Origin of the sequence: Streptomyces sp. NPDC020681 (assembly GCF_044334895.1) — a bacterium.
Lineage (GTDB): Bacteria > Actinomycetota > Actinomycetes > Streptomycetales > Streptomycetaceae > Streptomyces.
Genome location: NZ_JBIRTX010000034.1, coordinates 1 through 41,858 on the forward strand (window position 1 = coordinate 1; position 41,858 = coordinate 41,858).

The 41,858-nt window shown below is 66.7% G+C and carries 21 protein-coding genes and 5 pseudogenes; 13 read left to right on the forward strand and 13 right to left on the reverse strand.

Annotated features, from left to right (window positions below; genetic code table 11):
- Nucleotides 1-395: 395 nt before the first annotated feature.
- Complete coding sequence (locus ACH4YL_RS38330; protein ID WP_398512162.1) at nt 396-665, reverse strand: hypothetical protein; 270 nt, start codon at nt 663-665, stop codon at nt 396-398.
- 147 nt (nt 666-812) lie between these two features.
- On the opposite strand from ACH4YL_RS38330, the gene ACH4YL_RS38335 reads away from it, so the two are divergent.
- Nucleotides 813-1,619, forward strand: coding sequence for a hypothetical protein (locus ACH4YL_RS38335; RefSeq protein ID WP_398512163.1), 807 nt, complete (start codon nt 813-815; stop codon nt 1,617-1,619).
- On the opposite strand, the gene ACH4YL_RS38340 is transcribed toward ACH4YL_RS38335, so the two are convergent.
- Nucleotides 1,523-2,293, reverse strand: coding sequence for a transposase family protein (locus tag ACH4YL_RS38340; RefSeq protein ID WP_398512164.1), 771 nt, complete (start codon nt 2,291-2,293; stop codon nt 1,523-1,525). The two genes, ACH4YL_RS38335 and ACH4YL_RS38340, sit on opposite strands and share 97 nt — an antisense overlap.
- Nucleotides 2,294-2,470: 177 nt before the next feature.
- Between ACH4YL_RS38340 and ACH4YL_RS38345 the strand changes: the two genes are divergently transcribed.
- The 3 genes from ACH4YL_RS38345 (at nt 2,471) to ACH4YL_RS38355 (ending at nt 5,529) form a co-directional block, all read left to right on the forward strand.
- Complete coding sequence (locus ACH4YL_RS38345) at nt 2,471-3,049, forward strand: suppressor of fused domain protein (protein ID WP_398512165.1); 579 nt, start codon at nt 2,471-2,473, stop codon at nt 3,047-3,049.
- Between the two features lie 99 nt (nt 3,050-3,148).
- Nucleotides 3,149-3,919: a transposase gene (locus ACH4YL_RS38350; RefSeq protein WP_398512166.1), complete on the forward strand. Its 771-nt coding sequence runs from the start codon at nt 3,149-3,151 to the stop codon at nt 3,917-3,919.
- Between the two features lie 1,085 nt (nt 3,920-5,004).
- The gene (locus ACH4YL_RS38355; RefSeq protein ID WP_398512167.1) at nt 5,005-5,529 is read left to right on the forward strand and encodes an ATP-binding protein; all 525 of its coding nucleotides are present in this window, start codon (nt 5,005-5,007) and stop codon (nt 5,527-5,529) included.
- A 481-nt stretch (nt 5,530-6,010) separates the two neighbouring features.
- On the opposite strand, the gene ACH4YL_RS38360 is transcribed toward ACH4YL_RS38355, so the two are convergent.
- The 4 genes and pseudogenes from ACH4YL_RS38360 to ACH4YL_RS38375 form a co-directional block, all read right to left on the reverse strand.
- Nucleotides 6,011-6,580 carry a gamma-glutamyltransferase gene (locus tag ACH4YL_RS38360; RefSeq protein ID WP_398512175.1) on the reverse strand — a complete coding sequence of 190 codons (570 nt, stop codon included), beginning with the start codon at nt 6,578-6,580 and terminating at the stop codon, nt 6,011-6,013.
- Nucleotides 6,486-7,082 carry a gamma-glutamyltransferase gene (locus ACH4YL_RS38365; RefSeq protein WP_398512168.1) on the reverse strand — a complete coding sequence of 199 codons (597 nt, stop codon included), beginning with the start codon at nt 7,080-7,082 and terminating at the stop codon, nt 6,486-6,488. The genes ACH4YL_RS38360 and ACH4YL_RS38365 overlap by 95 nt, the downstream gene beginning before the upstream one ends.
- Before the next feature lie 32 nt (nt 7,083-7,114).
- Nucleotides 7,115-7,843, reverse strand: a pseudogene (locus ACH4YL_RS38370) (gamma-glutamyltransferase).
- A gap of 512 nt (nt 7,844-8,355) precedes the next feature.
- Nucleotides 8,356-9,006 (reverse strand): annotated as a pseudogene (locus ACH4YL_RS38375) (transposase); the annotation flags it as partial.
- Nucleotides 9,007-9,539: 533 nt separating this feature from the next.
- Between ACH4YL_RS38375 and ACH4YL_RS38380 the strand changes: the two are divergent.
- From ACH4YL_RS38380 to ACH4YL_RS38400, 5 genes and pseudogenes are all read left to right on the forward strand, one after another.
- Nucleotides 9,540-11,072 carry an LOG family protein gene (locus ACH4YL_RS38380; RefSeq protein ID WP_398512176.1) on the forward strand — a complete coding sequence of 511 codons (1,533 nt, stop codon included), beginning with the start codon at nt 9,540-9,542 and terminating at the stop codon, nt 11,070-11,072.
- 185 nt (nt 11,073-11,257) lie between these two features.
- A pseudogene (locus tag ACH4YL_RS38385) lies at nt 11,258-13,434 on the forward strand (SpoIIE family protein phosphatase).
- A 13-nt stretch (nt 13,435-13,447) separates the two neighbouring features.
- A complete protein-coding gene (locus tag ACH4YL_RS38390) occupies nt 13,448-14,551 on the forward strand; it encodes a sugar ABC transporter substrate-binding protein (protein ID WP_398512177.1) in 1,104 nt (367 codons plus the stop codon).
- 13 nt (nt 14,552-14,564) lie between these two features.
- Nucleotides 14,565-15,356 carry an ATP-binding cassette domain-containing protein gene (locus ACH4YL_RS38395; protein ID WP_398512178.1) on the forward strand — a complete coding sequence of 264 codons (792 nt, stop codon included), beginning with the start codon at nt 14,565-14,567 and terminating at the stop codon, nt 15,354-15,356.
- On the forward strand, nt 15,353-16,597 hold the full coding sequence (locus tag ACH4YL_RS38400) for a sugar ABC transporter permease (RefSeq protein ID WP_398512169.1): 1,245 nt from the start codon (nt 15,353-15,355) through the stop codon (nt 16,595-16,597). Before ACH4YL_RS38395 ends, ACH4YL_RS38400 begins: the two co-directional genes overlap by 4 nt.
- A gap of 638 nt (nt 16,598-17,235) precedes the next feature.
- Here the strand turns inward: ACH4YL_RS38400 and ACH4YL_RS38405 are convergent.
- From ACH4YL_RS38405 to ACH4YL_RS38415, 3 genes are all read right to left on the reverse strand, one after another.
- The gene (locus ACH4YL_RS38405) at nt 17,236-17,652 is read right to left on the reverse strand and encodes a TfuA-like protein (protein WP_398512170.1); all 417 of its coding nucleotides are present in this window, start codon (nt 17,650-17,652) and stop codon (nt 17,236-17,238) included.
- Nucleotides 17,619-17,825 (reverse strand): hypothetical protein, encoded by a 207-nt coding sequence (locus tag ACH4YL_RS38410; protein ID WP_398512171.1) that lies wholly within the window; start codon nt 17,823-17,825, stop codon nt 17,619-17,621. The genes ACH4YL_RS38405 and ACH4YL_RS38410 overlap by 34 nt, the downstream gene beginning before the upstream one ends.
- Nucleotides 17,826-18,230: 405 nt before the next feature.
- Entirely contained in the window at nt 18,231-23,501 is a 5,271-nt protein-coding gene (locus ACH4YL_RS38415) for a type I polyketide synthase (protein WP_398512172.1), read from the reverse strand.
- A 360-nt stretch (nt 23,502-23,861) separates the two neighbouring features.
- Here ACH4YL_RS38415 and ACH4YL_RS38420 point away from each other — a divergent pair, with 360 nt between their 5' ends.
- Nucleotides 23,862-24,797, forward strand: coding sequence for an amidohydrolase family protein (locus tag ACH4YL_RS38420; RefSeq protein ID WP_398512173.1), 936 nt, complete (start codon nt 23,862-23,864; stop codon nt 24,795-24,797).
- Between the two features lie 55 nt (nt 24,798-24,852).
- Here ACH4YL_RS38420 and ACH4YL_RS38425 read toward each other — a convergent pair whose 3' ends face one another.
- The 3 genes and pseudogenes from ACH4YL_RS38425 to ACH4YL_RS38435 form a co-directional block, all read right to left on the reverse strand.
- The gene (locus ACH4YL_RS38425; RefSeq protein WP_398512174.1) at nt 24,853-24,999 is read right to left on the reverse strand and encodes a hypothetical protein; all 147 of its coding nucleotides are present in this window, start codon (nt 24,997-24,999) and stop codon (nt 24,853-24,855) included.
- Between the two features lie 277 nt (nt 25,000-25,276).
- Nucleotides 25,277-25,657, reverse strand: a pseudogene (tnpA, locus tag ACH4YL_RS38430) (IS200/IS605 family transposase); the annotation flags it as partial.
- Nucleotides 25,658-26,063: 406 nt separating this feature from the next.
- Nucleotides 26,064-29,969, reverse strand: coding sequence for a lonely Cys domain-containing protein (locus tag ACH4YL_RS38435; protein WP_398512179.1), 3,906 nt, complete (start codon nt 29,967-29,969; stop codon nt 26,064-26,066).
- Between the two features lie 2,061 nt (nt 29,970-32,030).
- On the opposite strand from ACH4YL_RS38435, the gene ACH4YL_RS38440 reads away from it, so the two are divergent.
- On the forward strand, nt 32,031-33,041 hold the full coding sequence (locus ACH4YL_RS38440) for a hypothetical protein (RefSeq protein WP_398512180.1): 1,011 nt from the start codon (nt 32,031-32,033) through the stop codon (nt 33,039-33,041).
- Between the two features lie 5,757 nt (nt 33,042-38,798).
- Here the strand turns inward: ACH4YL_RS38440 and ACH4YL_RS38445 are convergent.
- Nucleotides 38,799-40,028 (reverse strand): annotated as a pseudogene (locus tag ACH4YL_RS38445) (LacI family DNA-binding transcriptional regulator); the annotation flags it as partial.
- Here ACH4YL_RS38445 and ACH4YL_RS38450 point away from each other — a divergent pair.
- Nucleotides 39,930-40,178 carry a hypothetical protein gene (locus ACH4YL_RS38450; protein WP_398512181.1) on the forward strand — a complete coding sequence of 83 codons (249 nt, stop codon included), beginning with the start codon at nt 39,930-39,932 and terminating at the stop codon, nt 40,176-40,178. The pseudogene ACH4YL_RS38445 and the gene ACH4YL_RS38450 sit on opposite strands and share 99 nt — an antisense overlap.
- Nucleotides 40,179-40,193: 15 nt before the next feature.
- Nucleotides 40,194-40,430, forward strand: coding sequence for a hypothetical protein (locus tag ACH4YL_RS38455; protein ID WP_398512182.1), 237 nt, complete (start codon nt 40,194-40,196; stop codon nt 40,428-40,430).
- The last annotated feature ends 1,428 nt before the right edge of the window (nt 40,431-41,858 follow it).

Sequence of the window (41,858 nt, forward strand, 5' to 3'; positions counted from 1 at the left end):
ACCAACTCGGCCTTCGGCCGTCCCGTCCTCGCCATCCACCCAGAATGCCGAACCACCCACTACTTTCGCAGCGAAATCACGACTCAGGACACTAGCCCCGCAGGACATTGGAGCGTTGTTCCAGGAGGTCAACGCAGTCATGGAGATCTGGCCGCGGCAGGCCAGCGCGCTCACGCATCAGCGCGATGGCCTGAATGTGGCGACCCGCAGTGACCAGTTGGTCCACCTCCCGCTGGTCCCCGGCCGAGAGCCGACCCCACAGAGAATTGTTCATCCCCACATTGAACCGCCCGGCCCCACCGGCGGTCACACAGCCTTCCCGGCAGGTCAGACAGCCCCCTTACCAAACACCCCCACCTGGACAAAACGCTCTTTGAGCCCGCCCACACGGGACATCACTCCACCGCCCGCTGGGGGTTCACGGTCCACGGGAAGGATGTCGGCCCGTGACCGGCGAAGCAGCGCAAGCCGGAGATCTGGCACGCCCTCCTGGACAGGATTCGCGAGAGCAGGACCTCCGCCCGGCCCTCGTCACGCTCCAGCTCACGCAGCGCGGCGTAGGGCCGCTGCCAGTCCGTCGGCCACCCGGGGTTACCGCTTTCGTCGACCGCCTTCAACGGAGCCTCCCACTCCGAGTGCTCGGCCCGGGCCCAAGAGCCCGCCACGTGAGTCGAAGCGTGCCGTGATCACACCGCCGGACGCGTGAATAGCGGGCCCACCCGGCGAGCCCCTCACACAGTCCACCCGACTGACGAAAGCCTCCAGACAGCCACGGCACCTTGCTGTCGCATGCGGTTAGGAGTCCGAGGGGCATGAATAGCGCGAGTGCTCCGCAAGTTGATGGATGGTTCAAACAGCACCCCAAACTGACCTACTGGGGCTCCCGGGGTCTCTTCGCTGCGGGCACCATCATGTTCGTCGTCATGTCGAGTTGGGGGCTGCATCAGCGTTGGGAGCTGTACCTGGCGCTGGCCTTGTTCGCCGCGTGCAGTGCAACCTTCGTCCTGCAGCAACTGACACTGGGTCACGACGAGGGAGGAGGCACACCGGGGTGGCTGCGCTTCGCTGCGCTCGCACTTGTCATCGCCGGGCTGGGCGTACTGAGCGTCTACCTCTTCACGGACTACAAATGGGACGCCCTGCCGCTCATCGGCCTGGTCCTGTTGCTACTCGGTCTGGGCTGGTTCGCCGAGTGGTGTCGAGGGAGGAATTCCGGAGCCGCTTTGCGGTGGTGGGGTGCGGGCGTCCTGCTGTTCACCGTAGTGGCCACGGTCGTCGTCGCCCTGCAACTACCCGACGCGAAAGGTGGGTGGTTCGTGGCGCTCGTTGTCATCCTGGGTGTTGCAGTCTTCGTGGCCCTTCCGCTGGGGCTCAACCTTCTGTCCGAATGGGGCCTTCGTAGGATTCGCGCATCCGAGCGCACTGGGGATGGAGGACTCTTTGTTGTCGGCAATTTCGTTCTAAAGCGTGTTGCAGAAGGCTGTGATCAGGCAGGTCAGGGCCGTCTGTGGGGTGGTTCCGTTCATGTGGCGAGGGCGAGGTTGTGCATGTGGGCCACGGCCTGGACCGCGTGGTGGAGACCGTTGCCGCGCTGTCGGCAGTCGCGGAGGATCTTGTAGTGCTTCATGCGCGCGAAGGCGTGCTCGACGCGGGCGCGGACCCTGCGGTGCTGGGCGTTGTCTTCTTCCTCGGCGGCCAAAAGGTCCCGGCCGGGGCGTTTGCGGTGCGGGACGACGAGGCCGGTGTTGATGTAGGCACCGTCGCCCAGCACGGTGACTCCTTCGCAGTACGGGGCGAGGCCGGAGTTGCGCCAGACCTGCGCGTCGGCCTTGTTGCCCGGGGCCGGCCGGGCCGCGGCGACCACGAGTTTCGTGTCGGCGTCGATGATGATCTGCACGTTTGCCGAGAAGCGGTAGTTGCGGGAGGAGGCTGCGACTTTGCGGTCGCGGACCGGGATCAGCGTGCCGTCCACGATCCACAGCCGGTCCACGGCGTCGGCAGGCCGACGGGCAGGTTCGATGGCCAGCAGAGGTCGCAGCCGCTGGATGACCCGGCACACCGTCGCGGGCGAGACGCCGAACAGCGGCGCGAGCTGCCGCATGGTGAGGTTCGTGCGGTAGTAGACGGCCACCACCAGCACCCGGTCGGCCAGCGGCAGGCACCACGGCCGCCCGCCACCGGGACCGTTCCCGCCCCTCTCGCGCACCACCTTCAGCAGCCGCTCGAACTGCCGCATCCGCAGTCCAGTGAACGTCTCCACCCACACCGGCTCAGCCCTCAACACCCCACGCATACAAGTGAAATGCCCTGATCACAGCCTTCTGCAACACGCTTTAAGGGCTGTCCCGTTACGGGTGTGACACTGGTGCGGTCGCACCTGAGGTATCGCGTTTCGCGGCTGAGGCCCGCAACTCCATGACGCTGTGTAAGCGGTCAGGGGCGGTCGATCGCGGTCTGGGATGATCGCACGGTGAGTGATGCAAGGCTGCTGGCCGCGGAGGCCGTTGAGTCACACGTCCGGGCGTTCTTCATGGGGCATACCGTGGAGGCCGTCGACTACGACCTCGGGCCAGAACGGCGAGAGGTAGTGCCCGATCTGCGGGTTCTCGTTGTAGGGCCCGGCCCACGCAGCGACAGCTGGGCCTATGTGACCGCCGGGTGCTGGGCTGCGATGGAAAAGCACGGTCATGGACTTGAGTTCGTCATGACCGCGCACGTCCGCGACCACCGGTTCATTGAACTCATGGCGATGATTGCCTACTACGACTGCGGAGTGCACCAACTCGACCTGGAGCACAGCATGCCGATAGGCGAACCGTGGGTGCCGGGTTCGACCTGCGACCACCTGCAGATCAGCCTGCCCTATCTCCACGGCCCCGACCTCGAACACTGCCCGCTGCCCGGGGGACATGCCCGCATCCTGTGGACCCTGCCGGTGACCACCGCCGAAATCGAGTTCCGCAGGCGTCACGGACACGAGGCGTTGGAGCAGCTCTTCGACGAGGCAGAGATCATCCCCACCGATCCCTTCAGGGCATCGGTCGCCTGAACTCCCGACCTCCGGCGGTCACCGCGTGTGATGAATGAAAAGGCCAACACCGGCCGGTACCCCTCACCTACGTGATCTTGCAGTGGGATGATCTTGATCATGGCTGGTGTGATCACGGCGTCGGAAGCGTCCTGGATAGCCCCGTTCACCGGGCTGAGCCCACGCACCTTCGGCCGGTTGCTGACAGCCCTGCGCCACGAGGGCGCCGATACACCCAGGCAGAGCCGACCCTGGAAGCTTGCATTGGAAGACCGGGTGCTGTTGGTCACCGCGTACTGGCGGACCAACCTCACCCTGCGCCAACTGGCGCCGCTGTTCGGAGTGTCGAAGTCCGCCGCCGACCGAGTCATCCACGACCTCGGCCCGAAGCTCGCACTCAAGTCGCGGAGGCGATTCGCAAAGGACACGGTGCTCATCGTGGACGGAACCCTGGTGCCCACCCGCGACCACAAAGTCGCCGAGCAGTCGAAGAACTATCGGTACTCCACCAACCACCAGGTCGTCATCGACGCCGACACCCGGCTGGTCGTAGCCATCGGCCGGCCGGTGTCCGGAAACCGGAACGACTGCGAGGCGTGGGAGCTTTCTGGTGCCAAGGACGCGGTCGGCAAGACCACGGTGATCGCCGACGGTGGGTACCGCGGCACCAGTCTGGTCATCCCGCACCGCCGCGAGCCTGGCCAGGCCGAACTCTCGGCCTGGAAAGAGGAACACAACGCTTCCCACCGCAAGGTCCGTGCACGCGTCGAGCACGCCTTCGCCCGGATGAAGACCTGGAAGATCCTCCGCGACTGCCGCCTCAAGGGCGACGGCGTCCACCACGCCATGCTCGGTATCGCCCGTCTGCACAACCTCACCCTCGCAGGCTGACGAAGAAGCAGGCAGGTCAGCGAACAGTCGTCGATCATTTGCGGGACAACCCTTAGCGCCCCGCCGCACAGATATCGCGAAGAACTTTCAGGGCGTGCCGACTCAGGACACTAGCTCGCGGGACAGCGTCGTAACCCGTGGGGACGTCCAGGAGTGAGTTCAACTGCGATTAGGGTTCGCGAAGTCACTCGGCCCGAACCGTATCGGCCCGGCGAGGAACAGGCCCTCGGGCGGGGGCGTGCACGGTCGGCGGCTTGCGTCACGGTGTCAGTGGGCCGATATCGCGGTGTCCAGACCGGACTTGCGGACCGTCCCCCGACCCCGAGGGCGACGAGCTCGCGGCTGTCTTGACAGCCCGCCTCGTGTTTGAAACGACATGTCTAGCGTCCCCCTGGGTCATGCTGGCCGCCATCACGTCGCCGCGTTTGAGGGTGTTGGGGTCGTCTGGGCCGGTGGGCGGGAGGAAGGCCTCGCTCATGTCCAACTCGCCCTGGGCTCGCCGTGATCGACCTCGTCAGTCCCGCAGCTGGTTGTCCTCCAAGACCAGAGCGGCGACGAAGGCGACGGGCTGGCCCGCGTGGTGGATATCCGGGGTCTGGAGGGGGACCAACGGCTTGAAAGGCGGCCGTTAGGTGGGCTGCTTCAGACGCGGCATGCTCCCGTGCGTGCAGTCGGTAGGCACTCCGTCGCACGGCTTCGGGCGAGCCGCGTGTCGATCCCGGTGATTCTGCCGCAGGGGACTGTCCACGGTGCCGGTGCTCATCGGGAACCGTCGCTGAAACGGCCGAGCAGTAGTTCGTGGGTGACCCCGGCAGCCGCGAGGTCGTCCCGCCAGAGATGACGATTTTCCGCGCGGCTGGTAGCCGGACTGCCAGCCTGCGGCTCAGGTTGTCCGACGGAGGAGGCGCTGTGGCAGTCGACGGTAGCCGGTTAGTCGTGACCGGGGTGCGGGCTCCTCCGTAAGTCGCCTCTTCCCGGAAGTGCGGAATACGTAGGTACGTAGGTATTCCCGCTGATGTGGAGGGGGCGTCGGAGGCAGAGGCTCAAGGTATCGAAAGCCTTTGGAGCGAAGAAGGGTCGGCGTCATGTACGCAACGGAAAGGCGTCTCACGCCGCCAGCCGATGGCGTGTCGGTCGAGGACCTGCCCGGTGCCGATGCGGCGGGATCGTCGCAGGAGCCCGGCGCGCCGAAGGGGATACCGGCCCCCCGGAAGCCGCTCGATGACGTTACGCGGCGTCTGGCTCACTGTCCGCAGGCGGTTTGCACCGCCCGTGAGATCACTGCCGCGGTCCTTGACGAATGGCACGTGGGCGAGGGAGCGACCGAAACGGCGCTGCTGGTGGTTTCCGAGCTGGTCACCAACGCCGTGGAGCACGCGCAGCCGCCGGTTGCGCTCCATCTGCACCGTGAGCGGGCAGGGAGCCGGGTGTGGATGGGTGTCAGTGACGGTGGTCCCGCCGACGGCGAGGGAGACTGGACCGCCTCCGTGGCCGACGCAGAGCATAACCGCGGACTGGAGATCGTCGATGCCCTGGCCACCGCCCACGGCATCTGTTTGTACCCGGGCGGCACCACTCACTGGGCCCGGCTGCGGACCACCCAGGCCTGACCCCGAACACCACATCGTCCCGGCTGCCCCTACGGCCGGGACCGCCTGCCCTCGACTCCGGACGCACATCGGGCGGCGGGCCGACACCCGGAGGCGGAGCTCGCTGCGGAGCCCGCCTCCGGGTGTCGCTTCTTGTCTGTCCGTCTGTGCGTATGCCTTGCAGACGCCACTGACGATGTGTCACCGGTTCGCGGAACCCTCCGGGTGAACCTGGTCGGGTCCTGCAGGGTAGAGCGGTCGTCGGACCTGCGAAGTGCTCGGGCGCGGAGCGATCGAAAGCCCGTGCGTGTACGTCACGTTACGCCTCGGGGGCTTCCCTTCGCCTGTCCACGGTCCGCCCGCGCATCCCGCCCAGCCGCAGGAAAGAGCCGGCACGCCGGGTCAGCATCCAGCACCATAGTCTTACGGGTACGGCAATCCCAGCCGTTCGAAGACCGGACACCTACCCGGAGCCACCTCACTATGCAGGATGCGATAGGCGTCAGCGCTTCTCGTGTACCACCATCGCCGAGCCGCCCCCTCGCCGTTCGGGTTCGGCGACCGCTGTGACCGTGCCATCACACTGGAACTCCAGTGCAGCCACCGCGCCGATCTCCGGGGACGGGGTGAAGGTCTGCGGAGCCAGGACGAATTGCTGGCCAAGTCGTTCCAGCGCGGCGCGCTCTGGCGAGTTGAGGAACGCTGGTTCAGCTTCGGTCGCGCTCCGGTTGCGCTGCGAAATCCGTGGCGCGGCGATCGATTCGGGCAGCGTCATACCGAGGTCGAGACGATTGACCAGGGTCTGGAGCACCGTGGTGACAATGGTGACACCGCCCGGCGAACCGACTGCGATCATCGGCCTTTCATTCCGAAGCACGATCGTCGGTGACATGCTGCTGCGGGGCCGCTTTCCCGGTGCCGGCAGATTAGGGTCGGGTACCCCAGGTGTGAGGGGGGCGAAGTTGAAGTCTGTGAGCTCATTGTTGAGCAGAAGCCACGTCCGGGCACAGTGATGGCGGACCCGCCGGTCTGCTCGATTGTGAAGCGTGTACGTTGCCCCAGCGGTCGGCAGTCACCAGATGGGTCGTCAACGGCCCCTCGTAGGGCTGCTGGCTGCCGGTCCCCCGGGAACAGCATGTTGTCGAACTACGTGGATCCGGCGGAGCCAGCGGGCTGCTGAGCGCCGCCTCGGACCGGATCAGGCAGGCTCGATTCTTCGCGAACTCCTTGGACAACAACGCGCTCGTGGGCACCTTCGAGAAGGCGGGGTCGCCCACCCATCGGTTGCGGTCGGCGAAGGCGATTCGGCTTGCTTCCACGTAGTGGTGCAGGGCCTGCGCCCGGTCGGCGGACCACAGGTGGAAATTCTCCAGAATGTTCAGCGCTTCACCGACAGCGGTGCCCCCGGAGGATGACGGCCCCATCGAATAGACGTCCAGACCGTGATACGTGGTGTGCGTGGGGTCCCGCCGCACCACGGCGTAGTCCGCGAGGTCGCTTGCTTTCATGAGTCCAGGCCAGAAGGTCCGGTTGGAGCGTGGGGCCACTGGCGGTTTTCTTGTGGTGCACACCACATCGCGTCCGATGGAGCCGTGGTAGAGCGCGTCTATTCCCTACGGGACAGCTCCCGGTATGTGCGGGCCAAATCTGGGTTGCGGAAGCGGGAGCCGACCACAGGGAGTTCGCCGTGAGGCAGGAACAGTTTGGAGGTCGATGTGATGTCGCGGAAACGTGCTTCGTTCATCGCCGTCTGCGCACGGAATTCGCGGTTGACGATGAACCCGGTGTCGGCAATTCGGGTAGCCGGGCGCAGTGCCTGCCCTAGCGTGACCGTGCCCAGTGGTCCAGAGCCAGGTCGCGGGGTCCCCGGTACGCCCACCGAGAGGCCGGAGTTGACTGCCTCCTGGAACGGAATGGGCTTGCCAGTGGACGGGTCGATGAAGGAGTTGCGCGCATGCGGGCCGGGGCTGTCTCACGGCCGTCGATTGTGTGCACCCGCTCTTTTGGCGGAGTCATAGTAGACGAAGTAGCCACCGCCTCCGACCCCAGCGGAGTACGGCTCGACTACTCCGAGCGCGGCCGCACTGGCCACGGCTGCGTCCACCGCGTTGCCACCGTGCCGAAGGACCTCAATGCCTGCCTGCGAGGCATAGGGGTTCACACTGGAGACTCGCCCCGCTGCAAGTGGCGACCGCCTGCTTCGCAGGGGGATGCCCGGACCCTGAGTAGACCCGGACATCTTCGGCTGGTGAGGAGCTTGTGGTGGTGGTGACGAGCAGGGGGAGAGCAATTGCTGCCGCTGACACAGCAGATAGCAGGCACGGCCGGCGGGCATCTAGCCTCCGAGGAATTCTGGTGGAAGAAGTATTGAAACTCTGCCAACCGTCAGCCGCGCGAGCAATGCTCCGGGAGCGTCCTTGCGGAAGATCTGAGATTTCCCATGAGTAGCCTGCGCTCCCAGGGCTCCCGTGGAATCGATCGGCATCGGCAAGGACATTCCTGCCCTCACGGCCAAGCCCGGCCTATCAACGAGAGATTGTCCCTCTCAGGTCAGATCCGCTCTTGCAAGGTAGCCGGGCGGCGATTGTTCTGGTGGGTTGCTCGGCAGGGGCTCTGTTGGATGTGCCTCGAGGCGAGGTCGTGGTTCTCGCCACGCTGGCGAATCGCATCCCTTGAAATAGGCGATACCGCGCAGGCGCCGGTATCTGATACCCAAGGTGGCCTGTCGTGGATCGAGGATGCCGGGAAGGACGCCTCGGCGGGTGCCCGGTGGCTTTCCAGGCTGGTCTTCAACCTGTTGACTTGCCTGAGACGGGCGCCGTCGAGTGCCGACCGCGTTGCTCGAGATCAACTTGTCGCTTGACCAGTAGGTCTCACCCGGACCGGTGGCAACAAGGTGGCCGGTGGTGAGGACGCGTCCCACGTCATGTCGCGTGGTGGGCTGCCGGTTCTTCGATCCGGGTGGGCGCCCGGGTCCGGGCCGGGTGGGTTTGGGTGCACGGGCTGGTGAGGCGAGTTTCGTGCGCAGGTTCCTGAACCCGCGGGGGACCCGGGCTCCGGGGTGAGCTTGTTCGGGGGACGGGCTTCTCCCAGGTCCTCCGCAGGTCGGTGGCCAGGGGTCGTGCGAGTCGGAGTTGGGTGTATGCAGCGATGACCAGCCACGTCCAGCGTTCGGCTGCTTGCGAGTTGCGCAGGCTGTGCCGGTTCCATCCGAGGGTCTGCTTGAGCAGGCGGAACGTGTGCTCGATGTCGAAGCGTCTCAGGAACGACTGCCAGCAGCGTGTGGCCGCGGTGGTGGCGTCGGCGCCGGACCACCACAGCCAGACGGGCCGGTTCACCCCACCCTGGGCAGCTTCTCGACGGTCAGGCGGATGACGGTGCCCTCGACGATCGGCAGTGGCCCGTGGTGGTCGATCCATGCGGACCGTTTCGTGAGCCGGGGTGATGCCGGTCCCGCGCTTGTGCGGTCGCGGTTCCGTAGTGGCGTATGTCTGTGACGGACACGGCCTAATCCGGCCCCAGGTGTTGTCAGCGCCCCGCACAGTCCGCTCGCAGCCCTTCCCGGCATCGACCGGCTGCTGTTGCAACTGCGGCCACATCCTCGACGGCGGCGCAGGCGCCCTGATTCTCGAAGGCGAACCACGTCGCCGCTGCACGAGCTGCTGTCCCGCCCCGGCTGGAGCAGCGGCAGGGATCTGCGCATCACTGCCTACTTCTAACGGAGCTGGACTGCATACGAGCTGGCAGTGGGGGAGCGGGTGGAGCGGATGCGCGGCTGCGGCACCTGCCGCGGCGAGGTGCACACGTTGCAGGACAGGCCTGCCGATGTGCGGGACGACCCCCTCGCCCCGAAAGCACGCCAGCGGTGTCCTCGGCTACGAGGAGGCCATCGACCTGTGCGAGTTCAACGGGTTCACACCCAAAGAACTCACTGACCCGGCAGGGCTCTTGTGGCGTGGCTGGCTTACCGCCCTCATCCGAGCCGCAAACCTCGCGTGCGGTCGCCAGCAGCGCTGGCCGCTGGCCGCAGCATGGCCCGCCCTCCAAGCCCTGACAGAAAGCATCAAGCTGTGCGAGATGCCCCTGGCGGATGCGGGCCGCATGCCCCGCGTCGTGGTGTTCTGCGGCGCCGCAGCACCGACCGATCCGGCCCATGTGTCGGCCGCGGCTGCCGTCGGCGAACACCGTCTTCGGCGCGCCCGGCTCGGCGTGATGGGCGCTCTGGCCGACGCCGCTCTGGCGCCGGAGCGCCCGGTGACAGGCGTCATCCCGCGCGCCCTGAACACGCCGCGCATCAGCGACCCCGGGCTCACCATGCTGAAACCGTTGAGGGCATGGCCGCGCGGCTGGACCGCTTCCTGGAACTCGGCAATGCGTTGCTTGCCCTGCCCGGAAGCCTCGGTACGCTCGACGAACTCACCGCCGTGTTGGCAAGCGCGGCCCACCGACCCCGCCCGTGTCCCGTCGGCCTGCTCAACAGGGGCCACTTGTACGACCACCGTCCTGGTCAATGCCCAGCTGGGGGCCGTCGGCATCACGGTGCTCAAGACCCAGGGTTTCAGCGAGACTTTCGGCCCGGCAGCTTGCTGGCAGGACGGCAGGACCTGCAACGGGCTGGCGAGCCTGGCTCTGCTGGAAAGGCTGCCCACGACGGCGCGCGTCGACCACGCGGAGGTGCACTGCGGCCGTCCTGGCTTTGCCGACCCCGATGCCGCGTCCAAAGCCTGCTACGACTCGTCCCGCACCACTTGCGCCAGCGCTCGCCGCTACCCGGCCCCGGTGCTGGTCACCTTCTACCACCAGCGGTGGGAACACGAATCTGCCTATTTTGCGCTGCGGCACACCCTCCCTGCAGGGCCGGGTGCTCCGTTCGCACGACCCCTTCGGCATCGAGCAGGAGATGTGCTCCCTGCCCCCGCTCTACCAGGCTTGCGGACGGTCATGGTGGACGCCGCCGAGTCCCGGCCGGAACCGACCCGCCAACGGACCCTGGCCGGGCTTCGCCCACCGAGGCGGCACCGTGTCAGCAGCCGAAAGGTGAAGTCGCCGATCTCCCGCTATCACGCCGGCCAAAACGACGGCGGCCCCGGACAACAGCAGCACTGTTACCAGCCTCGACATCACCATTCTCGAGCCCGAGCCAAGCCTCTCCACCACCTCGCACGACGACCGATACATCCCGCCGGACCACCGCCGCAGGCAACGCGTTCTGGAACGCCTCCGCACAGCCTCCAATCGCCACTGGCACCCGCGAGCCCTCGCCCGCCACCTCGGCCACATTCACCCTGGCCACCATGCGGCGACAACTCGAACGATGGGCTCACCAAGAACTCATCCACAAAGCCGACCCGCTACCTAGACCAGCTAGGAAAGCCCACAACCCATTGTCACCAGCGCAAATACGTCGACTACCCGAGCTTGGGACGTCGAGCTGCACAACCGGCTGTGCGCAATCACGGCTGGCACTCCATCACCTCGTGCACTGGCTGGGACCCATCCAGGGCCTGGATCCGGAAGTTCTTGTCCATGCACGGCATGGGTGCCGTGGATGGCGTGCAGCATAATGCCCGACATTGCCTCACTAGTGGGAATTTCGTGCATTGTCCCAATAGCCTCCCTAGCCCCGTTTCTTAGGGAATGCTCAATTGGGATAGTGGTGGTTGACAGCAGGTTCAGCAAAGGCGACGCCAGGGTCGACGTCTGGAGGCCGCACGCTCGGCCTGCAGCCGGGACAGGCGGCGCTGGTGCGCTGTGTGCCGGGGCGAGTGAGGCTGTGCCGGAGCCGGCCACGGTGTTCGCTGGCTGGACCTTGGCCGCTGTCTATGTGCTGGGCGACGAAGGTACGGCGCTCCAGCTGGAGGAGATAGTCGGGAACCCCGTGGCCGGGCACGGGCTGTCGGCGCGCTACCTCAAATCGAGCCGGCTTCCCGCCGCCAACTCCGTCCGTAGCGGCCGCCCGCTGTGGCTCAGCTCCGCGGAACTCGTCGACCCCGAGGACTTCGACGGCCGGGTAGAAGCGCTGCTCGCGCACACCGTGCCGGACGACCTGCCCGCGCTGATGTCCATCGTCGCCCCGACTCAGATCACGACCGGCGGCCGGCAGCTGGAGTTCCGCGTCCGCTGCCCACCGACGAGCCGCGCTATCTGCGGCTGCGTTGCCGGGTGCCGTGCCACGCGGCCGACCGGCCGGAGCGGTTGCAGGGCGTGGTCGCCGTCGCCTCGTCGCTGCGGCCCGTCGCCGACGAGGTCTCCCGGGTGCAGCGGCTGTCCGCCACCCTCGCCAGTGCCATGACGATCCAGGACGACAGGCGCGCGGTGGTGTCCGCGCTGCGCAATCTGCTGTGCGCGGACCGAGTGGCGCTGGCCGAGCTGGAGGCGGACCGGCTGGTGTTCACCATGCTCGATCCGTCGGAGCCCGGTGCCTGGCCGGAGGCTTGGCGGGCTGAGTGGCGCTCGGAGTGGCCGGATGCGCCGACCAGCACCGTGCCTAAGCTGGAGGCGACGCTGCGCGACGGCCGGGTGAGTCTGTGGCCCGCCGGCGCCGAGCTGGAGCCCGGTCTTTCCGGTCTCGGCCCCGGTGGTCTCGCGGTGCTGCCGATGCCGGCCGACGGGCGGGTGGTCGGAGCCTGCCTGATCGGCTGGGACGAACCGCACGAGTTCGGTCCCGAGGAACGGTCGCTGCTCACCGCGACCGCCAGCCTGGTGGGACTGGCGCTGAAGCGGGCGCACGTCCTCAACGCCGAGCACGAGCTCGCCACGATGCTCCAACGGAGCCTGCTGCCTCGCCGCCTCCCGAAGCTGGCCGGTGGGGTCGCGGTCGCCCGTTATCTGCCCGCGCTGGTGGGGCTCGCGGTGGGCGGCGATTGGTACGACGTCATTCCGCTCTCCGAGGGGCGGGTCGCCCTGGTCATTGGGGACGTGGAGGGACACAGCGCCGGGGCGGCGACGATCATGGGCCAGATGCGTACGGCGATCAGGGCGTACGCGGTAGAGGGCCACCCGCCCGACGTGGTCGTCTCGCACGCCAACCGCCTCCTCGTCGGCATGGAGACCGACCTCTTCGCCACCTGCTGCTACGTCGAGCTGGACATGGAGGAGGGCATCGCGTGGTTGGTGCGCGCGGGCCACGTGCCGCCGCTGCTGCGCCAGCCGGACGGCAGCACGCAGGAGTTGCTGGCCGAGGGCGGGCCGCCGCTGGGCGTGGTGGCGGGTGCCGATTTCCCGATTACCACGGTCGGGCTGTCCCCCGGCTCGATCCTCACCCTGCTGACCGACGGGCTGGTGGAGTCCGCGACGCTCCATCTAGAGGAGGGCATGCGCCGGATGTCCAAGGTGCTGTCCGCCGCCGACCCGTCGGACCCGGGTCGGGTGGCCGACGGGCTACTCGACGACGTCGGTCGTCGCGACGACGACGTGGCGCTGCTGCTCCTGCGCTACGACGGCATGAAGGTGCGGCCGATACGGGCCAGCTGGACCGTGTGGCGCCTGCCCGACGCCGTCATGCACGCCCGCCGCTTCACCACCCGCACGCTGCGCTCCTGGGGTGTGGCGGAGGTAGCCGACGTCGTCCTGCTCGTCGTCTCCGAACTGATCACCAACGCCCTGGTGCACACCAAGGGTCCGGTGCGCCTCGACCTCACCCTTACGGCGGACCGGCTGCGGGTCGCGGTCAGCGACTCCTCGCCGCGTGCGCCTGCCAAGCCGGTGATCGTGGACTGGGAGTCCACTGGGGGCCGCGGCATCCTCCTCGTCGAGGCGATGTCGGCGGGCTGGGGCTCGGTCCCTGTCAGCGGCGGCAAACAGGTGTGGAGCGAGGTCATCGTGCCAAGAGGAGAGGCGCACGGCACAGGCGCCGGGCCCGTGGTGGGAAGTTCTGATGGGGCCGACCCGCCTCGCGGGGCGAATTCGCTCGCGCCGAACGGATGAGAAGGTGAACCGGATGCTACAAGGGAAAACCCGTCCGCATGGCGTCGCCGTCGTCATGGCCTTGGTGCTCTTGGCCATTACCTTCGTTGCCTGCGGCAAGCCTGGTGAGACAGGCGCCGGGGCGGAGCCCGGCGTGAGGGTCGGCCTCCTGCTCCCGGACAGCCGCGTAGCTCGCTGGGGCAAATTCGACAGACCTCTGATTGAGAAGAAGATCAAGGAGCTGTGCAGCACCTGCACGATGGATTACGGCAACGCCCGGGGAGACGTGGCCACCCAGCAGCAGCAGATGGACTCCATGATCACCAAGGATGTCGACGTCCTGATTCTCGGCCCTGTCGACGCCAAGGCGCTCAGCTCCTCCGTCGACAGAGCGCACGACGCAGATATCCCGGTTGTTTCCTACGACCGACTCGCGGAGGGGCCGATCTCCGCGTACGCCTCATTCGACGGTGAGGAGGTCGGCAGGCTGCAGGGCGAGGAGCTCCTCAAGGGCATGGGCGACAAGGCGGACGGTGGCCAGATCGTCATGGTGAACGGCGATGTCGTCGCCGACCCGAATGCAGTGTCGTTCAAACAGGGCGCGCTGTCCGTTCTCCAGAACAAGGTGAAGATCGGCAAGACATACGACGTACAGGCCTACCTCCCTGAGACTGCGTATGCCGACGTGTCTGGAGCCATCGGGGCGCTCGGTGCCAACAACATCGACGGCGTCTACGCCGCCAACGACGGCCTCGCCGCCGGCGTCATCTCCGCCCTCAAAGCCAGCCTCGTCGCTCCGCTGCCCCCTGTCACGGGGCAGGACGCCGAGCTCGCCGCACTGCAGCGCATCATCACGGGCGACCAGTACATGACCATCTACAAGCCTTTCAAGTCCGAGGCCGACGCGGCTGCCGCGCTGGCCCTCGCCCTAGGGCGAGGCGACAATCTCGACGACATCGCTAAGGACGAGATCAACAGTTCCAGTGGCCAAGAGACCCCCGCTGTCCTGCTCACGCCGGTTTCCGTGACCGTCGAGAACATCAAGGACACCGTCATTAAAGACGGCATGTACACGATCGACCAGTTGTGCACTCCAAGGTTCGCGTCCGCATGCGAGAAGGCCGGACTACTCAATTGAGCTGAGGAAGGGGCTGGTTCCCGTGACCGCTACACCGCTGCTGGCACTGCGTAGCGTCTCGAAGCGCTACGGCGCGGTCCAGGCGCTCTCGGACGTCGAGCTGAAAATTCATGCCGGTGAGGTCGTCGCCTTGATGGGCGACAACGGCGCTGGTAAGTCCACCCTCGTCAAGGTGGTTGCGGGCGTCGACCCCGCGGACAAAGGCATCATCGAGTGGGAGGGGCAGAGTGTGCAGCTCAGCCGCCCCCGCGATGCCCAGGCCCTGGGCATCGCGACCGTCTATCAGGACCTTGCCTTGTGCGACAACCTCGACGTCGTCGGCAACCTCTTCCTCGGCCGTGAGCTGCGAAGGTTCGGGATCCTCGACGAGGTGGAAATGGAACGCCGTGCCCGCGACCTGCTGAGCACCACGGTATCCATCCAGATCCCCAACATGCGCGCCCGTGTTGCTTCCCTGTCCGGGGGCGAGCGGCAAACAGTCGCGATTTCCCGGTCCCTCCTCAGCGAGCCGAAGTTGCTTCTCCTGGACGAGCCCACCGCCGCACTTAGCGTCCGGCAGACAGCCCAGGTACTCGACCTCGTCGAGCAGCTGCGCGACCGCGGGCTCGGAGTGCTTCTCGTCAGCCACAACATGGGCGACATTAAGGCCGTCGCAGACCGGATCGCGGTGTTGCGCCTCGGGCGAAACAACGGCCTCTTCGACGTGGGCACCACACTCCAAGAGCAGATCATTTCCTCCATCACCGGCGCCACAGGCGACGCGGTGACGCCCCGCGCCCCGGACCTCGGGAAGGCTGAACTGTGAGGCACTCGCAGGGGCTCAAGGCCCGCGTCGACGCATACGGTCACAGGCTCAGCAGCGGCGAGCCAGGCCGGCTCCCGGTCGTCCTCGTCCTCGTCGCGATCTGGGCGGTCTTCGAAAGCCTCAACAGCGCCTTCCTCTCGCCGCGCAACCTGTCCAACCTCAGCGTGGACATCGTAGGCACCGGTCTGATCGCCGTCGGCATCATTTTTGTGCTGCTCATCGGCGAGATCGACCTGTCCGTCGCTGCCGTCAGCGGCCTAGCGGCAACGATGTTCGCCGTGCTCAACGTGCAGTACGGCATGCCCGAATGGCTGGCCGTCATCGTCGGCATGCTCTGCGGTGCGGCAGTCGGAGCCGTCCAGGGATTCATCATCGCCAAGGTCGGCGTACCCGCGTTCGTCGTCACCCTCGCGGGACTGCTGGGCTGGAACGGCCTCATGCTCTACGTCCTGGGGACCAGCGCGACAATCAGCCTCGACGATAAGGGTCTGGTCGCCGCACTGACTAACACCTACTTCAACCATGACGCTGTTGCGTACGGGGTGGCGGCGCTGGTCGCGGGAGCGATCCTGCTCGCCTCCTACCAGGGCAGGCGACGTCGCAAGGCGGTCGGGATGCCGTCCCGGCCACTCGGCGATATCTGGCTGCGCACGGGCGGGGTGGCGGCGATCGCGTTCACCGCGGCCTACGTGCTCAACCAGTTCCAGGGGATGCCGCTCGCCCTCCTGATCTTCCTTGTTGTCATCGCCGGCTTGGACCTCATCCTCCGGCACACGCTCTACGGACGGAAGGTCGGCGCGCTCGGCGGCGGCATCGAAGCCACCCGCCGCGCCGGTGTCAACGTGGTGCGAATACGCATCTCGGTGTTCGTGGTGTCCGGGACCATGGCCGCGATCGGCGGCCTGTTCTTGGCCTCGCGGATCACCTCGGTGAGCCAGTCATCGGGTTCCGCCAACCTGTTGGTGAACGCCATCGCGGCGGCTGTCATTGGAGGTACCAGCCTCTTTGGGGGGCGTGGCAGGACCTGGTCCGCGCTACTGGGCATGCTGGTCATCCAGTCAATCGCCTCGGGCGTAGCTCTTCTGGGCGTCCAGAGAGCTATCCAGTCCATGATTACCGGCGGTGTGCTGCTCGCCGCCGTTGTCATCGACTCACTGTCCCGCCGCTCCCGGGAATCACATAGCAGGCCTAGCGGGCCGCTCATGCCACGTCCCGGCGACCCGTCCTATCGGGGCCGGTAACCGAGAGGAGCCCCCGTTTTTGGGGTCGGCTCGGACTCGGGTTTGCCTCGCGCACGAGGGGGTTTCCAGCAGCTGATCAAAAGGGAGAGAAGTACTCCTGACCTGCGACCATAGGCTGGTCTAGGAGCATATCTGATCTGGGTGGTTGTTCGCCGGGGCGGGCCGTGCGACCCGGTGTCCTGTCACGTGCAGGGGCGTGACCCGACCGTACGACGTTAGCTACGATTCGCGCCTTGAGGAGGCTCGACGAGGCGAGTATGGCGGTTGGCTCGTTTGGCAGTAGCCGGCCACTGTGGCCGGGTCGTGCAGGTTCACCGGCGGGCGGAAGACAAGGAAAGCCGGCAGGTGATTCGCGGCCAGCCTGGGCGGCACATTCGGCCAGCGGTAGATCAGGGCTGCCATCGTCGGGGTGCCGGGAGGTACTCGAACTGCCTGGCCCACGCCGCGGGAAACGCCGGTCGAACAAGGTTGGTACGAGAGCCGGTCGGACGTCGCGGACGCGCCGCCGCCGATCTCCTGAACAGCGATGTGCTTCGCTCACCGCCGGAAAGGCCGGTGTCCCACTGTGCGTCGGCTGCTCGCGGCGGGGGATTCCACGGGCGGTGCGTGCAAGGTGCAGGGCGTCTCGGCGCTTCACGTCACCGAAGTGCGGAACTGTGGCGCGCTGCTTCTACAGCCACCTTGCGAAGCCGTGCGCCTGGCGGCGGCGGGCGAGGGCCACCACGGAGGCCGCGTCGTCCGCTGCGGGTAGTAGACGGCCCGGAGCGCCTCCAGCATCTGACCCGCTGCCGAAGTGGTGACGACGCCTTCGGCCTCAGCCAGGCGGAGCCTCGCGCAGGGTCACCCGGGGGCCATGTCAACCCCCGCTGGCCCTCACCCGGTTCCTGCCCTACCACTACTTCGTCGTCGCCATCGAGGTCGCCGTGGACGTAAGCCTCGAACACGCAGCCCGCGCCGACCATGCTAAGCGGATACAGCTCGGCCGCCTGGAGGGCACCGATACTCCCTGCGCCGATCACCCTTACGCCGCGTGCCAGGATTTCCTTGTGCCGCACGGCGCCTGGTGATACATGCCGTCGATGACGACGACGGTGTCACCGTCACGGATTGCGGGATCGAACAAATCAACATGCTGCACCGGCGGCCGCACCCGAATCTCCGGCGCGGCGAGCACCGGCTCACCTGGATCGAGCGTCGGCCCGATGAACACGTCGATCACTTCTGACACTGCTGCTCCCAAAAGCAGCTTCGAAGGGCGGGTGGACACAGACGTGCCCCTCGCTGCGTTCCCGGTCCTGGGGGAGGAGCGGTGGCAGGTGCGAGGGGCACGTCGGTCATGCAGGGCGGGCGGTCAGATCACGGGGAGCCCGCCGAGCGGTGAGCGGAATGCATCAGGGTCAGGGGCCTTCGTCCTCGACATCCTCGATGCGCACGACGCTGGAGGTGGCGACGAGGTCGCGACAGCAGAGCCACCCGCCTCCGTACCCACCAGCTCGGCCTGGGCGGCGAGTTTGGACTCGGACACGTCCATGGACCCCTCTCTTGTTCCTGAATGGTCGCGCTGGTCCCTTCGACCGCGCACGTCAACCTCGTAACTGAGGCGCAGGGACACCAACGGTCCGCATCCGCTGCCCTACGTGAGTTCGTCGAAAAGGAACTCCGCTACGGCTTCGACCGAGGGTCGTTCCCAGAGCAGCGTGGCCGGCAGTGCGAGCCGGAACCGCTTCTCTAGCCGCCGTCGCACGACTACGGTCATCACCGAGTCGAGGCCCAGTTCCGTTAGAGCAGCACGTACGTTGACATCGGTGGCATTGGTCTTCATGACCTCAGCGACGCTGACCCGTACGGAATCGACGAGATGTCTGCGCAGCTCGTCCGGCGGCAGGGACTCCCACTCGGCGATCCCCGAGGTGTTCGTGGACGCGGCATCTTCGGGTGCGTCGACGCTCAGTTCACTGAGCAGAGGGGGGCGTGCGAATCCAGGCTCGGGCGGCAACGTACGCAACACGGCGAAGTAGTCGCACTCATGCCGATCGGCGAATTCCCAGCAGCGGAAGGCTTCCGCCACTGTGATGTCGGCGGTTCCGTGTGCCTCCAGCTCGACGTCGATCACCTCGGAAGAGGTCGACATGCCAAGCCCCCGCCAGGAAGTCCAGCCGAAGCTGACCGTACCGGTGTCTCCGGCCGCCCGCCGGTGACCGGCCAGGGAGTCGAGGAAGGCGTTGCCGGCGGCGTAACTGGCCTGACCTGGCAGCCCCAGGAGCAGACCGCAGGACGAGAACAGTGTGAAGAAGTCCACGCTCCGGGGCGGGAAGAGTTCGTGGAGGACAAGCGCGCCGTCCACCTTCGGCTTCATCACCTTGCGGAGCGAGGCCTCGGTCAGATCCGCGAGCTGGCGGTTGTCGAGGACACCTGCGGCGTGCACCACACCCCTGATCGGCGGGAGCTGAAGCTCGGACGGGCCCAGTAGCTTCGCTGCCTGGTCGCGTTCGCTGATGTCCACAGCAAGCGTGCGCACAGTGACGCCGACTGCTTCGAGGGACCGTACTGCCTCGATCTGCCGCAGGAGGCGGGGCTCCGTGACCGTATCCCACGTCTCTCGGGGCGGCAGCCCGGTGCGTCCGGCCAGCACCAGGCGCCTCGCGCCCCGGCCGGCCATCCAGTGGGCGATCTCCAGGCCGAGTGCGCCCAGGCCGCCGGTGATCAGATAGGTGCCGTCGGCCCTGAACTCCGTTTCGGCGCGAGTCGCTTCCCTCTCGAGCCGGGCCAGGCGGCAGACGGTCCAGTTGCTGTCCCGTACGACCATGACGTCCTCGCCAGTCACCGAGCCGAGGACGGACAGCAGGCCGTCGGCCCCGGTCGCCGGCCGGTCCGCCGCGAGATCGATCAGTCCTCCCCAGATATCCGGGTGCTCACCGGCCACGACTCGGCCGAGCCCCCACAGGCTGCCGTGGCCGAGGCTCGCGGGGCTGGCGCTCTCGTGCACCCCCTGGGTGAGACACCACAGCTTTGGCCGGGACGGGAGCTGTGCTGCGGCGAGGCACTGTGCGGTACTGGTCAGCAGCCAGGTCGCGCGGAAGGAGGCTTCGCTCACGGATTCCGCCGGTCCGGTGACCGCCGGCGCCACCAGCACGGCGGCGGAGGCTGACAGGCGTTCGTAGACGGTGTCCAGCTCCTGCGGCGTCGTGAGACTCACGCACTCGGTTCCTGCGGCGGTCAGCTGCTCGGTGAGCCCGGCCGTCAGTGCGGTGTCGTCGCCCACCAGCACGACGAGGTCGGGGTGGGCGGACGGCGCGGAGGAGTCGAGCGCCAGGGGTTGCCAGACCAGTTCGTGCACGAGCCGGCGAGGGCTGGCCACCGCTCCGGGGTCTCCGTCCAGCACCCCGTAGCGGAGCTCGGAGAGGGTGGCGAGGACACGGTCTGTCTCATCCGCGACCTCGATGTGCACGGTGTCCGCGGCGGCGGTTCCCTCGGCGAGCCGCACGTTGATCAAGGCGCGAGCGGGAGGGTCTGCACGCAACGCGATCTCCCGGATGTGCGCGGGCATGCGCAGGGTCGGGGGGCCGTCGAATGCGATCGAGGCGATGGAGAACGCGGCGTCGAGGATCGAGGCCCATGAGGTCGGCGTCTCGTCCGTGTCCGCGGACGCCCGGACGCGGGCCAGCAATTCGCCGGGGCCCCGAAAGAGTTCCTCGACGGCCCAGGGAAAGCCCATCGCGGCCACGCCGATGGAGGCCAGCCGGTCGACGGGGAAGTCCGCGGGGAGGGTCTCTGTGCAGCGTCTTAGCACGTCGGCGTGCGGGAAGCGCCGCTGGTCCGCGGCGGTCGCTCTGTGCGCCACCGACGCCGTCGTGTGGGTCAGCCATGTCGGGGCATCCTCGTCGGAGCCCTGCTCGAGCAGCCGTGACGACAGCCGCATGGTGCCGTCCTGCAGGGTGACCTGCACCTCTCGGGGGGAGGTGACGGAGACGGGCACGCGCAGTGACACATCGCTGAGTGCGGGCCGTTCACCGTCGCCGGCGGCGGCCGTGAAGAAGGTGTTCAGCAGGACGGTGGCCGGGATGATCTCGACGCCCTGCACGGGGTGGTCGCCCGGGTACGGGCGGCAGGTCTCGTCGAGGTACGTCTGCCACACACGCAGCGGTGTCGTCCCGGCCACCTCGGTGCGCGTGCCGAGCAGTGTGTGGCTGTCCACGTCGTGACCGCCGCCGGCCGTTAGTCTCGGCCCGGACGCGGCCCAGTACGGCCGGTGTTGCCATGCGGGCGGGGGAAGCTCTGCGAGTGCGGAGACCGGCCACATCGAGTGCCAGTCGATGTCACCGCCGTGACAATGCAGGGCGCCCAGGTTGGTCAGCAGCGTCTCGCGTTCCGGCTTTCCACGGCGCAGGGTGTGAGCGACCATGGCTTCGGCGACATGGAGGTTGTCGAAGGTCTCCTCGATGGAATGCGCGACAATGGGGTGTGCGGACACCTCGATGAACCTGCGGTAGCCGTCCTCGACCGCGGCGGTGACGGCTTCGGCGAAGCGGACCGGATTGCGCAGGTTGGCTGACCAGTAGCGGCCGTCCCGGGGCGGGTTCGCCCGCGGGTCCTCGAGGGCGGTCGCGTACACGGGGATCGTAGCGGGCCGGATTGTCAAGTTGGCTGCGGCAGCCGTCAGTTCGGTGAGGAGTGGGTCCACGTGGCTGCTGTGGAAGGCCACATCGGAATCCACGCGCCGTACGACCAGTCCCTCGGCCTGCCACTGGGCGCACACGGCGTCTACCGCGGCCGAGTCGCCGCTCACCACGCTGGAGGACGGCGAGGCGGAGACGGCCGCGACCACATCGGTCCGGTCGGCCAGGCGTCGGCCGGCCTCCTCGAAGGAAAGGTTCACCATTGCCATACCGCCCAGGCCCGCGACCCGGCGCAGCAGAGCGGAACGGCGGCAGATCAGCCGGGCTCCGTCCGGGAGGCTGAGCACGCCGGCCGTCACGGCGGCCGCGATCTCGCCCACCGAATGACCGAGCACCGCGTCGGGAGTGACGCCATGATCGCGCCACACGGCGGCGAGGCCGACCTGCATGGCGAAGATCATCGGCTGGATCCGAGAGACGTCCCCCAACTCGCCCTCGCTGATGCTCCGGCGCGGGGAGAAGCCCATCTCCTCCTCGAAGATAGGGGTGATCTCGTCGATGACAGCGGTGAACGCCGCGTCCTCGTCGAGGAGTTCACGGCCCATGCCGGACCACTGGGCACCGTGGCCGGAGAACACCCAGACGAGACCCGCTCCGGCGTTCGCCTCGCGCGCCATCCGCCCGGACACCAGGCCCACTGCGGACTCTCCGGCGGCCAGTACCCGCAGCCGGGAGGTCAGTTCCGCTCGGTCGTTCGCGACGATCGCCGCGCGATGCGTGAGATGGGACCTGTGCAGGGCGAGGGTGTGGCCGAGTGCATCTGCCGAAGGGGCCGCACCCTCGGTGACCAACTGGTCCGCCAGCCTCACCGCGTACTGACGAACCGCGCCCTCGGACGCGCCGGACAGCGGGTACACCCGAGCCCCCGACTGCGTGTCGTGGCGGTCGTCGGCCGATACGTCCTCCGGCGCCTGCTCGAGAATGACGTGGGCGATGGTCCCGCCGTATCCGTAGCCGGACACCCCCGTTCGGCGCGGATGGCCCGTCCGCGGCCACGGGGTCGGTTCGGCAACCACGCTGAGATGGGACTCGGTCCACGGAATGCTCGGATTCGGCCGGTCGAAATGGGCGGTCGGAGGGATCTGGGCATGCTGCAGCGCGAGTACGGCCTTGATCACGCCGGCCACTCCCGCACCGGCCTCGAGGTGACCGATGTTGGGCTTCACCGAGCCGATGAGGCAAGGGAGACCCGCCGGACGGTTTTGCCCGAAGACGGCGGCCAGGGCACCCGCCTCAATGGGGTCGCCCATCGGGGTACCGGTGCCGTGCGCCTCCACATAGTCGATGGAGGCGGGTGCGATCTGCGCGCTCGCGTACGTGCGTCGCAGCAGGTGTTCCTGTGCCTCCTGGCTGGGCGCCATGATGCCGTTCGTCTTGCCCTCCTGGTAAATTCCGCTGCCCCGGATGAGGGCGAGGACATGATCCCCGTCGCGCTGGGCGTCGCTGAGCCGCTTGAGGACGATCACTCCGGCGCCTTCGCCGCGTCCGTACCCATTCGCGGCCGCGTCAAAGGATTTCGAGCGGCCGTCCGGTGAAGTCGCACCGGCGGCGTCCATGACCAACGTCAGCCCGGGCCCCGCGATGATCATGACGCCGCCGGCCAGAGCCAGCGGCACCTCTCCCAGGCGCAGGCTCTGGCATGCCTGGTGGATGGCGACCAGGGAGGAGGAGCACGCGGTGTCCACCGCGACGCTGGAGCCGCGCAGATCGAGGGTGTAGGAGACCCGGTTCGCGACCGCGCAGAACGCGCCGCCGATGCCCGTCCACGCCTCGATGTGTGGGAGGTCTTCCAGCAGGCGGCGGCCGTAGTCGTCCGATCCGACTCCTATAAAGACGCCAGTGTCGCTGCCCGCAAGGCCGCGCGGTGGGATGTTCGCGTGCTCCAGAGCTTCCCAGGCAACTTCGAGCACGATCCGTTGCTGAGGGTCCATCAGCTCCGCTTCGTGCGGTGTGATCCCGAAGAATTCCGCGTCGAATCCCTCTATGTCCGACAGGTATCCGCCGAAGCGCGTCGTGTGGCGGAGCAGTGCCGCGTTCTCGGCACTGGACGAGGCATACGATTCCCATCGCAAGGGCGGGACTTCACCGATGGCGTCCTCGCCTGTCATCAGGAGATCCCAGAACTGTTTGGGAGAGTGGACGTCGCCGGCGAATCGACATCCCATCCCGATGACCGCAATCGGTTCGTTGGCCATCACTTGCCGACCAGAATCCGGAGTGTGATTCATGGAGAATATCTCCTCGTCATTGCCTTGGGGTCATCGCTCAACGGCGTAGCAAAGGCGTGGGGAAAGGAATTGGAATGACTGTTCTACCCGTCGACGGTGAGTGTGTGCCAAGGGAGAGTCTGTGTGACTCCCGGCGACTGGTGTGAATTTAAGTCAGCTCCTGCGTGGGTTGGCCAGCCAAAGTCGTGGGATGTGGGTCGAGGGGGCAAAAGCTTGCCTGTTTGTACAGCAGGCCGATGCCCAAATCCTCGCCCACCCGCACAATCTCGCCTTCACCGTATAGTCGGCACCGGCGTGAACTCCCCCTGACCGGTACACTCTGAATCCCGCAAAACGCCTTAGTCATTGGAGGCGAAGATCGTGACCTCTCCCGCGCGTATCGACGTTCACCAGCACCTCATTCCCCCGGCCTACCGTCGAATACTCGACGAACGGGGCTTGAGCGCCGGCGGCTGGCCCACGCCGTCCTGGGACGCCGACAGCGCTATTGCCATGATGGATCGACGCGCTATTGCCACCGGCATACTCTCCCTCAGCGCCCCCGGCAGCCACCTCGGAGAGGACAGCGAGGCCCGCACTTTGGCGCGCAGCATCAACGAATACGGTGCGGAGCTGGTCAAGGATCGACCCGACCGGTTCGGCCAGTTCGCCGCCATACCACTGCCCGACATCGACGGTGCCGTCGCCGAAGCCGTCCATGCGCTCGACGAACTGCGCGCCGACGGCGTGGTGTTGATGTCCAACGCTCATGGACGCTACCTGGGCGACCCTGCCTACGAACCCCTATGGGTCGAGCTCGACGCCCGCGCCGCAGTGGTCTTCATCCACCCCACTGCGCCTGCCGTTCCGATGCTCCCAGGCCAGCCCAGCCCGCTCGTGGATTTCCCGTTCGACACAACCCGCACTGCAGTGGACATGACCGTCAACGGAGTAATGAGCCGCCACACCCGCATGAAGGTGATCCTTTCCCATGCGGGTGGTTTCCTGCCCTACGCTGCCTACCGGTTCGCCGGCGCCGCCCAGTTCAACCCCCACACCACCCCTGACAGCATCCTCACCAACCTGCGGCGCTTCTACTTCGACACCGCCCTGTCCGCCACCCCCACCTCCCTACCCTCCCTGCTCGCCTTCGCCGCCCCCGGCCACGTCCTTTACGGGAGCGATTTCCCATTCGCCTCGGAGCAATGGGGCAATCAATTCGACGCCTTTCTCGATGGCTACCAGGACTGGCCCCCCGGCCAGTTGCATGCTGTCAACCGCGGCAACGCGCAAGTACTCTTTCCCCGACTCGCGTAGACAGCTGTTGCTTCGGCTGTTGGCCAGCGTAAGGAACACGGCTTCGAGGCCAAGCTCAAACGTGCTCCCACCTATCACTCCGGCCTAGCGCGAACGTTGCGGCCTCGATCTGCTGCTTGGTCTTGGTGCGGTCGACCACATCACCCCTGCGCAGCATGTAGAGCGCGATACCGAGCGCCGCGCGGGCCCGGTCGTAGCTCATTGTTTACTATCCGGTTCGCTCACGGAGAGCAGCCCGGGTGGTGGAGGGTAGGTGGGGGCGAGGGAGGGCGAGCGCCCGCCGACGACTAACGCGGCTGCGGCGGGGATGCGGCGTAAAGCGCGGAGGAAGTTCCGGAGCATGGGGATGCTCGTCGTTCGGGCAGCAGCTGGTCGTCGACTTCCATCCCTGATCTTCGCAGGGAACGCCGGCCTTCAGGTGGGGAGGGAATGCGATCTGATGGCTGCTCTGCCGAGATGGTCAGAGTGGACGTTTGACGTTTTTGCTGCTCGATGTACTGCTTGACGATGCTCAACGGTGCTCCGCCGCAGGACCCTGCGAAATAGGACGGGGACCAGAACGGGCCGTGCTTGATCGCCCGGTTGGTGCGGCCGGTGAACTCCTGGCGCAGATACCGGGAGGAGACGCCCTTGAGGCTGTTGACCAACTTGGAGAGCTGGACCTTCGGCGGGTAGTGCACGAGCAGGTGGACTTCGAAGGACTGGCAGACGTCCCGCATGATCTCCTCGCAGCGCGTCAGCATGTCGCCGTTGAAGACACCACGCCGATACTTGGTGACGAACACCAAGTGCACATGCAGGTTATAGATGACGTGATTTCCCCGACGAATATCGGGATCTGGTTCCCAGCGTGGTGACATCCGCCAAGAGGAGTGTGGCCACGGACTCGGCCGAAGGGGGGTGGGCTGGATGATCCGTGCGTACAAGTTCCTCATGCGGCTCTACCTTTTCCCTGGGGCTGCCCCAGCCATTCGTAAGGTTGTGGCACCCAGGGGAGTTGGGTGTGGCTTTCATGCGGCTGCCGTTCGTGGCTCGGTAAGCTTGGCCGCCCGGCTCTCCACGACGACTCGGCCGCCGATTGGGAAATGCGAACAGGTCGCTGTGTAGAGCAATGCCGGCGAGGTCGTCTGTGGTACGAATTGCAAGCACGACCTGATGGAGCACGATGAGCCGGATATGGGCGGGGACCGACTGTGGTAAGACCCACCAACCGGGCAGTGTCGTTGTATCGGGCAGTACGGATGCGGTGAGGTCCCGGAAGCCCCGTCACAGATCGTTCGAAGCGTGCGTCCCCGCGACCGGGTTGATCCCCAGTGCGACCTGTGGCAAATCATTTGCACTCTGGGTTCCCCTGCCGGACGGCCGCTCGCCCGGCCTCCAGTACGGCAAGCGGCTCGGCCATCTGAGCTCCCAACGGCCTCCACCCCGCAACTCCAAGGGCTCGCGCCCTCCGCTCGCACCCGGGCTGGCCTGACTGCTGAAGAATGACCAGCCCGGGCCACGGGTGGAGCGGTAACCGGACCGGGTTGCTGGACGCGGCCCCGGCTGCTGGGAGAAGCTGAGGTTTCGCTGCCGCCCGTCGTGGCCTCCAGAACCCACGAAGCCCATCGCGGAAGCCGACCGTCCAGGCAGTGCAAACCCCGAACCAGAAACCTGGGAAGGGAAAGCAAAGGGGGGCAGGGGGGTGGCAGCAGCTGCTCGGCGCCTCAGCTTACCCAAGTACGAGGACAGGATCGGCTTCCGCTGGTTGGCGGCATTTGATTGGTCGGCGGCATAGGAGTAGGCGTCGAGCAACAACTTCCGCATGCCCTCGGGAACATCGTCTGCTCGCTCGGCCGGGCGGGAGTCCTGATACGCCTTGAGAAGGGTGCCGCGGACCCATGACTCTGTGAACAGGGTGTTCCGGTGTGCGGGGTCAGCCTGCCGCATGATCTCGATGGCGGCAGCGCCGCGTAGCAGGCCTGTGTATTCGCCTGAGCGGGATGGTTCTTCGATTCCGATGCCGAACTCGTGGCGTAGGAAGCGCACCAGAAGCAGCGTATGGTCCACGCCGTCCGAGCCGTGCTCCTGCCAACCGTACTTCGGCCGCAGACCGGTGACGTCCTTCAGCCGGTCAAGGCGGCTCCTCGTAGGTTCGGGCACAAACTCCACCCACGTCGGCTCCCCCGCCCCGCCGGCTTCCAGCGTGAGGATGAGACGCTGCGGCGTTTCAGTTGTGGCCAATATGCGGTTGGGAGCGTAGACCTTATTGTAGGGTCCGCCTGCCAGATGGTTGGCCACTACCTGACCATGAGCCAGCACCCTGAGTCGATCGGCATCCTGGGGCAGGGCACCGGCTTCGCACACCAGCATCACGAAAGCCCGGGTTCGGGCGGGCGGTCCATCGCCACGCAACCGCGACAGGCTGGGGCGCCGCAGCAGCATCTTGCTGACCGTATGAGCATCCACGTTCGCGACTCTGTCGGTGGTAAGCCCCATCACCCCGTCATGCCCAGCAAGCTGCATCGCAGACGGATTACCGTGCGCGGCGTAGAAGTAGGGTTCTTCACCCCGCACAACCCACGGGAGCGGACGCTCTGACCCGGGTATGAGACTCGAACTGCCGTCCGATGCCTTCGAATGAATCTGGTAGGTATCCACCAGTCCCAGGAAGGCGTTTGCATATTCCGTTTGACTGACAATGGATGACCCGCCATTGGGCTCGCCCGTTTCGGCGTCTACGATGGTGTTATACGCAAACGGTGAGGTGAACCCCCGTGCCGTTCCCTCGGGATCGGGGTCCGGCCCCAAGTCCTCAGGCCTGGCTATGACCCAGTTCCCGGTCGGAACGCCCTGGACAAAGACAGCTGTCAGCAGGACGTCACCCTGATCAGGCACATGGGACACGAGGCTGGTGTGGGACCATACGATCCGCTGGCTGCGGGCGGCGACCATCCGGGGCAGCCACAGGCCACCTGAGGCCATATTCGAACCGGCCAGGACAATGACCACATTGCTGCCCTGCTCCCGCAGAGCGGGGTCGTGAGCGACCAGCGTGGCAAACTCACTAAGCCACAGGTGATATTCACGGCTCTCGCCATCGACCACCCTGACTGTTCCCTTGCCCCGGGGGCCCAGAGTCAGGATGGGGTACGGGACGGCGCCCGTGCGGGACCACGGTGCTTGGCGTCTCGCCCAGGGGCTTGCGACCTGTTCGTCTGCGATGGGGGGTGTGAGGGTGCCGCTCCAGTTGCGGCCGGGGCGTCCGGCACGGGTGAGCTGCTGCGTGTCATCCCGCAGCAACAGCCCCTTCGCCCACTCAAAGTGGCCTTTCCGCAACGAGTCCGCCAAAGGGCGCAGGCCGCTGTCCGGCAGCAGGCTGGGTGATGCCAGCTGGGGGTAACTGCCGGACCTCACCGCGGCGGTCACGAGGGTGAGCAGGAATGACTCCTGCTCCGCCGTCACCGGCACGTGATCCCCCAGATGCAGCACGTGACGCGCAAAGGCCTCGTACTCGCCCTTCATGCGCTTCTTCAGGCCTTGCAGGATCTCGACGGGCTGGGTGTGGTAGGACGAGCCCAGGTTCGGGCCGGTCGGCCGTGGGGTTACGGACCGCCACGATGATTGCATGCCGTAGCGGTGGTCGGTGGGCGGGTCGCTCAGCGCCCGTGCCGTCGAGTCCGCCGCCGAAGTCCACGGCAAAGCATCCGCTATCACACGCCCACCGGGATCGACTACCACGGCCCGGGCATGGAGCACCTCCGCCAACGACGGCTCACCGCGCCCCACCCGCACCCCCGCCGGCGCCTGCGGCTCAACCCACACCACACCCTGATCGGTGGTGTGGTAGGCCGCAAAGGCATGCCCCAGCCCCCGAGAACGCTGCACCAACACAAGCGCCGCCGCCCCAGGCCCGGCATCCCGCACCGCATCGGCAAGCCGCTCCCACGACGTCACCCGCCCCCAGTCCCCGCCCGGGGCGAACACGTCCCCGGCACGACCAGTCCCCACCACCAGGTCGTCCACCACGCGGGCCGGCCGAATCACGCTCGGCGCTCGGAGGCGAGCCGCGGAACCGAACACCTCACCTGGCGGGTGCAGCGCCTTCCCCAACCCGACCAACAGCACCAGGCAGTCCCGCGTGGACAATCCCAGGCTTGCGGCATCCCCGGCCTGCGGGATAGGGCCCGCATCGGACATAGACGGGGAGGCGGCCCGCGCCTGCCATACCACGCGATCAACCAGCCGTGCCAGGCCATCCACGTCCAACAACAGTCCACCCACCCGGCGGTGGCCCGTCTGGGCGCGGCTCAGTTTCTGGCTCTGTTGCGGAACATCAACGATGCGGTCCAGGTGAGCACCGGACGATGCCTGTACGAGTGCGGTGAAGTCCCGGAAGCCCTGCCACAGATCGTTCTCGGCACGCGTCCTGGCGACCGGGTTGAGCCCCGGCGCGGGGTCGGGGTCCGCGCCGTAAAGACGCTGCAGCAACGGAACCAGGGGCTCCTCGTGGGCGCGGACCCAGTCGGCCCCGTTGTTCCGCTCCCTGCCTGTCAACGGGTCGCGACCGTGGTTCGCACCCAGATAGGCGTTGGTGGTCTGCGCAAAGTACTCCTCAGGGCTGAGCGAGGAGTAGTTCTCGCTCAGCGCTCCTTCGATGTTCCGGCGGGGCCCATCCGCCCACTCGGTATCGGGCCCCGCCTCCACCTTGGCCTCGAACACGGTGCGCACCCGGTCGCGGTCGTGCTCGCTCAATCCGAATTGATAGACCATGTGAGCGAGTTCATGCATCACCGTGGAGTAGCCGTCCGGGTAGAACGGATGCTGCCCGTCGATGTCCGCGTTCTCGCCGAGCAGGTTCTCCTCCGCGACCAGGACGAGCCGGGCGTCCGGGGCGGTCACCCCGCGTACTCCGCGCAGCGGCTGCCCGTCCTGGGCACGCAGGAGCTCGGCGTGAGCGGCATCCGTCAAGCCCGTCACCTCGGTGACCGGGACGGTACGCGGAATGACCACAACCCGCACGCCGCTGCGCTGCACGCGTGCGGCCGTCGCCGGGTCCGCGAGTACACGCGAGAGCTGGCGGGTCAACTCCATCCGCGCAGCCACGGGACGATCCACCCGCCCGGACACATCGATCAGGGACCGTGCGAGATCCGTGACGGGCGAGGCAGGCAGCGGCGCGTACCAGTCCACCCCCAGCCCGGACGAAACTACCTCAGGTGGAGTCTCCCCCGCTCCCGCGGGCGGAGCACCGTGGAATGGACTCCCGGTCACTGGGTAAGACCGCCAATTGGACCCGGAGGGTCCCTGCCCTGCGAAGAACCCAGGCGGCAGCCCACCGGGCAGCGGCGCAAGCACTCGAACCGGGCCCCCGCCCACACGGGAGCCTGCGGCGACCGGCAACGCGCGTGGGTAAGCATGATGGCCACCATGCGCCAGGTCAGGCACCACAGTCCCGTCCCATGACGGGCCCTCCCCACGGCCAGGAGCCAGAACAGCCGCCGACCTAAGCAGCCCGAAGACCGGGCTATCGAACCGCGGGCTGACAGGAGCCACGGTCGACCGCTTCCGGGATCGCCGCCCAACCGACTCACCTTCCGCGGCAGAAAAGAAGCGACCTCCTGGCGCCCCACCCCACGGATAGTCACCAGAACCGGCGAATTCCAACCCACCCAATCTCCCGACCAATGAGGCCGCAAGACTGCGTACCCCCCGCGGATCCGCCACTCCGAGATCCCAGTCCATGTGGATGCGGCACGCCAGACGGCGGAGAACCTGGTCAACGGCTGAGAGTTGATGGAACAGAGTGCCCAGAAGAAGGCGGGATGGCTGCCAAGAAGCCGGAGGAGGTCCGACGACGAATGCCCATGCGTCGCGCATGGCTGCCTCACGATGTTGCATCGGGACCGTCAGCCACACTCTGTCAGTCTGGGAGGCGGGAATTATCTCCTCTGTGCGTGGGACCAGGACGTGTGACGGGGCCCGTGCCGCTCTGGTGCTCTGGATCCCCAGACCCTCAGGCGTCCGGTACCGGGCACCGCCGTCGCCGGGCACACTCAGGCTCGCGCGCCGCACACGCTCGACGAGACCAGCAGGCCACTGTGCGGACGGGCCGAAAGGAGTCGAGCCACCAGAGGAGCTGCTCGCACGGGATCGAACCGGAGGCCCACCGCCGAGAGGCGACCCCAAAAGTTCGCGGACCGGGCTGGCATACTGCACGCGATCGGGGGCGAAGGGGGAAAGGTGTCCTGCCGTGCCCGGCGGCACAACGCCCTGTCCCTCAGAAGGGCTCCATGGCGCCCGGGTTCCGTCCGCCGGCCTCATGGACGACGGGGGCCGGGCACTGGCGGTACTGGACGCACGCGAACCCGAACGCCGTGCCCCCTCCCCGGCGTCAGGCCGCCCATAGGACGACGGTCTGCCAACAGGCCGGATACCAGAACCACTGCCCCCGCTGTGGAGACCGCCGCTAGGAGACCCGTAGTCAACCTCGCCGGACAGACCGCCCGAGAATCCATGGGGCGGCACTGTTAGGAACGCCGGAGCCACCGCTCGATTCACCGAAACACCAATACCCGGAGAGCCATCCCCGGCTGCCGACCCCGACGGCCCCACGAACGGCCTCCCAACAGGAGCTGGCGTAGCCGGATTTCCCGTCCCACGGCCGACCGCCGGAGATCCACCACCAACCGACCGCGCAGATCCAGGGAACTGGTGGACACGGTGGTCCTGCGGCGGGTCAGGGGGCAGTACCGTCCCCGGCCGCCACCACCTCTGACCTTCAGTAGGTTCCGGTTTTCCCCATTCACCCACCCCTGCTTGGACTTGCCACCTGTTCAATGTGCTTTCTATGAAGTGTTGCGGAGTGTTTGGATACATGCGGAGCTGCCAGACCACCCGCCGGGCAATCTGATCTTGACGGTTCGGCAATTTCTTGAACGGCAAATGAGCAAGAGCGCGAAAATCTGCCCCCGAGTACTCCCGATATTTCGGAAATTCGTTGTAGGCGGCTGCGAGCCGCTGATCTTCTTCGCTGGCCCAGTCGAAGCCGCCCCACCGTCTGGAACTGACGAGATCGGCGCGTTCCCAAGACTCATTGGAAACCCATCCCGAGGTGGCTCCCGAATTCCGCGTGACGCTGTTGGCGGGTGCTTGGGAGGTGGGGTGTAGGGGGGCCTGGTGGGTGGGGGGGAGGTGGAGTGTGGTGTGGTCTGGGGGTGTGTGCGGGGTGGTGGGGGGTGTGGCGGTGTAGGGGTGGTCGTGTACGACCGGGCCGGAGTCGAGGAGGTTTTCGATGGTATGGAGGTGGCGGGCTGGCAGGACGGGGTCTGGCAGTGTGCGGGTGTCGGACATGATGCCGGTGCTGTTCTGGTGGGTGCCCTGGGTGGTGCGGCGGAACAGCGTGGAGGGGTCGTGGTACTGGTCGGGGAGGCCGAAGTAGTGCAGCAGTTCGTGCAGGACGGTGGCGTCGTTGGCCTGCCGCAGGGTTTGGGCGTGGTCGGACTGGTCGGCTGGGTCTACGGAGTGCAGCCGGAAGTGGAACTGGTCGGTTCTGGCGGGGGTGGGGGTGGTGCTCAGCTCGATGGCTTCGGGGTGGTCGGGGGTGTGGGTGAGGTTGAGGTCGATGTGGAGCTGGTCGCGGGAGCGGGGCAGTTGCAGTCCGTGGTTGATGTGCTGGTCGAGCAGGTCCCGCAGGTGAGTCTCGAATGCCGGCAGGTCGTTGGGGGTGAAGCCTTCGCCGGTGCGGACGGGGAGGTGGAGTGTGAGGTTGCGTATCCAGCGGCCGTCGTCGGCTTGGATGCGGCGGATCCACATGCGGATCACGGTGTCACGCCCGGCGAGTATGCCCGGTGTCTGGCGGTGGGGGTCGCGGGCCGGGTCGAATCGCTCGGTGTGCAAAGCGGAGGCGGGTGCGGCCTGCCGGCGTGGCCGCCACTGTTTGGGGCGGATGGGGTCACCGGCCGGGATGCCCAGCACCGGCAGTGGCCCAGTACCACGCTGGCCGTCGGCGGCTGCGGGCGGTTCTGCTCCGGGTGCTGGCCGGTCCTGACCGGTCAGGGGTTCGCGGTCCGTCACCGGGTTGGGGTCGGGTTGGGGGCTGGTGAGCGTGTGCGAGAGCGCGGGGGGATCGTTTCTCAGGGGGGTGGGAGCAGGGTCGGTGACACGGCCGGCCTGCCCGGCGGGGAAGAGCGGGGCCTGGGCAGTCAGGCGTGCCATCACGGCCGGGCCGGCAGGGCCTGTGTTCGACGGTCTGCGCGGCCGTGAACCGACGGCATCCCCCAGCCTGCCCGCCGCTGATGGCGGCCGCAGCGTGGGGTCGGGCAGCCCACCTCCAGACGTCGGCCTAAACACTGTCGAACTGCCAAACCCCGTCGATGATCCCGCCGACGGTCGTGACCAGAAGTACGGGCCTGGAGTAGCTGAAGAGGAGAACGACACGCCGGGTAGGCCTCGTGGGTCTGAGGCTGCAAGTGAGGACGACATTCCTTTGAATCCCCCGGACCTGGAGACCGCGGAATCCCCAAACAGGTTGAGTGCACTGGGGCGGGTCACGGGACCACTCGGCAGTATTCCCGGTACGTCAGGCGTCGTAGGTTCCCGAGATGTGGAGTAGGCCACGCCGGACGGACCGCCGCCAGACACTGAAGGCGACTCGTGCACCTTCACCTTCACGCTGCGGTGAAGCTTTAGACCTGCCGCCTCAACCGCACGCTTCAACTCCGGCGAAGCGTGATTTCTATACCCTTTGTGCAAGTCATAAGCAATTTTTCCAATAGGTATGACTTTGCCGCTGCTGGGATGTGTCCACTTCGCCGTTTGCGGCACATGCTCAAATTCGTTCGCGTCGCACCACGCGTCGAGCCCCTCAGTAACCTCTTCGTCGGTATATTTTACCCTTGGAATTCTTTTGTAGCCCACTCTTTGCACCGCGGCCAACACCAGCTCTGTGGTCTTCGTTGAGGCGCGGCCGGCGAGTGCCATATGGACCGTGCGCACGGACTTTCGAGCCTCCTTCGCCACGTCGTCCAGGGTCGGTTGCTTGTCCTGCATCTCCGGTGGCGCGAGCACGGCATCGGCGGGCGGGCCCTGCGAGTGGGCAGTCGGTGAGGCTGGAGGCGTCAGACCGGAACGATGGGAGAACGATTGCTGTAGCCGCCCTGGGGAGCCCGGGATTGCAGGTGAGGGGAATCCTGCTGTGCCGAATCCCGGGAATGATGTCCCGGCATCCCAATTGGGCCAAGTCGGCTGTGGTTGCTGAAGCGTCGGCACCGCCCCATGGTTTGTTCGGCTAGCCGGCCGGGGGAAGCCGAAGACGGGATCGGATTTGGTGAGCCACTGCTCAAGAGCGGCCGAGGCGGGTCGAGTCGGCTGTGGTTGTTGTAGGGGCGGCACTGCCCAAGGGCTCGTTCCGCTATCTCGTCGAGGGCGGAAGCCCTGGAAGGGAGCAGACCAGTTGGTGTACGGCTGTGGTGTGAAGCTGCTTGCCGCCGCGGGTGGGTGACTCGGTGTGAGGTCGTTTGTGTGAGTTGGCGTGGGGGATGGGCCACGACTGCCCGGGCTCGGCGATGGCGCGAATCTGACCCACTCATTCCATGCGGGATCCCACTCGGTGTCCCTTCTGTTTTGGTGGCCGGTGGTGGATGCGGGGCGGGCGGGTGACGGGTTGCTGGGCCCTGGATTGGGCGGGCCGTATGGATTAAAGCCGGACTGTGGAGGTGGTGCCGCACGGTAGTACGGATCCCAGGCGGGGAAACTGTTGTTGTGGGGGTTCATGCCGGCGTGCAGGGCTGATGCCTTTGGGCGTGCTGTTTTGTATTGTTCTGCGAGTTTGCGGGAGTGGTGTGTTGCGGCTTGCTTGCCGTGGGTGATGTAGGTGTGGGCGACGAGGCGGGTCAGCTGGTTGAGCAGGTCGCGCCGTCGGGCTTGGTCCGTGCCCGGCTCCGGCGCTATGGGCAACAGGCCGACATGGTCCTGGTTGATCTGGGTCTTGGCCCAGTTCAGTGCTCGTTGTGTGAGTTTGCCTCGTGAGTCGATTGCGGCCAGCAGTGTGTGGTCCTGGTCCGTCAATGCCGCGGGCGCGGCGGCCGATGGTGCCTGCCCGGATGTGGTGCCTCGGAGGCTATCCGTACGATCCGGGCTGGGCACGTCCGGGCCGGGGGAGGGGGTGGTGTCTTGCGTCGAACTTGTGTCCTGAGTGCTGTGTGCTGGTGGTCGGGTCACGGCTGCGGCCGGCGTTTGAGGCAGCTCCCGTTGGTGATGCTGGTGGTGGCCGGGTGCGGGCTCTTCCCCGGTGGTCGTGATGGGTGGGTCGGTGTCTGCGAGGGAGAGGCCGGGTTCTTTCTCATGGAACGATGGCCCGTGGGTGTTGTTGTCGATCGGGGCTGGGCGAGTGGAACTTCCCTGTCCAGCCGGAAGTGAGGGTTTCCGCCCGGGTGTGGGGTGCCAGGGTCCAGGTCGTCCGCCGATGAGTCCGGTGGTGTGCTGTGTCCCGTACTGCGTGGCCAAAGCCTGTGACCTGCCGGTCGCTGTCTCTTCACCGTTTGTGGCATAGGCGTCCGCCACGATCATGCCGAACTCTCGCAAGAGTGCGCTGCGGGCGGCGTTCTCGGTGGACGGGTTGGGCATCGGTATTGGCACCTGGTGATCCGCGCTGATCCGTGCTGCTGCCCACTGCATCGCCTGTCTGGACCGTTCCGGGGGCAACTTGCCCAACCGCTTGCGTGCGTCAGCGGCAAGCCGCCGATGATCGTCCGAGAGCTTCTTCATGCCGGGCCCCTGCGATGGCGCGGCCATGGCAGCGGTGGGCGCGCTGTGCGGGGCGGGGACGGGCGGGCCGAAAACGCCTGTGTCAGAAGAACTGCGCGGCCGCGAACTGACGGCATCCCACAACCTGCGCGCTGCTGATGGCGGCCGCAGCGTGGGGTCGGGCAGCGTGCCTGCAATCGTCGGCCGAAACCCTGTCGAACTGCCAAACCCCGTCGATGGTCCCGCCGGCCATGGTGCCGGGAACGGTCCGGCCGACGGGCCTGCGGAACGTGGAAGCGATGAGGATGGCGCTCCGCCGAGCCCCCAGGACCCAGAGGGGGTGGGAACCCTGAAGGGGTTCGGTGTACTGGACCGGGCGAAGGGATGGCTTGTCTGGGGTTCCCTCGATGTGAAATACGGTGCGCCGGACAAAATACCGCTGCCGGACGCCAAAGACGGATCGTGGGCCTTCGCGCTGCGGGGGACTCCGTTCGTCTCCTTGATCGCAGCGGCCACCTCCGGCGAAACGGCAGGCGGTAGCCCTCTCTCATGGCGATAGGCAATAATTCCGATAGGTATGACGATTTTATCGGAGATTTTCCACATCGTTGTTTCCAGCAAATACCCCGATGTGTTCGTTTTGCGCCACGCCTTGAACGCCTCAATGATTTGGCTATCGGTATAGTTGCCCCTTCTGTAACCCACGTCTTGTGCCGCGTTCAACACGAGCAGCGCGTTCGCCTCTGTGACTCCGTCGTGGCCCCCGAGTACACGTTTGACCATGCTCTCGGAGACCCTGATCTTCTTCGCTATATCGGTCTGGGTCACTCGCCTGCCCCGCCACTTGGGTGACGCGGCCCCGGCGGCGGGCGCGCCCTGCGGGGCTGGGGCGGGGACAGCCGGGCCGGAAGGACCTGTGACCGGCGGTGTGCCAGGCCGTGAACCAGCGGCATGCCACGGCTCATCCGCTGCTGATGGCGGCCGCAGCGTGAAGTCGGGCAGCCTGCTCGAGGATGTTGGGAAAAATGTGGTCGATCTGCCGAATGCGCCGCCAAACCCCGTCGGTAGTCCCGTCGGCGGTTGTGACCAGTCGTATGGTCCGGCCGGCTGGCTTGCAGTAGTTGAATCGGAGGAAAACGACAGGCCGGGCCGCATGCCGTGCGGGTCTGAGGCTGCATGTGATGAGGATGATGCTCCGCCGAACCCCAAGGGCCCAGTACTGGGGGGGACTCCGTTCGTCTCCTTGATCGCAGCGGCCACCTCAGGTGAAACGGCAGGCGGTTGCCCTCTCTCGTAGCGGTGGGCAATAATTCCGATAGGTATGACAATTCCATTGGGGAATTTCCACATCGTTGTTTCCGGCAAATATCCCGATCGGTTCTCCTTGCGCCACGCTTTGAACGCCTCAATAACTTGGCTATCAGTATAGTTGTCCTTTCTGTAGCCCACGTCTTGTGCCGCGTGCAACACGCGCAGCTTTTTCTCCTTTGCGACTGTGCCGTAGTCTCCGAGAACACAAGCGACCATGTTCTCGGAGACTCCGGCCTTGGCCGCCACAGTGGCCCGGGTCACGCGCTTGCCTCGCCCCTCGGATGGCGGGACCGTGCCGGCGGCGGGCGCGCCCTGCGGGGCTGGGGCGGGGGCAGCCGTTCCGAAAGGATCTGTGATCGATAGGGTGCGCGGCCGCGAACCAAGAGCATTCCATGGCCCACCCGCTGCTGCAGGTGATGGGGATGGTGCTCTGTTGGATCCCGGGAATGGTGTCCAGATAGTTGAGGTGGGGCGGTTCGGCTGTGGTTGTTGGAGCGGCGTCACCGCAAAGCTCGTTCGGCTAGCCGGCCGTGGGCCGAGGCCCTGGAAGGGATCAAACCCGTACGACGGTGCTGCAGGGTCTGCGCTTCCCGCTGATGGGTCGAATCCCGGGAATGGTTGAGGGCTCGATGCAGCGGAGAGGGGCCGAATCGGCTGTGGTTGGAGCGGCGTTACCTCACGACTCGTTCCGCTCTCGGGCTGGCGGTCGTAGTCAGTGGCGAGGTCAGACCAGGGTGACCGTGCTGTAGGAGCTGTGCTGCCCGGCTGCTTCGACAGCAACTCCTTCCATGTGAGGTACCCAGGCTTGTCTGCGCGGGGGTGGGTGGGTGGCGGGTTGCTGGGTCTAGGCTGGGACGGGTCGTAGGTTGAGGGTTCGAGTGTGGATGCTAGGTGCCGTGGTCCGGGGCGTCCGCCGATGGGTCTGGTGCGTTGCGTTCCGAATTGTTTGGCCATGTCCCGTGACGTGCGGGCGGCGGCTTCCCCGTCGGGGTGTGTGACAAGGTCGCAGGCCACGATCTGGGTGAACTGTTCCAGGAGCGCGATTAGGGGTGCTTGTTCGGGGGAGGGGTCTCCGATCACCACTGGCCATTGGTGATACTTATTGACCAGCAGTTTTGCCCACGCCCGCGCTGTATCGGACCGGTTCTTGGGCAGCTTCGCCAGCTCCTTTTGCGCGGTGTCCAGACGCTGCTGATGGTTCTCCCAAAGCTTCTCCATGCCGGGTCTGTCCAACTGCGGTGCCACGGCGGCGGGCGCGCCCTGCGGGGCGGGAACGAACCGGCCGAGAGAGCCTGTGCCTGAAGGTGTGTCAGGCCGTGAAGCGACGGGATACCCCCGCTCACCCGCTGCTGAATACGGCTGCTGTGGCGGCAGGCCGGACTGCCTGCTTGAGGGCTTCGGGAGAGGTGCGGTCGATCTGTTGAACCTGCTGGCGATCTCCGTAGCTGGTCGCGCCGACGGTTGCTGCCCGAAGTACGGTGCCGCCGGCAGGCTTGCAGTAGTTGAAGCGGAGGGAAACGGTCCGTCGGGCGGTATGCCTCGCGGGTACGAGGCTGCACGCGATGAGGATGACGCTCCGACGAACCCTCCGGACCCAGAGGGGGCGAGATCCCCCCAGGGGGTCGGTGTGCTGGATCGGGCGAAGGGATGACTTGTCTGGGGTTCCCTCGATGTGAAATACGGTGCGTCGGATGGAATGCCGCCGCCAGGCACCGACGGTGATGCGTGTGCCGTCACGCTGCGGGGGACTGCATTTGTCTCGGCAATCGCAGCGGCGACCTCCGGGGAAACGCCAGGCGGTAGCTCTCTCGCATGGCGATGGGCAATAATTCCGATGGGTATGATTCTACCGAAGGATACGTGCATCGTTGTTTCCTGCGAATACCCCGATGGGTTCTTTTTTCGCCACGTTTTGAGCGCCTCAACGATGTGGCTATCGGTATAGTTGCCCCTTCTGTAGCCCACCTCTTGCGCCGCGTGCAATACGCGCAGCTTTTTCTTCGTTGCGACGGAGCCGTAGTTTCCGAGTACACGAGAGACCATGCTCACGGAGACCCCGGCTTCGGCCGCCACCTCGAACATGGTCACGTCCTCGTCCCGCCCCTCGGATGACGCGGCCATGGCGCCGGGCGCGCCCTGCGGGGCTGGGGCGGGTGCAGTTTGGCCGAGAGAGCCGGTGCCCGAGGATGTGCCAGGCAGTGAACCGATGGGATACCACGACTCACGCGCTGCTGAAGACGGCCGCGGCGGCACTCCGGACTTCCCGCTTGAGGACGCCGGGACAAATGCGGTCGAGCTGCTGAAGCTGCTGCCGATCTCCGTCGCTGGTCGCGCCGGCGGTTGCTGCCCGAAGTACGGTGCAGCCGACGGGCCTGCAGTAGCTGAAGACGAGAACGACAGACCGGAATGTATGCCTCGCGGGGCTGGGGCTTGGACTGGAATCGTCGGGCCAGGATCGTTCGAGAACGATTGCCGGGATGGTCTTGAAAGGCGGAGGGTTGCCTGTGATGAGGATCGTGCTGTGCCGAATTCCGGGAATGATGTCCCGGCAGCCGAGGCGGGCCCAGGGCTCGTTGCGCTATCCCGCCGGGGGCGGAAGAAGCCCTGGAAGGGATGAAACCCGTGCGACGGTGCTGCACTGCCCGCTGATGGGCCGAATCCCGGGAATGGTTGACGGTTCGATGCAGCTGAAGCGGGCCGAACCGGCTGTGGTTGTTCAACCTTTACCTCTGCCCGATTGCTCCTTCGGCTATCGGACTGGGGGTCGTAGTCCGTGACGTGGTCAGACCAGTCCGACAGTGCTGTAGGGCCTGTGCTGCCCGGCCGCTGCGACAACAACTCGTCCCAGGTGAGGTACCCACGCTTGTCCGCCCGAGGGGTGGCCGATGGGAGGTGGGATGGTGGCCGGTCGCTGGGCCCTGGATAGGCGAAGGGTGAAGGGGTTGCCGCACGGTCGTAATCCCCGGCCGGGGCTTGGGAGGTGGGATGCACGGGGGCCAGGTGGGTAGGGGGGAGGAGCGCGTCTTCGGCCGAGGACGTCTGCACGCTGTGCGTCGAGGGCGTATGCAGGGTGTGTGCTGTGGGTGGGGTGTGGGGGTGGTCGTGGACGGTGGGGCCGGTGTCGAGGACGTGTTCGATGGTGTGGAGGTATTGGACCGGCACGGTGTGGTCGGCCGGGGTGTTCAGGTTGTTCATGATGCCGCGGCCATCGTGTGGGGTGTGGTGGGGGTTGCGGCGGAAGAGCGAGGATGCGTCGTGGTATTCGTCTGGCAGGCCGAGGTAGTGGAGGATTTCGTGCAGGAGGACGGCATCATCGGTGAGGCGCTGGTGGGTGGCCTGTTTTGAGGGGTCGGCGGGGTCGTGGTGGTGCAGGCGGAAGTGGAACTGGTCTGTGGTGGCCGGGGTGTTGGTGGTGCTGAGTTCGATGGCTTCGGGGTGGTCGGGGGCGTGGACGAGGTTGAGGCTGATGTGGAGCTGGTCGCCGGATCGGGGCAGGGCGAGGCCGTGGTTGAGGTGCGTGTCGAGCAGGGCGCGCAGGCGGGCTTCCAGGTGGGGTATCTGCTCGGGGGTGAATCCGGCGCCGGTGCGGACGGGTAGGTGGAGGGTGGGGTTGCGGACCCAGCGTCCGTCGTCGGCCTGGATCCGGCGGATGTGCGCGCGGATGACCGTGGCGCGTCCGGCGAGTGTTCCTGGCGCGCGGTCGGGGCTGAGCGGGTTGCGGGCGGGGTCGAACCGTTCGGTGTTAAGGGCGGCAGCAGGTGCGTCGTGGCGGCGTGACTGCCACTGCTCAGGACGGATGGGATCACTGACCGGGCCGGCCCACACCGGCTCCACCCCCACCGCCCCGTGGGTTGTGGTGCCCGAAGCCAACGCCTCAGACGCTTCAGCCCTGTCCGGACCGAGGACCGGCTCCTCGACGAAGGCCGGGGCCACACCCGCACCTAGCCCGGGGCCGGCATGAGCGGGCGATGGCATCCCAACAGCGTCGCCGGGAACGGTGCCAGTGCCGTTGCCAGGGCCCGTGCTGGTATCAGCGCCAGTGTCGGGGACGCTGCCGGTGTTGGGACTGTTGCCGGTGACTGTGTCGATCACGGGCTGGTGGGCAAGCCGCGCAAACACTTCTTCAGCCCTGCTCATGTCCGCCGGCGATGCAGGGTTCTCCTCCGAGGCGGTGCGCGGCAGTCCCGCATCAGCCGTCAGCGGGCCATGCTGCTCAACTGAGGGGTGATGCCGGTTCAGCAAGGAGGACGGGGCCGACGCTGGCGCCTGCCCGGGGTCGTTTGCTGGCATGGCATGCTGCGGCTTGTGTGGGGCTGGTGGGGGGTCAGGCTGCTGGTCCTTATCGTGCTGCCCGGCAGTGTCGGGGTCTGGGGAGGGTGTGGCCAGTCCGCGCTCTTGGGGTGCACGGCCCCCGCCATCCGCAGGGGTGAGCGACCCGGCACCACTGTGGGGTGTGGCTGGCGACGGGCGCCCCATCGTGTCCACATCGCCCACGGCGTGGGGCCGCCCAGCCTCGTCGCCGGTCTGGCCCTGGCCCACCCCGGTCGATACGGCGCCGGCGGACGCCACGTCCCGTGGACCCACGGCGGAACGCTCCGCGTACAGGGTCCGTTCCGCGGACGCGGACTGAACCGGCATCGTGCGGTCGGTATCGCTGCCGGAGCGGGAAGCCGGAGGGTCCTCAGCGGCGACAACGTCATGCTCGGGCCCTGAGACCTGCCAACTCTCCCGCCTAGGAACGGACCCCGACGCTGGCGGGTGCGTCGCCGGGGAAGACGAGGTGAGCACAGCGGCCGGCGAGGCAGGAGGCTGGGGAATATCCGCACGATGCGGCGGAGAAGCATCGGCATGGACGCCGTCGTTTTCTGCCCCCGGCCCGAACGCCCAATGGTTCAGTTTGGAACTGCCCGAGACGGCCGCGTAACCCAGACCCACCTCAGTAGCACTCGACACACCCGCACCGAGGAATGTATACGGACTGACCTTCCAGTCATCGTAAAAGGCACCGTTGACGACGAACTCGGC

Excerpts from the sequence above, each read along its gene's own strand:
- ACH4YL_RS38335 (WP_398512163.1), top strand. The coding sequence starts at position 813 with ATGAATAGCGCGAGTGCTCCGCAAGTTGATGGATGGTTCAAACAGCAC.
- ACH4YL_RS38415 (WP_398512172.1), bottom strand. The coding sequence starts at position 23,501 with ATGAATCACACTCCGGATTCTGGTCGGCAAGTGATGGCCAACGAACCG.
- ACH4YL_RS38425 (WP_398512174.1), bottom strand. The coding sequence starts at position 24,999 with ATGAGCTACGACCGGGCCCGCGCGGCGCTCGGTATCGCGCTCTACATG.
- ACH4YL_RS38390 (WP_398512177.1), top strand. The coding sequence starts at position 13,448 with ATGCTACAAGGGAAAACCCGTCCGCATGGCGTCGCCGTCGTCATGGCC.
- ACH4YL_RS38380 (WP_398512176.1), top strand. The coding sequence starts at position 9,540 with ATGGCCCGCCCTCCAAGCCCTGACAGAAAGCATCAAGCTGTGCGAGAT.
- ACH4YL_RS38340 (WP_398512164.1), bottom strand. The coding sequence starts at position 2,293 with ATGCGTGGGGTGTTGAGGGCTGAGCCGGTGTGGGTGGAGACGTTCACT.
- ACH4YL_RS38350 (WP_398512166.1), top strand. The coding sequence starts at position 3,149 with ATGGCTGGTGTGATCACGGCGTCGGAAGCGTCCTGGATAGCCCCGTTC.
- ACH4YL_RS38355 (WP_398512167.1), top strand. The coding sequence starts at position 5,005 with ATGTACGCAACGGAAAGGCGTCTCACGCCGCCAGCCGATGGCGTGTCG.